Annotated in this window: 57 protein-coding genes, 9 tRNA genes and 1 pseudogene (1 of these 67 running past the window's edge); 26 read left to right on the top strand and 41 right to left on the bottom strand. The window is 33.2% G+C overall.

The window, feature by feature from the left end; translation table 11 throughout:
• The 8 genes in view from dprA to CQA57_RS03955 are tightly spaced (at most 43 nt apart) and all read right to left on the bottom strand, a layout consistent with a single transcriptional unit that may run on beyond the window.
• Positions 1–308, bottom strand: partial view of a DNA-processing protein DprA gene (dprA, locus tag CQA57_RS03990; RefSeq protein ID WP_245941851.1) — the beginning only. Its footprint begins 478 nt before the window's first position; the window shows 308 of its 786 coding nt (coding positions 1–308); it begins with the start codon at positions 306–308; its stop codon lies off the left edge, out of view.
• Positions 305–550 carry a cell division topological specificity factor MinE gene (minE, locus tag CQA57_RS03985; RefSeq protein WP_115578940.1) on the bottom strand — a complete coding sequence of 82 codons (246 nt, stop codon included), beginning with the start codon at positions 548–550 and terminating at the stop codon, positions 305–307. The genes dprA and minE overlap by 4 nt, the downstream gene beginning before the upstream one ends.
• Positions 547–1,350: a septum site-determining protein MinD gene (gene minD, locus CQA57_RS03980; RefSeq protein ID WP_115578939.1), complete on the bottom strand. Its 804-nt coding sequence runs from the start codon at positions 1,348–1,350 to the stop codon at positions 547–549. The genes minE and minD overlap by 4 nt, the downstream gene beginning before the upstream one ends.
• An 8-nt stretch (positions 1,351–1,358) precedes the next feature.
• Entirely contained in the window at positions 1,359–2,360 is a 1,002-nt protein-coding gene (gene ilvC / locus CQA57_RS03975) for a ketol-acid reductoisomerase (protein WP_115578938.1), read from the bottom strand.
• Between the two features lie 43 nt (positions 2,361–2,403).
• Entirely contained in the window at positions 2,404–4,623 is a 2,220-nt protein-coding gene (locus CQA57_RS03970) for an endonuclease MutS2 (protein WP_115578937.1), read from the bottom strand.
• On the bottom strand, positions 4,623–5,018 hold the full coding sequence (locus CQA57_RS03965) for a hypothetical protein (protein ID WP_115578936.1): 396 nt from the start codon (positions 5,016–5,018) through the stop codon (positions 4,623–4,625). Before CQA57_RS03965 ends, CQA57_RS03970 begins: the two co-directional genes overlap by 1 nt.
• Positions 5,018–6,361 (bottom strand): UDP-N-acetylmuramate--L-alanine ligase, encoded by a 1,344-nt coding sequence (gene murC, locus CQA57_RS03960; RefSeq protein ID WP_245941852.1) that lies wholly within the window; start codon positions 6,359–6,361, stop codon positions 5,018–5,020. The genes CQA57_RS03965 and murC overlap by 1 nt, the downstream gene beginning before the upstream one ends.
• Positions 6,337–7,473, bottom strand: coding sequence for a succinyldiaminopimelate transaminase (locus CQA57_RS03955; RefSeq protein ID WP_407918732.1), 1,137 nt, complete (start codon positions 7,471–7,473; stop codon positions 6,337–6,339). The genes murC and CQA57_RS03955 overlap by 25 nt, the downstream gene beginning before the upstream one ends.
• Positions 7,474–7,606: 133 nt before the next feature.
• On the opposite strand from CQA57_RS03955, the gene CQA57_RS03950 reads away from it, so the two are divergent.
• The 4 genes from CQA57_RS03950 (at position 7,607) to CQA57_RS03935 (ending at position 7,969) form a co-directional block, all read left to right on the top strand.
• A tRNA-Gly gene (locus CQA57_RS03950) sits at positions 7,607–7,681 on the top strand.
• Positions 7,682–7,710: 29 nt separating this feature from the next.
• Positions 7,711–7,798 (top strand) — tRNA-Leu (locus CQA57_RS03945).
• A 7-nt stretch (positions 7,799–7,805) separates the two neighbouring features.
• Positions 7,806–7,880 (top strand) — tRNA-Cys (locus tag CQA57_RS03940).
• A gap of 1 nt (position 7,881) precedes the next feature.
• Positions 7,882–7,969, top strand: a tRNA-Ser gene (locus CQA57_RS03935).
• On the opposite strand, the gene selA is transcribed toward CQA57_RS03935, so the two are convergent.
• The 5 genes from selA to alaS all read right to left on the bottom strand — a co-directional run bounded on the left by selA (position 7,970) and on the right by alaS (position 13,726).
• Entirely contained in the window at positions 7,970–9,316 is a 1,347-nt protein-coding gene (selA, locus tag CQA57_RS03930) for an L-seryl-tRNA(Sec) selenium transferase (RefSeq protein ID WP_115578934.1), read from the bottom strand.
• A 154-nt stretch (positions 9,317–9,470) separates the two neighbouring features.
• Positions 9,471–10,421 (bottom strand): NAD(P)-binding domain-containing protein, encoded by a 951-nt coding sequence (locus CQA57_RS03925; RefSeq protein WP_115578933.1) that lies wholly within the window; start codon positions 10,419–10,421, stop codon positions 9,471–9,473.
• The gene (gene ccoS / locus CQA57_RS03920; protein WP_115578932.1) at positions 10,405–10,629 is read right to left on the bottom strand and encodes a cbb3-type cytochrome oxidase assembly protein CcoS; all 225 of its coding nucleotides are present in this window, start codon (positions 10,627–10,629) and stop codon (positions 10,405–10,407) included. The genes CQA57_RS03925 and ccoS overlap by 17 nt, the downstream gene beginning before the upstream one ends.
• Positions 10,626–11,177, bottom strand: a complete 552-nt coding sequence (gene maf / locus CQA57_RS03915; RefSeq protein ID WP_115578931.1) for a septum formation inhibitor Maf — start codon at positions 11,175–11,177, stop codon at positions 10,626–10,628. The genes ccoS and maf overlap by 4 nt, the downstream gene beginning before the upstream one ends.
• Positions 11,174–13,726 carry an alanine--tRNA ligase gene (gene alaS, locus CQA57_RS03910; RefSeq protein ID WP_115578930.1) on the bottom strand — a complete coding sequence of 851 codons (2,553 nt, stop codon included), beginning with the start codon at positions 13,724–13,726 and terminating at the stop codon, positions 11,174–11,176. The genes maf and alaS overlap by 4 nt, the downstream gene beginning before the upstream one ends.
• A 252-nt stretch (positions 13,727–13,978) precedes the next feature.
• Between alaS and CQA57_RS03905 the strand changes: the two genes are divergently transcribed.
• The 4 genes from CQA57_RS03905 to CQA57_RS03890 all read left to right on the top strand — a co-directional run bounded on the left by CQA57_RS03905 (position 13,979) and on the right by CQA57_RS03890 (position 17,066).
• Positions 13,979–14,680, top strand: a complete 702-nt coding sequence (locus CQA57_RS03905; RefSeq protein ID WP_170126818.1) for a hypothetical protein — start codon at positions 13,979–13,981, stop codon at positions 14,678–14,680.
• A gap of 194 nt (positions 14,681–14,874) precedes the next feature.
• The gene (locus tag CQA57_RS03900) at positions 14,875–15,159 is read left to right on the top strand and encodes a NifU family protein (RefSeq protein ID WP_115578928.1); all 285 of its coding nucleotides are present in this window, start codon (positions 14,875–14,877) and stop codon (positions 15,157–15,159) included.
• A complete protein-coding gene (locus tag CQA57_RS03895) occupies positions 15,160–15,759 on the top strand; it encodes a histidine kinase (protein WP_115578927.1) in 600 nt (199 codons plus the stop codon).
• Entirely contained in the window at positions 15,756–17,066 is a 1,311-nt protein-coding gene (locus CQA57_RS03890; protein WP_115578926.1) for a UDP-N-acetylmuramoyl-L-alanyl-D-glutamate--2,6-diaminopimelate ligase, read from the top strand. Before CQA57_RS03895 ends, CQA57_RS03890 begins: the two co-directional genes overlap by 4 nt.
• Here the strand turns inward: CQA57_RS03890 and fliY are convergent.
• From fliY to gltX, 17 genes are all read right to left on the bottom strand, one after another.
• On the bottom strand, positions 17,063–17,905 hold the full coding sequence (gene fliY / locus CQA57_RS03885; RefSeq protein ID WP_115578925.1) for a flagellar motor switch protein FliY: 843 nt from the start codon (positions 17,903–17,905) through the stop codon (positions 17,063–17,065). The two genes, CQA57_RS03890 and fliY, sit on opposite strands and share 4 nt — an antisense overlap.
• A complete protein-coding gene (fliM, locus tag CQA57_RS03880) occupies positions 17,898–18,968 on the bottom strand; it encodes a flagellar motor switch protein FliM (RefSeq protein ID WP_115578924.1) in 1,071 nt (356 codons plus the stop codon). Before fliM ends, fliY begins: the two co-directional genes overlap by 8 nt.
• Positions 18,961–19,650 (bottom strand): RNA polymerase sigma factor FliA, encoded by a 690-nt coding sequence (locus tag CQA57_RS03875; protein ID WP_115578923.1) that lies wholly within the window; start codon positions 19,648–19,650, stop codon positions 18,961–18,963. The genes fliM and CQA57_RS03875 overlap by 8 nt, the downstream gene beginning before the upstream one ends.
• The gene (locus CQA57_RS03870; RefSeq protein ID WP_115578922.1) at positions 19,647–19,964 is read right to left on the bottom strand and encodes a hypothetical protein; all 318 of its coding nucleotides are present in this window, start codon (positions 19,962–19,964) and stop codon (positions 19,647–19,649) included. The genes CQA57_RS03875 and CQA57_RS03870 overlap by 4 nt, the downstream gene beginning before the upstream one ends.
• A 14-nt stretch (positions 19,965–19,978) precedes the next feature.
• Positions 19,979–20,845 carry a P-loop NTPase gene (locus CQA57_RS03865; protein WP_115578921.1) on the bottom strand — a complete coding sequence of 289 codons (867 nt, stop codon included), beginning with the start codon at positions 20,843–20,845 and terminating at the stop codon, positions 19,979–19,981.
• Positions 20,842–22,191, bottom strand: coding sequence for a flagellar biosynthesis protein FlhF (gene flhF, locus CQA57_RS03860; RefSeq protein ID WP_115578920.1), 1,350 nt, complete (start codon positions 22,189–22,191; stop codon positions 20,842–20,844). Before flhF ends, CQA57_RS03865 begins: the two co-directional genes overlap by 4 nt.
• Entirely contained in the window at positions 22,191–22,670 is a 480-nt protein-coding gene (gene folK, locus CQA57_RS03855; protein WP_115578919.1) for a 2-amino-4-hydroxy-6-hydroxymethyldihydropteridine diphosphokinase, read from the bottom strand. The genes flhF and folK overlap by 1 nt, the downstream gene beginning before the upstream one ends.
• A gap of 12 nt (positions 22,671–22,682) precedes the next feature.
• On the bottom strand, positions 22,683–23,708 hold the full coding sequence (locus CQA57_RS03850; RefSeq protein WP_115578918.1) for a M24 family metallopeptidase: 1,026 nt from the start codon (positions 23,706–23,708) through the stop codon (positions 22,683–22,685).
• Complete coding sequence (aroQ, locus tag CQA57_RS03845) at positions 23,708–24,181, bottom strand: type II 3-dehydroquinate dehydratase (protein WP_115578917.1); 474 nt, start codon at positions 24,179–24,181, stop codon at positions 23,708–23,710. Before aroQ ends, CQA57_RS03850 begins: the two co-directional genes overlap by 1 nt.
• Positions 24,182–24,245: 64 nt before the next feature.
• Positions 24,246–24,917, bottom strand: a complete 672-nt coding sequence (locus tag CQA57_RS03840) for a MotE family protein (protein WP_115578916.1) — start codon at positions 24,915–24,917, stop codon at positions 24,246–24,248.
• Complete coding sequence (locus CQA57_RS03835) at positions 24,914–25,339, bottom strand: flagellar export protein FliJ (protein ID WP_115578915.1); 426 nt, start codon at positions 25,337–25,339, stop codon at positions 24,914–24,916. Before CQA57_RS03835 ends, CQA57_RS03840 begins: the two co-directional genes overlap by 4 nt.
• Entirely contained in the window at positions 25,336–26,577 is a 1,242-nt protein-coding gene (locus CQA57_RS03830; RefSeq protein ID WP_115578914.1) for an adenylosuccinate synthase, read from the bottom strand. Before CQA57_RS03830 ends, CQA57_RS03835 begins: the two co-directional genes overlap by 4 nt.
• Before the next feature lies 1 nt (position 26,578).
• Positions 26,579–27,424, bottom strand: coding sequence for an ATP phosphoribosyltransferase regulatory subunit (locus CQA57_RS03825; protein ID WP_115578913.1), 846 nt, complete (start codon positions 27,422–27,424; stop codon positions 26,579–26,581).
• A 7-nt stretch (positions 27,425–27,431) separates the two neighbouring features.
• A complete protein-coding gene (locus CQA57_RS03820; protein ID WP_115578912.1) occupies positions 27,432–28,361 on the bottom strand; it encodes a ribose-phosphate pyrophosphokinase in 930 nt (309 codons plus the stop codon).
• Between the two features lie 47 nt (positions 28,362–28,408).
• The gene (locus CQA57_RS03815; RefSeq protein WP_115578911.1) at positions 28,409–29,524 is read right to left on the bottom strand and encodes a hypothetical protein; all 1,116 of its coding nucleotides are present in this window, start codon (positions 29,522–29,524) and stop codon (positions 28,409–28,411) included.
• Positions 29,514–30,065: a YceI family protein gene (locus CQA57_RS03810; RefSeq protein WP_115578910.1), complete on the bottom strand. Its 552-nt coding sequence runs from the start codon at positions 30,063–30,065 to the stop codon at positions 29,514–29,516. Before CQA57_RS03810 ends, CQA57_RS03815 begins: the two co-directional genes overlap by 11 nt.
• 49 nt (positions 30,066–30,114) lie before the next feature.
• Complete coding sequence (gene gltX, locus CQA57_RS03805; RefSeq protein ID WP_115578909.1) at positions 30,115–31,500, bottom strand: glutamate--tRNA ligase; 1,386 nt, start codon at positions 31,498–31,500, stop codon at positions 30,115–30,117.
• A 93-nt stretch (positions 31,501–31,593) separates the two neighbouring features.
• On the opposite strand from gltX, the gene CQA57_RS03800 reads away from it, so the two are divergent.
• On the top strand, positions 31,594–32,220 hold the full coding sequence (locus tag CQA57_RS03800) for a trimeric intracellular cation channel family protein (RefSeq protein WP_115578908.1): 627 nt from the start codon (positions 31,594–31,596) through the stop codon (positions 32,218–32,220).
• On the opposite strand, the gene CQA57_RS03795 is transcribed toward CQA57_RS03800, so the two are convergent.
• Genes CQA57_RS03795 through CQA57_RS03780 form a run of 4 tightly spaced genes read right to left on the bottom strand, consistent with a single transcriptional unit; the run spans position 32,178 to position 36,517 of the window.
• Positions 32,178–33,179, bottom strand: a complete 1,002-nt coding sequence (locus CQA57_RS03795) for a glycosyltransferase family 10 domain-containing protein (protein ID WP_115578907.1) — start codon at positions 33,177–33,179, stop codon at positions 32,178–32,180. The genes CQA57_RS03800 and CQA57_RS03795 overlap by 43 nt on opposite strands.
• The gene (gene gmd / locus CQA57_RS03790; RefSeq protein ID WP_115578906.1) at positions 33,176–34,285 is read right to left on the bottom strand and encodes a GDP-mannose 4,6-dehydratase; all 1,110 of its coding nucleotides are present in this window, start codon (positions 34,283–34,285) and stop codon (positions 33,176–33,178) included. Before gmd ends, CQA57_RS03795 begins: the two co-directional genes overlap by 4 nt.
• A gap of 37 nt (positions 34,286–34,322) precedes the next feature.
• Entirely contained in the window at positions 34,323–35,138 is an 816-nt protein-coding gene (locus tag CQA57_RS03785) for a DNA ligase (protein ID WP_115578905.1), read from the bottom strand.
• Complete coding sequence (locus CQA57_RS03780) at positions 35,132–36,517, bottom strand: mannose-1-phosphate guanylyltransferase/mannose-6-phosphate isomerase (RefSeq protein ID WP_211305546.1); 1,386 nt, start codon at positions 36,515–36,517, stop codon at positions 35,132–35,134. The genes CQA57_RS03785 and CQA57_RS03780 overlap by 7 nt, the downstream gene beginning before the upstream one ends.
• Positions 36,518–36,688: 171 nt before the next feature.
• On the opposite strand from CQA57_RS03780, the gene CQA57_RS03775 reads away from it, so the two are divergent.
• The 17 genes from CQA57_RS03775 (at position 36,689) to fusA (ending at position 53,523) form a co-directional block, all read left to right on the top strand.
• Positions 36,689–36,764 (top strand) — tRNA-Thr (locus tag CQA57_RS03775).
• A gap of 76 nt (positions 36,765–36,840) precedes the next feature.
• Positions 36,841–36,925: transfer RNA gene (locus CQA57_RS03770), tRNA-Tyr, on the top strand.
• Between the two features lie 24 nt (positions 36,926–36,949).
• Positions 36,950–37,026, top strand: a tRNA-Gly gene (locus CQA57_RS03765).
• Positions 37,027–37,160: 134 nt separating this feature from the next.
• Positions 37,161–37,235: transfer RNA gene (locus tag CQA57_RS03760), tRNA-Thr, on the top strand.
• Positions 37,236–37,335: 100 nt separating this feature from the next.
• The gene (gene tuf, locus CQA57_RS03755) at positions 37,336–38,535 is read left to right on the top strand and encodes an elongation factor Tu (RefSeq protein ID WP_115578904.1); all 1,200 of its coding nucleotides are present in this window, start codon (positions 37,336–37,338) and stop codon (positions 38,533–38,535) included.
• 12 nt (positions 38,536–38,547) lie between these two features.
• Positions 38,548–38,706 (top strand): 50S ribosomal protein L33, encoded by a 159-nt coding sequence (gene rpmG / locus CQA57_RS03750; protein ID WP_115569960.1) that lies wholly within the window; start codon positions 38,548–38,550, stop codon positions 38,704–38,706.
• Positions 38,707–38,726: 20 nt separating this feature from the next.
• Positions 38,727–38,802: transfer RNA gene (locus CQA57_RS03745), tRNA-Trp, on the top strand.
• A gap of 29 nt (positions 38,803–38,831) precedes the next feature.
• On the top strand, positions 38,832–39,011 hold the full coding sequence (secE, locus tag CQA57_RS03740) for a preprotein translocase subunit SecE (protein WP_115578903.1): 180 nt from the start codon (positions 38,832–38,834) through the stop codon (positions 39,009–39,011).
• A 15-nt stretch (positions 39,012–39,026) separates the two neighbouring features.
• On the top strand, positions 39,027–39,548 hold the full coding sequence (nusG, locus tag CQA57_RS03735) for a transcription termination/antitermination protein NusG (protein WP_115578902.1): 522 nt from the start codon (positions 39,027–39,029) through the stop codon (positions 39,546–39,548).
• A gap of 12 nt (positions 39,549–39,560) precedes the next feature.
• Positions 39,561–39,986, top strand: coding sequence for a 50S ribosomal protein L11 (rplK, locus tag CQA57_RS03730; RefSeq protein WP_115578901.1), 426 nt, complete (start codon positions 39,561–39,563; stop codon positions 39,984–39,986).
• Positions 39,987–40,015: 29 nt separating this feature from the next.
• Positions 40,016–40,720 (top strand): 50S ribosomal protein L1, encoded by a 705-nt coding sequence (gene rplA / locus CQA57_RS03725; RefSeq protein ID WP_115578900.1) that lies wholly within the window; start codon positions 40,016–40,018, stop codon positions 40,718–40,720.
• Positions 40,721–40,807: 87 nt separating this feature from the next.
• Entirely contained in the window at positions 40,808–41,290 is a 483-nt protein-coding gene (rplJ, locus tag CQA57_RS03720) for a 50S ribosomal protein L10 (RefSeq protein WP_115578899.1), read from the top strand.
• Between the two features lie 11 nt (positions 41,291–41,301).
• On the top strand, positions 41,302–41,676 hold the full coding sequence (gene rplL / locus CQA57_RS03715; protein ID WP_115578898.1) for a 50S ribosomal protein L7/L12: 375 nt from the start codon (positions 41,302–41,304) through the stop codon (positions 41,674–41,676).
• 143 nt (positions 41,677–41,819) lie between these two features.
• On the top strand, positions 41,820–50,471 hold the full coding sequence (locus tag CQA57_RS03710; protein WP_115578897.1) for a DNA-directed RNA polymerase subunit beta/beta': 8,652 nt from the start codon (positions 41,820–41,822) through the stop codon (positions 50,469–50,471).
• An 85-nt stretch (positions 50,472–50,556) separates the two neighbouring features.
• The gene (rpsL, locus tag CQA57_RS03705) at positions 50,557–50,946 is read left to right on the top strand and encodes a 30S ribosomal protein S12 (RefSeq protein ID WP_115578896.1); all 390 of its coding nucleotides are present in this window, start codon (positions 50,557–50,559) and stop codon (positions 50,944–50,946) included.
• Positions 50,947–50,958: 12 nt separating this feature from the next.
• Positions 50,959–51,426: a 30S ribosomal protein S7 gene (gene rpsG, locus CQA57_RS03700; RefSeq protein ID WP_115578895.1), complete on the top strand. Its 468-nt coding sequence runs from the start codon at positions 50,959–50,961 to the stop codon at positions 51,424–51,426.
• An 18-nt stretch (positions 51,427–51,444) separates the two neighbouring features.
• Positions 51,445–53,523 (top strand): elongation factor G, encoded by a 2,079-nt coding sequence (gene fusA / locus CQA57_RS03695; protein WP_115578894.1) that lies wholly within the window; start codon positions 51,445–51,447, stop codon positions 53,521–53,523.
• Positions 53,524–53,572: 49 nt separating this feature from the next.
• On the opposite strand, the gene CQA57_RS03690 is transcribed toward fusA, so the two are convergent.
• The 7 genes and pseudogenes from CQA57_RS03690 to CQA57_RS03660 all read right to left on the bottom strand — a co-directional run.
• Entirely contained in the window at positions 53,573–54,214 is a 642-nt protein-coding gene (locus tag CQA57_RS03690) for a LysE family translocator (RefSeq protein WP_115578893.1), read from the bottom strand.
• A 137-nt stretch (positions 54,215–54,351) separates the two neighbouring features.
• Positions 54,352–54,741, bottom strand: a complete 390-nt coding sequence (locus tag CQA57_RS03685) for an SMI1/KNR4 family protein (protein WP_115578892.1) — start codon at positions 54,739–54,741, stop codon at positions 54,352–54,354.
• Between the two features lie 15 nt (positions 54,742–54,756).
• Complete coding sequence (locus CQA57_RS03680; protein WP_115578891.1) at positions 54,757–55,167, bottom strand: hypothetical protein; 411 nt, start codon at positions 55,165–55,167, stop codon at positions 54,757–54,759.
• 13 nt (positions 55,168–55,180) lie between these two features.
• Positions 55,181–55,759: a hypothetical protein gene (locus CQA57_RS03675; protein ID WP_115578890.1), complete on the bottom strand. Its 579-nt coding sequence runs from the start codon at positions 55,757–55,759 to the stop codon at positions 55,181–55,183.
• Between the two features lie 134 nt (positions 55,760–55,893).
• Positions 55,894–56,082 (bottom strand): annotated as a pseudogene (locus CQA57_RS03670) (BspA family leucine-rich repeat surface protein); the annotation flags it as partial.
• Positions 56,083–56,103: 21 nt separating this feature from the next.
• Entirely contained in the window at positions 56,104–56,991 is an 888-nt protein-coding gene (locus CQA57_RS03665; protein ID WP_147288346.1) for a BspA family leucine-rich repeat surface protein, read from the bottom strand.
• Between the two features lie 50 nt (positions 56,992–57,041).
• Positions 57,042–57,671 (bottom strand): BspA family leucine-rich repeat surface protein (locus CQA57_RS03660; RefSeq protein ID WP_211305544.1); only part of this gene is annotated, 630 nt, incomplete at its 5' end.

Raw genomic sequence — 57,671 nt, 5'->3', positions numbered from 1 at the left:
TAATCCAAACTGCTTGGAGCAATCATAATAGTTTTTGGTAGGCTATTTTGATGAGCAATAATATCAACTCCCAATGCTCCGCCACTAATAATATTTGCACCACATTTGCTAAGTTCTTTTGCTAGAGTTGAGGTTAGCGCTTTTGTATAGGGATTGGGTTTTCTTGTGCCAATAATGGCAACATTTACTTGAGAATCTAAAAGTCCAATGTCACCTGTATAAAAGAGGGCTTCTGGAGGTTTTTTAAGCTCTAGAAGTTTTTGTGGAATCTGATCAAGTTTTTTAATGCAAAATGAGCTTAGATTCAAATTTTTGGATTCTCTCCAAAAAGTATTTCAATTTCAAGCATATTGATATTTTGATTAGAATCTGTTTTGATATTGATTCTAGAATTTTTCATATATTTTTGCACTACTTCAAGAAGCTCTTGTTGCATTTCTTGCATATGGGGGATATTTACACTTCTTTCATGAGCCAACATTAAACTTAAGCGATTTTTTGCCTTAGAGGCACTGTTGTTTCTACCAAAAAATTTATCAAACAAACTCATCTAAACAACCTTTTAAGACTATTTAAAATGCCTTTTTGGTGTAAATCTTCAAATGGCACATTATTTCCAAGAATTCTTTGTGTGATATTTTTGTAGCTTGTCGCACTTGGGCTGTTTGTATAAATTACAGGCTCACCTGTGTTAGTTGCAGAAACCACGCGACTATCTTCTGGAACAAGTCCAATTAACGGAAGTGCCAAAATGCTTAATACATCATCAGTGCTAAGCATTTCTCCTTTTGCAACAAGTTCTGGTTTGATACGATTGATAATGATGTGTTTTTGCACTTCTTGATTATTTCTTGCTTTATCTGACTTAGCATCAATAATACCAATCACCCTGTCACTATCTCTTACAGAGCTTACCTCTGGCGTTACTACTACTAATGCTCGATCTGCCCAAAAGATAGCATGCTCAAAACCACTTTCAATGCCCGCAGGAGAATCTAAGAGAATGTAATCAAAATCTTTTTTTAATGCCTCAATAAGATTTTTTACCTTTTCTTTATCAAGAATATTTTTATCCTTGCTTTGAGAAGCTGGGAGAAAATAAAGAGTTTTTGTTTTTTTGTCATTAATGAGTGCTTGATTGAGATTGCATTTTCCCTCCATCACATCAATAACATCATAAACGATACGATTTTCAAGCCCTAGAATCATATCCAAATTTCTAAGACCAATATCAAAATCTACAGCTACTACTTTTTTACCTGTTTGTGCTAATCCTACTGCAATATTTGCCGTGCAAGTAGATTTCCCAACACCACCTTTTCCTGATGTGATTGTTATAACTTCTGCCATTTTCCTTCCTATGATTGAGATGAATTTTTAAAAATAAGTTTGCGTAATTTTTGCCCTACTTCTTCAATAGGGTGTTCTTCTATATTATTTCTCTCGCAATGCAAACGGGTATATCTACTTTGTTTTTCTAAAACAAAATCTTTTGCAAAGCTTCCATTTTCAATATCTTTTAAAATTTGTTGCATTATCTTTTTGCTCTCTTGGTTAATGAGTTTTTCTCCACTTACTATCATTCCATATTCAGCGGTATTTGAAATGCTATGATGCATATTTGAGATTCCGCCTTGATAGATGAGATCTGTGACAAGTTTAAGTTCATGCAGACATTCAAAATAAGCCAATTCTTTTGGATATCCAGATTCTACAAGTGTTTCAAATGCGTTAATTACTAAGGATTTTATACCACCACATAATACGGCTTGCTCACCAAATAAATCTGTTATAGCTTCATTTTTAAATGTAGTTTCAATGATAAAAGATCTTGCCCCGCCAATACCAGCAGCATAGCTTAAGGCTAATTCTTTTGCATTTTTTTCTTGATTTTCTTGTTGGATAGCAATAAGATTTGGCACTCCTCTACCTTGGATAAATTCATCTCTAACGCTCTTGCCAGGACCCTTTGGCGCAATCATAATAATACCAATGTCCTTAGGAGTTTGTATTTGATTGAAATGAACGCTAAACCCATGACAAAATGCAAGAGTGTGATGGGGTTTTAAAAAAGGTTTAACTTCTTGTTCAAAAATATCTGCGTGTAGCTCATCAGGAAGCATAAACATAATAACATCGCACTTTTGCACGACTTCTTTAACTTCAAAAACTTCAAATCCTAATTGTTTTGCAATATCCCAACTTTTGCTTTCAGGATAAAGTCCCACTAAAACTTTCACACCACTATCTCTTAGATTCTGAGCGTGTGCTTTTCCTTGAGAACCAAAACCAAGCATCGCAACTTTTTTTGCGCGTATAATCTCAATGTCACAATCTTGCTGAGTATAGAATTTTAGCATTGATGTTCCTAGGTAAAAAAATTACTGCATTATATCAGAAAAACTAAAGTTTAATGATTTTAGCACCAAAGCCTCCAAGGTTTGGCGGAGCATCTTCAAAGGATACAACTTTGGGATGTGAAGTTAGAAATTCTTTAGTGATTTTGGCTAAAGTGCCTCCACCAATCCCGTGATAAACTAATACTTCATCAAAACCACTAATAAGACTATCTGAAATAAATTTATCAAGTTTTTCTAAAGCCTCTTGTGCCCTTAATCCATGCAAATCCAAATGCACAAAGGCATTGTTTGGTCGTAGGATTTTTTGCTGGATTTGAGGAGTTTTGTTTCTTCCAATCTTTTTGAGATTAGAAGAATCTACCTTAAGACGCATTCCTGTATCAAGTTCTATGAGATATTTTTCATTTTGTATTGCAAGAATTGTGGCTTTGTTTTGTTTATATTTAACACGATCATTGATTTTAAACTCTTTTTTTTGTGGAGTTTGCTGTTGTTGATTTTGTAATTTTGATAGGATTTTATTGGCATTGTTAAAAGAGCGATGAATATCTTGCGTTTGCTTGTCTTTAAGATCATTTTTTAAAGCTTGAATTGCATCGTGATAAATCCCTTGTAAATGTCTTTCTTTTTGTTGATACTCTAGCAAATGCTGTTCTTTTAAATCATTAAGTGTTTGTTGTTTTTTTTGATATTCCTCTATTTGCTTTTCTAGGGTTTGAATTTTTTCTCTAAGTTCAATTTCAAGTTGAACACCTTTTTCAATAAGAATATTGAGTTTTTCTTTGTCTTCCCCATAATTTTTTTTAGCAAGTGATATGAGATTTGGGGGAATTTTGTATCGTTGAGCAGTTTCAAAAGCATAACTTTTGCCAATACTTCCAAGCAAAAAATCAAATGTAGGTTGTTGTTTTTTTTCATCATAAATTGCAGCACAAAGCTCAATTCTAGAATCATTAGCCATAATTGAGGCTAGTCTTTTATGATGTGTAGTGACTATGATTTTTGCTTGCTTTTCCAAGAGATTTTCAAGTAGGATTTTATAAAGACTTGCTGCTTCATCAGCATCGGTTCCAAGCTCAATCTCATCAATCCCTAAAATCATTTCTTTTTCTTGTAGGATATGAGAAAAATCTAGCATCCTGCCAGCAAAAGTAGAGATATCATTTTTACTATTTTGAGGATCTGAGATGATGGTAAAAATATTTTTAAAGTGTGGAATTTTTGATTTTTGTGCATTGATTTTAAAAGGTATAAGATATTTACTCAGGAAGACTGCACTTAAGATGGATTTTAAAAGCATAGTCTTTCCACCTGCATTAACTCCTGTAATCAATAAAAGTTGCTTGGAAAAATCTAAATTTATGAGTTTGGGATTATTTAAGATAGGATGTGCAAAATCTTTTAAGAGAATTTGTTGATCTTTGTATTGAGGCAGGATAAAACTTAAATTATAGTGTTTGGCAAAAAAAACTCGAGCTTGTAGGTGATCGAATCTATCAAATTCTTTGTTGATAAAATTTAAAAAATGAAAATGTTTTGTAAGGATTCCAGAGAGTTCTTTACAGATTTCATATATTATCTGTTGAAGCTCATTTTCCATTTCTTGGATTTTTTGATAAATATTTTTTATTGTATCGGGCAAAAGATAGAAAAAACCACTATGAGATCGTTGAAGAATAATGCCTTGAATTACACTTTGATAACCAGATTTTAAAAGCAAGGTTTGTTTTTGGTTGATATAGTGGATTTGATGATCTACAAGATAAGGCTGTATGCTTTTAGAGTGCAGGATAGTATAAAATGCTTCTTGAATGTTTTTATTTTGACGCATAATGGCTGTATTGATACTATCTAGATTTTCAAAAATCCCTTCTTTAATTCTACCTTCTTCATTGAAATAGTTTAGTAGTTGGAGTAAATTTTCTGGTATCTGTATTTTTTGTAAGTAAGCATAGAGATGAGATTCTGGAGTAATTTGTTTGTGATGTTTGAGGTAGTTGAAATAATGGATGATTTTTGTAAATTCATAAATTTCTTCAAGCTTTAAGACGCCAAATTTTTGGATACTTTGCAATGAGGTATCTAGATTTTTCACTTCTTTTGGAGGAGTAAAAATGATTTTATCCATTTCTTCAATGAGTGTAAAGAATACTTTTTTATCCCCATCAAAAATAATTTCTTTTTTTCTAGCAAAGAAAGTTTCAAGTGTATCTATAAAATGATTTAAATCAAGTTGTTTGATAAGATTCTTATAGGCTTTCATCAGTCTTTTTCAAGTTGTTCTTCAATAGGGTTTTGATTTGCTTTATTTTCTTGTTGTTTGCAATCCTCAAGAGAGAACATAAGATTGTAAAATGGAGTTTCTTTCTTGCCTACAAGGCTAAGAGTCCCACTAACAAAATTAAAATTTTTAGCATTGACTTCTTGGTTTTTGCATATTATGGTTTCTCCTCTTAAGAAGGCCATTTGTAGCAAGAATATTTGTTTGTCTGTTTGGCTTTTGTTGTAACTATAAAATCCAGTTGCAATTGCAAGGATAAGAAGCACAATGCCACCAACAATTTTTTGTTTGGTATTGATCATACCAAGGTCTTTTAAGACAAAAAAAAGTAAAGTGATTGCAATGAGAATTACTAGAGTAATTGGAAGTAGAGCCATTATTTTTCTCCTCTAATTTGATAGGTAATATCTCCAGCTCCAAGTCCTATGACAAGATTCTTATCAATGGATTTTAATAATTTATCTTGATGATATATTTCAATAATTCCTTGATTATTTTTTATGTGAGTTGCAATAATTGGGGAATATTTTGCAAATAATTTTGGCATATCAAAGAAAATCTCTTTTTCTCCTGCTTTCCAAGTAGGTAGAATGATTAATTCATCACAATCATGAAAACTCTCTTGAAAAGCCTCTAGATTATCACGCAGTCTAGAGAATTTGTGGGGTTGCCAGATTGCTGTAATTTTTTGTATCTGTTTGAGTTTTGCATAGGTTTTTGTTGCTTTGAGTGTGGCGACAATTTCTGTTGGATGGTGTGCATAATCATCAATAATATACAATCCTGTTTTTTGGATAATATCAAAGCGTTTTTTGATTCCTATAAAATTTTTTAAATTCTTTCTTATGGTTTCTATATCCATTTGAGTGTGGGCTATTAAGATAGCAAGACTTGCATTTGAAGCGGTATGCTCCCCAAAACCCCATACTTCAAATGTGCCAAGATTCTTTAGCTCAAAGCGACAAAAAGGCTCATCATCTCTTAAGAAATATTGTATATTTTTTATATCTTGTTTTGGAGAAAGGGTAATGTATTTGTCTTTTAAAGTGTAGAGGAATGGATCATCGATATTGATGCAAGCAACTTTTGCAGAATCTAAAAAGTCTCTATAAGCTTGATGAAAGGTTTCTAGATTATAACCATAGCTTTCCATATGTTCTGGTTCTGCGTTTGTTACGACAGCACAATATGGATTTGAGTTTAAAAAACTTTTATCTGATTCATCAGCCTCAAAAACAATGCCTTCGCTCATATTTTCACGCACATTTGAGCCAAATTCTTTACTCTCTGCACCTATGATTGCCCCAAAATGATTGAAAATACTACTTAGCATTGCACTTGTGGTGCTTTTGCCATGAGCTCCACATACGCTAATTACTTTTTTTTGCCCCAAGATAAATTCTAAAGCATCTTTGCGTGAAAAAATAGGAATATTTTTCTTTTTTGCTTCAATAATTTCTATATTGTCATCTTTTATAATAGCAGAGTGAATAACTAAATCTTGATCTTGTATTGCAGAAGGGCAGTGTGGTATATGTATTGCAACTCCTTGTGATTTTAGAGAATTGACAAGCTTATTGGCAGCTATATCACTACCACTAATGATTGCTCCTTGGGATTTGAGATATTTTGCAAGTCCAGAAATGCCTATCCCTCCAATACCAATAAAGTGTATCTTTAGATTTTTTATTGTTTTCAAAATTCTCCTTTTTGTAAAAATGTTGCAATTGTTTCTAAAATAGGTTTAAGAGTCGGTGTGTCATAGACTAGAGCTATTCTTACATATCCCTTTCCAGCATTATTGCGTCCTAAGAAGCTTCCAGGTAAGACTAAAATCCCTTCTTTTTCATAGAGTTTCTTACAAAAACTCAATTCATCTCTTACATAAAGCCATACATAAAAGCTAAAGGGGTAAATAGGAGTTGTTGTAAAAATTTGTTGTGCTAATTTTAAATTATCTGCGTATTTTTTTCTAATTTCTTGGGCAATTTTATGAGATTTCCAAGCGATGCTTGCTGTTTTTTGCAAAGGTGTAGGCATTGCCACACCTAGATATGTGCGATATGTTAAGTAATTTTTTAGAATTTCTGCATCTCCAGCGATAAAGCCACTACGAAGACTAGGGGCGGATAATCTTTTAGAGATTGAGTTAATGCTAAGAATATTTTTAAAATCTTTGTTTCCTAGTTCATATGAGGCTTCAAGGATTCCAGCAGGTGGAGTATCTTGATAAATTTCACTATAGCATTCATCATTGAGTAAAACAAAATCATATTCTAGAGCATATTGCACCCATTGTTTTAATTCTTCTTTGCTTAATGTTGCGCCTGTGGGATTATTTGGAGAGTTTAGAATAACAAGATTTACTTGTTTCATTTGTTCTATGCTTAATGATGGTTTGAAGTTATTGTCCTGATTTAATTCCATCAAAAAGACTTTGGATTTGCTTGCAATGCTTGCGCCTTCATAGACTTGATAAAAGGGATTGGGATATGCCATAGTAGGGTGTGTTATTTCAGAAAGTAAAAATTGTGGAAAGTTAAACAAAACTTCTCTAGTGCCGAGTGTAGGAATGATTTGTTTAGAATCAAGATTAAGGTTATAGCGATAGGATAAGAAGTCTTGAATGGATTCATAAAGATAGGATTCGCCTTTTGTTGATGGATAAAATCGCAATAATTCACTAGATTCTTTAAAGGCATCTTGAATATTTTGAGGAGTGGGGAATTGTGGTTCTCCTATGGTCAATTTAAAAAGAGGTTTATTTGGTCGTATGTCTTTAATAAGTTCTTGCAGTTTTTCAAATGGATAGGGCTGAAATAACAAAATCAATACTCCGCATAGCTGAATTATAAAAATAAAATATTTTCTCATAATTATATAATTTTATGTATCTTTTTCTTAGTTATTCTTGCTTTTTTTAAAAAGCATTGCTAGAATTACATTTTTAAAAACACAAATTCATGCGGGAATAGCTCAGTGGTAGAGCACAACCTTGCCAAGGTTGGGGCCGCGAGTTCGATCCTCGTTTCCCGCTCCATTTTTTAATCAAGGTTTTAGTATTTTTTTGCCCGGGTGGTGGAATTGGTAGACACAAGGGACTTAAAATCCCTCGGATATTGCTTCCGTGCCGGTTCAAGTCCGGCCCCGGGCACCACTTTAATGGCGACATAGCCAAGCGGTAAGGCATGGGCCTGCAAAGCCTTGATTCCTCGGTTCAAATCCGAGTGTCGCCTCCATCGGGAGATGGCTGAGTGGTCGAAAGCGGCGGTCTTGAAAACCGTTGAGGGTAACACCTCCGGGGGTTCGAATCCCTCTCTCCCGGCCACTATTCTTCTAAAGACTCAAAAATAATCCCAATTTGTTTAAAATGTTTAATGTCTATGCATCTTACATCTAGCAAAATTGTATCTTGGAAAGCACGAGCAACAATTCCATTTTTTCTTAGCAAAAGATGCAAATCTTGTGTATGAAGCTTGTTGTGTTTGATTTGGATTGCATAGGAAGGAAAATCTAAATGCGGTAGGCTTCCTCCTCCAGCTTTAGATTCTGTTGTGATAATTTTTGTGCGTAAAGATGAGTATTTTTCTAAGATATTTTGAAGCTCTTGAGCTTTATGAAGTAATTCTTCAAAAGGTTGATTGAGCATTTTTATAGTGGGAATTTGAGATTGATTTCCAAGTAAGTATGCAAGGAAAATTTCTTGGAGTAATATAAGATTGATTTTATCAATCCTAATGGCGCGTAATAGATGGTTTTGTTTAAGAGATTGGATAAGATCTTTTTTGCCAAAAATAATACCAGCTTGAGGGCCACCTAAAAGCTTATCTCCGCTAAAACTAACTAAAGAAGGTTTGGTTTTTGCAATTTCTAGTAAAGAGGGTTCATCGCAGTTAATGTCATCAATATATCCACTTCCTACATCATAATAATCAATAAGATTATTGGTTTTTGCCAAATGACTTAGATCTTGATAATCAACACTTTGAACAAAACCAATTTGAGCAAAATTGCTCTGATGAACCTTCATAATCATAGTGGTATTTTCATTGATGGCATTTTGATAGTCTTTAAGATGGGTTTTGTTGGTGGAGCCAACTTCGCGTAATATACCGCCAGATTGTGTGATGACTTCAGGGATTCTAAAACTCCCGCCAATTTCTACCAATTCTCCTCTAGATAAAATTACTTCTTTATTTTTGCTAAAAGTATTGATAATAAGCATAACTGCAGCTGCGTTATTATTGACAATGAGAGCATCTTCACAATCAAATAAAGCACAGATAATATCCGTTAGATGTTGGTATCTCTCCCCCCTTTTTCCTTCGGTAATGTCATATTCAAGATTATTGTAATTTGTTAAAAGAGGTTTTATTTTATCAAGCATTTCTTCATTAAAAATACTACGCCCAAAGTTTGTCTGCAATACCACTCCTGTTGCGTTGATAAGAGGTTTTATACTTGGAGAGACTATGTGATTATAATGCTTTTTTATTTCTTGTAGTATGTCATTTGTATTTGGGGTTTGGGTAATTTTATTTTCTAATATTTGGTTTCTTAGGTTTTGTAAAGTTTTTTGAGCGATTTTTTTTACTAGGTTTTTATTGAGATTTTCAAATTCTTTGTTTTCTAGAATCTTGTCTATCTTTGGCAAGGAGCGAAGAGATTCTTGCATATTTATCCCTTTAATAAAAAAATTTTGTATAATACCCCTCAACCCTTAAAAAAGGAGGGCAAGTGCACTGGTGTGTGCCTTGGGCTTCAAACCCAAAGAATGGCTAGGTGTCTAGCTGTTGAGGAGTTCGATTCTTCTGCCCTCTCGCCTTTTTTTAAAGCTTAGATTTTATTTGATTGATTGCATCATATCCTTGATTGATGCCAATTGCAATTGAAGCACCATTTTTTGAAAGAATATCCCCAACTACATAAATATTTTTTACAGAGCTTTCTAGGTTGTTTGTTATAGGTAATCCTGATTCATCAAGTTGTAATCCACATTTTTTAAGAAAATCAAGAGGCACAGCACCACCAATTGCATAAACTACTTTATCAAATGTTTCATTGCTCCCATCATCAAAAAATGCCTGTGGTTTAGAGTTGTTATCCTCTAGTTTTTCAATATTTACTCCAAGTTTTGTTTTAAGGTTTTTTTGCATAGATTCTTGAAGATTTTTTGCATTGATTTCATTGATTCTTGCAAATTCCTTGCGTCTGTAATTTAGTGTTGTATCTGTAATTTCAGCGAGATATGTGGCATATTCCACCGCAGAGTTTCCACCACCAACAACAAGGACTTTTTCACCAGCTTGAATATCATTGATATTATAAGCCACTTTTTTTAGCAATGTAGGTGGAATTTTATAATCAGGTTTGTTAGGTTGCCCCATCTTGCCTATTGCAATGATGACAAATTTTGCTTGAAAGATTTCATTATTAGTGCTATGTATCTCAAAAATACTATCTTTTTGTATTACCTTTTCAATGTCTGTATTGTATTGTGGTGCAATGTCATATTGTTGCAAGAGCTTATCAAAAAATTCCAAAGAGCCTTCCTTATCCCCATCTGTAAAATCAATATTACCTTTAAGATCTACCACTTGACCCTTGTAGTCTTTATCTACACGCTTGCCATCTTTGTAAAATTTTCTAATAGTCATAGAATGCTCTGATGCTTTTTCAAAGAGTATGATATTTTGAATGCCTGCAATTTTGCTCTCTATCGCACTACTTATGCCAGCAGGTCCTGCACCAATAATTGCTATATCATAAATCTTTTCCATTTTGTAACTCCTTTTTTAGTAATTTGTATTTTTCTTGTTGTGCTATTGCCTGATTGAGATCATCAGTGCTGTCAAATAAAACACCTTGAGTAAATTTCTTTTCATCATCAAATTGTCCAGTTTTTAATCCCCACAAAAAGGCAATCAAACCAAATAATCCAATTAGAATAGATGTAAATAGCATTACAATTAAAAGTGTTGTATTCATATTATCTCAAAAAAAGGTAAAAATTTTTCTATACTTAACCCCATCGCAGTTGATGAAAGTCCAATTTGTTTAACAAAATATTTACTATGAAAACCTTCTGTCATAATTCCTCCAGCTTTATCTCTCCAAAGATTAGAATCTATATAATCTTGCATATCTTTTGGATCAAATGTTTTAAGCACAAAACTTGTTTGCGAGATATCGCATAATTCAATGTGATGGGATTTTAAGATTTGCGCAGTGATAATATGGATAGTATTGTTGTTTTGCGTATCTAGCATATTTTTAATTTCAGAAAGATTCTTTGGTTTTCTTTGCAATTGATTATTGACACAAACAACACTATCTGCAACTAATATTGGTATATCTAATCCTAAGGTTTTTATAGCAACCTCAAGTTTTCCTATACAGGCCTTATAAGCAAATGATTTTGGATTTATCTCTTTTAGAGAATCTTCATCAAAATCTACTTGCTTTTGAGTAAATTCTATACGAAAATCCTGCAAAATTTTCTTACGAGCTAGTGAGCTTGAAGCAAGTATTATCATAGGTTTTTGAGAGCAAAATCTCTAGCTTCTTTAAGTGCATTTGGAATCTGTGATGATTCTTTGCCACCAGCAGTTGCAAAATCTTCTCTGCCTCCACCATTACCCCCAAGAATCTGTGCGACAGATTTTACCCATAGATTGGCTTTTAATGATACATTTTTACATCCTGCAACAATTTGTAATTTCTGAGAATCAATAAGCAATATAGCAATTTTGTTATAGCGATTTTTTTGTTCATCAATGATTCTTTTGAGATCCAAATTGTTAGCTTCTTGGATAATTAGGGTTGTATCACCGATAGTTTGTATTTGCAAATCCAAATCTTTTTGCTGATGAGTGAGTTGATTTTCAAGTTCCTTGATTTTTTCTTTTAATTTATGGATACCCAATTGAATATCATTGTTTTTAACTAGAGATTTTGCATCATTTAGCTGAGTAATAATATTTTTTGTAAAATTATAGGCACTTAGTCCGCAAACAGCCTCTATGCGTCTTACTCCACTAGATACACCACTTTCTTTTGTGATGATAAAATTGCCAATAAAAGCGGTATTTTTTACATGGATTCCACCACAGAGCTCACAAGAAGAATCCCCAAAAGTTACAACCCTAACAAAATCACCATATTTTTCACCAAATAGTGCAAGAGCTCCTTTGTTTTTAGCCTCTTGTAGAGATAGGGTTTCAATCTGTGCTGGTATGCCTTTGGCAATAAGAGCGTTGATGGCATCTTGAATGTCTTGAAGTTCTTGATGGCTTAATGCACGATGAAAATTAAAATCAAATCTTAGGCGGTTTGCCTCTACAAGACTTCCTGCTTGTGATATTTGATCACCTAATTTTTCTTTTAAGATAGCTTGGAGTAGGTGTGTTGCTGAGTGATGTTTTGCTACTTCTGTTTGGAGTGAAATATCGCTACAAGCTATGATATTTTGGTGGGTATGTAGAGGTTGAAGTGGTTGTATTTGACTAATATTAAGATTAAAATATTTTTTTGTATCTAGAATATTTGCAATTTTTTTATCATTTTCAAAAATAAAACCTTTATCACCAATAGCACCCCCACCTTCTGCATAAAATGGTGTTTTATCCAAAAGGACAAAGCCTGTTTCTTGCAAAGTTTCTACTTCTTTAAAAGAAGAATCAAAAAGAGCAAGAATGGTGCTTGTGGTTTGATGGGTGTCATAACCCACAAAAGTATTTTCTTTGAATCTTTGCAAAATATCTTTAAAATCTACATCAAGAGCAATATCCCCGCTTCCCTTCCAAGATGCTTTAGCTAATTCTCTTTGTTTTTGCATACAAAGCTCAAACCCTTGTATATCTAATAAAAGATTTTCCTCTTTTAGCATATCTTGTGTGAGATCCAATGGAAAACCAAAAGTATCATAAAGTTTGAAAGCTATGACACCATCAAAAATATTTTGTTTTGTTTGCTTGAGGCGTTCTAATTCTTTTTTGAAAAGATTGATACCTTGTTCGATTGTCTCAAAAAATCTTATTTCCTCATTTTTGCATTGCTCTTGAATAAAATCTTTTTTTTCTACAAGGTAAGTGTAAAAACCTCCCATTTCATCACATACTTTTTTTACCACCTTGTATAAAAATGGTTCATTTAAACCTAAAAGGTATCCGTGTCTTACAGCTCTCCTTAAGATTCTTCGCAATACATAACCTCTACCTTCTTTATCAAAATTTACTCCCTGTGCAAGTAAAAAGGCTATTGCTCTTGCGTGATCTGCGATAACTCTAAAACTAGCACCTTGCTCATAAACATAAGTTTTTTGTGTGATAAGTTCCACTTCTTTGATAAGAGGCATAAATAAAGAAGAATCAAAATTGCTTCTTTTATTCTCAAGTAATGCACATACTCTCTCAAGTCCCATTCCTGTGTCGATACTAGGTTTTGGTAGTGGTGTGAGTGTGCCATCGCTATGTCTTTCATATTGCATAAAGACAAGATTCCAAATTTCTAAAAAACGATCCCCATCTCCTCCAAAATAATCTTCCTCTGTATCAAAACTTTCTCCTTGATCCACAAAAATTTCACTGCAAGGACCACAAGGACCAGTATCTCCCATCTGCCAAAAATTATCTTTATCTCCCATTCTTTTGATTCTATCAGGATTTATATGCTTGCTCCAAATCTCAAATGCCTCATCATCGCTCTCGTGGATAGTTACATACAACACAGCCTTATCAAAACCCAAAACCTCTGTGACAAATTCCCACGCATATGCGATTGCTTGTTCTTTAAAATAATCACCAAAAGAAAAGTTTCCTAGCATTTCAAAGAGTGTATGATGTCTTCTTGTAAAGCCGACATTTTCTAAATCATTATGTTTTCCACCAGCACGGATACAGAGTTGCGCAGATGTTGCCCTTGGGGTTTGTGGAGAGGGAATCTTTCCTGTAAAAATATCTTTGAATTGCACCATACCAGCATTTGTAAAAAGCAAACTAGAATCATCAGGCACCAATGGCATACTAGCATAAACTTGATGACCTTTTTTTTGAAAAAAATCTAAAAATTTTGAGCGCACATCCATTTTAAACCCTCGCATAAATATTTCTTAAAGTATTATTTGAAGTATATCTAAAAACTTTAATTTACTTGAGAGTGTGGATGATTTTAGGGGTTTAGGATTGAGGGATATTGCAAAAACAAAAATGCTCTTATATAATATTTGTTCTTAAATTTCAAATAAAAGGAAAAACAATGAAAAAGATATTTTCAGCAAGCTTGATCTTAACTTCTATTTTGTTGGCTCAAGATGTCAATCAAAAACAAATAGGTGAGTTTGAAAATACACCCCCCCCCCCTCTTGCAAATTTCTAAAAATGGAATTTTAGTAGGAGTAGAATTAGGACTTGGTGGAGGAAGTATTGAAGGTAGTGTTAAAGAAGAAACTCCTATAAAGATACTTGGAAAGGCAAATTTTTATGATAAACCTCTTAACTTTAATGGAAAAATCTTTGCAGGTTATCAAAGATACTTTTCTCAAGATAATAAAATGGGATACAACGCTAAAGTTAGTTTAGGCGCTGGATATTTGAATATAGATAGAGAACATCTTAATGAAAATGCTGAAAAACTAAGAACATCTTATGTCCCACTATCCTTTGGAATTGAAGCAAACTTCTTATATGATTTTTGGGAAAAAGGAGAGCAGGTTTTAGGAGCAAGTATTGGACTTGGATATAGCTTTGTATATGGAATAAATACAGAGATGTATATGGTGAATCAGCCAGAGAGCAAAGAACTTTTTGATAAATATTTTGCTGATAAAAACATCTATTATTCTTTAATTTCTCCAAGGATTGCACTGCATTACTACTATGGCAAACATCAGGTAGAATTAGGTTTTAGCTTTGATAAGGCATTAGGTGAGAGTATGAATATTAATACTGCTATGACTGGAACTACTGAATATAAAGATACTATCACCACCAAACCAAACTACTTTTACACATTCTCTTTGAGTTATGCTTATAGATTCTAATTTAAGAGTTTTTGGAGGCTTTGTGCCTCCTGTTTGGTGAAAACTTTTTAATCCTAAAAAATAAATTTTGTTTTTAAGATGTTTATTTTTCTTAAGTATAAAGCCAAAAATAATATATCAATGACTAAATTGATAGGATTATTTTTTGATAAAATTTAAAAGAAAAATAGAGTAGATGAATTTAAGGATAGATAATGTTTCCTTTTAGTGATGAAGAGTTGTATGATCCAGTAAAAATATCGGTGGATAAGGTGCGTCCAATGCTTCTTACAGATGGAGGTGATATTACCATCTTGGGCATAAAAGATGCAAGGGTTTATGTGAGATTGGAAGGGGCTTGTAGAGGTTGCTCTAGTGCGCATTTGACTTTAAAAAATGGTGTAGAGAGACAGCTAAAAAGAGATATACATCCAGACTTACAAGTTGTTGAGGTTTTGGGTAATCAAGATTGGCAAGAGCTATCTGAGGCTAAGAAATAATTGTCTTTGAATAATCATCCAAAAAAAAGAATCTTAATACAAAAGGGATTTAAGGCTTTTGAGATTGAAGAATACTCAAAAGCAATGCAGTTTTTTTCAGATGCCTTGCGTCTTGATGCAGAAGATTTGGAAGCAAAGATTGGCTTGTTATTATCAGATATGATAAATGATTTTCCCAAAGAAACACAAGGTTTTTATGAGTTGTATAAAACGATGATTGCAAATAATCCGCGTTCGTTGAGAAAAAAAATCCAACAGAGTATTTTAGATAGTATCATAGCTTTTGATCAGGGGATTGAGAAAATTTCTGCGGTATTTTGTGAGGATAATGAACAAAAGATTGATGAAATTAATGGAATCTTATATAGTGATTTTAAGCAGATGTGTGAGAATTCTAGCTTTAAAGAAGTTTTTGAAAATTTGATTTTTAGCACAAAAATCATTTTTACCAAAAAAGAAGATTTTTATGATTTTTTAGAAACATTGCTTGAGAATAATTTTGTGGATTTTTGCTTGCAGTATATTGAGAATATGAAAGAAGCAAGTCTTTATGATTTGAGAATCAAAGATATTTTACAAAGGGCTGTGCAAAAACTATGAAAATTAAGTTTGATATTTTTTATAAAGATAGGAATTATCAGTATTTGAGTGATAACTCTAAGGATTGTGAAGATAAAAATACTTTGTTTGTTCAAACGACAAGAAATGCAGATTTTGTGCCTAAGGTAAAATCAAAAGGTCTTGAAATATTGCATTTTACTGATTTAAAAAAATACTTTAGATTCCCTCCAAAGATTATAGGAATCACAGGGACAAATGGTAAAACTACAATTGCTAATTTGATTTATTTTATCCTTTTGGATAGGGGATATTCTTGCGCAATGCTAGGGACGCAAGGGTTGTTTTTTAATCACAAGCAACTTAAGCCTAAGGGATTGACTACACCGACTATTTTAGAGCTGTATGAAAATATGGATTTGCTTGCAGGGCTTGGATGTGAATTTTTGGTTATGGAAGTGAGTTCGCACGCGATAGAACAGCAGAGAATCTACGGGGTTGATTTTAGCTCAAAAGTGATTAGTAATATCACAAGCGATCATCTTGATTATCATAAAACCATAGAAGCATATAGAGCAATTAAGAATGATTTTTTAAAAGATGAGATACAAAAAATTATCAATCTTGATGATAAAAATATCAACTTTAACCCCATCAATGCATTTTCATATAGTATAGATTCCAATCTAGCAGACTTGTATGTAAAAAATTATGATATCTCAGGGGCGATAAAAGCAGAGCTTGTGTTTGATACAAAGTCTTATGTTTTAGATTCTAATCTCTATGGATTGCATAATCTCTATAATATGCTTGCAGCCTTATTGTGTGTAAAAAATAATACTTCAGCTACTATGGAAGATATCTTGCAAAGTATAAAAAAATTTGAAGGGGTGAGTGGTCGTATGGAGGTGATTTCAAAAAATCCTTTAGTAATTGTTGATTTTGCACACACACACGATGGTATGGAGAAGATTTTTGAGAGTTTTTCTGATAAAAAAATTATCGTCTTATTTGGTGCTGGTGGTGATAGAGATAGGACAAAGAGGCCTCTAATGGGTAGAGTGGCAGATCTTTATGCCCAAAGGATATATCTTACAAGCGATAATCCAAGAAGTGAGAATCCTCAAGATATTATTCAAGACATTTTAGAGGGTATTGAACATAAAGATAAGGTTGTGATTGAGCCTGATAGAAAACAGGCAATGCGTCAAGCATTGAGGGATTTGCAAGGTGATGGGGGGGTGCTTTTGGTTTTAGGGAAGGGGGATGAGAGAGAGCAAATCCTTGGAGATAGGGTGATTGTATTTGATGATAGAGAGGTTTTGAGGCAATTGCTCAAAGAGTGTTAATTGCCTTTTAGTTGCTCCAATCTTTGGCGTTTTGAACCAATCTCTGTGACTTGGATTCCAAAGTTTCCATCTACAATGACTACTTCGCCTTTTGCAATTACTTTATCATCAATAAGAATCTCTAGAGGATCATTTGCTAATTGATTGAGCTCAATAACGCTTCCAATATCCATAGAAACTACATCTTTTAAGAGCATTCTTTTTTGGCCAATACGAACTTTTACATTGAGTTTGACATCTAGTAGCATACCGATATTTTTTATCTCATCGCTTGAGAGATTGCTATTGCTAGCTGTTTTTTCTTGAGGAGATGTTTCGATAGGTTTTTCTACTGGTTGGGCAAGATTTTTCTCAAAATCAGATGTGATGAGAAGCCAAAAATGTGAGTGTATATTATTAAGTTCAAATGAAAAATCATAAGCAGTGGCATAGTCTTTGGTTTTGGATTCTTCAGATACAAAATCAATACTTTTGCAAGAAAAAGTAAGTTTTGGTAATTTTTTTTGAGAATTTAGGCTTGTAGAGATTGCTCCAAAAATATTAGAATTGATTTCTTTTATCGCATCTAAATCATCATCATTCATACTCTCTTTTGAATTTCCTTCACCACCTACCATTGTATCTGCAAGTGCTGTTGCAAGATCTACTGGAGTAGCGATTGCCAAAGAAGCATTAAAATCCCCACTTACTTCTATATGTGTAATGGCATAAGGTATGCTAATATCTTCTTGTGCAAGATTGATAGTGCTAGATTCTCTAATGTTTGGAGTTGTGCCCATTAAGCCTTCAATGGTAGATATAGCCTCTTGCGTAAAAAGTTTGATAAAATCACTATTCATAGCTCTCTTCCTCCTCTGTTTCTATTTCGCTGATTCTATTTTTTCTTTGCATTTCAAGCATTTCTAGAACCTCTTTTACTTTATCTTTTTCAGTTTTTAGTGTTTCTTTGATTTTTATAGTTTTGCGATAGCGTTGCAAGCCTATCTCTGCTAGGAATTTATCTTTACCATCAATGGCAACTAAAACTGTATCATCAGCCTTTCTATCTAGTCTGATAATATCTCCTATTTGCAAGTCTAGCACTTCTTTTAAGGAGAGATTTGCATTTCCAATAGAAGCACTGATATTGATATTAGCACCACCTATTAGTGCTTGCAATTCCTTGTTTCTACTTTTTTTAGAACTTGTTTCAGAAAGCACCAAATCTCTGCTCCCAAGTCTTGATAAAACTGTTTCAAGAGAGATAACAGGATAGCATAGATTGATCATTCCACTACTATGCCCTATGATAATTTCCATTACCACCATAATGACAACTTCGTTTTGAGCAACAATTTGGACAACATTAGGACTAGATTCTTTTGCATCAATGCTTGGAAAAATTTCAGCCACAGGTCCCCACGCATCTTTTAGAGTTTGCATAATTTGTCTTAGGATACTATCTAAGAGATTTAACTCAATATCGCTAAATTCTCTTTGACTATCATAGGTTTCTCCTTTTCCTCCAAGCAAACGATCAATCATTGAAAATACAATACTAGGATTTATCTCTAAAACCCCTGTTCCATCCATAGGTTTCATTGAGAAAACATTGAAGCTTGTTGGACTTGGTAAGCTCATTAAGAATTCTCCATAGGTCATTTGATCTACACTATGTAGTTGTATTTCTACTATGCTTCTCATAATCGCAGATATTTGGCTTGAGAGGTTTCTAGCCATTTTATCATGAATTCCTCTAAAGGCTCTTAATTGCTCCTTGCTTACACGATTGGGTCTTTTAAAGTCATACAGCATTACTTGTTTATTGGATAGCACATTACTTTTTTCAAGATCTTGTGTGTCTTGGTTATCTACGACTTCTAAAAGAGCATCAATCTCTTCTTGACTTAATATATCAGCCATTGTTTTCTCCTATAGATCTTCTGATTTTTTTTATAACTTCTTTTGTGATTTGAGAAATTCTAGATTCTGTGATATCTAAGACTTCTTTGATTTCATTTAAACTCATTTCTTCAAAAAAATACATTTGAATAACAAGCTGTTCTCTTTGTGTGAGTTCAGAGAGAATGGTTTTTATTTTATTTATCAGCTCTTCTTGTTCGAGTTTTTCGATGATATTGTTATTTTCAATAACATTATATTGCTCATCAATTGGCACCAAAAGATAGATATCTGAGGCGATACGAGCTTCTCTAATTTTTTCAATATTTTCATTTAAGATTTTTGCAAGATATTCATCACTTGGCTCTTCTTGATATTCGTTATAGTAACGCGTAATCTCCAAATCAATACTTTTGATAAGTTTTCGATTTGAGCGTGAAATAATATCAAGAGAGCGAAGATAATCTAGCAACGCACCATTAACACGAGTTTTTGCATATCCCCAAAAAGAATCATTAATCGTGCTGTCATATTTTCTAGCAAGCTTAATGAGCTCTTCTGTCCCTATGGAGATGAGATCATTTACATCAATAGAGCTTGGAACTCTCTCTTTTATGCGATATGCCATAGCTCTAACAGCAGGTAGATACTGCACTGCTAGCTCATCTTGAGAATGTTTGATATTTTGATTGTAGATATTCATCTTGCTTTGCCATTGTAATCAAGACTTTTTAGATAAAGTCTAATATTTTGCACTTCTTTTTCTTGTAAATCAAATTCTTTGTCAAAATTTTCTAGGCGTTTTTCTAGACTCTTTTTATCAAAAATACTAAAGCTAAAATCTAGTGACCAAGTATAAAATGCAACAATAAGCATTGTAATCAGATAGAATCCAAGAGTGGAAACAACTGTCCAAAATAGCATAATCTCTGGCTCATTAAACTTTGCAACTGCTAGGGCTAATCCTAGAAAGAAACCAAATGACACAGAGAGATTGAGATAATTTGTTGGTTTCATCTCATTTCCTTGATTTAAAGATAACTAAGCATCCTTTTTAAGAAACTACCAAAGTTTGCTTTTGGAGTATCAAGCATATTGCGTTCCACTTTTGCTATGAGTTGTTTTGCGACCTCTTCCATATTAAGGCTAAAGGCGTTATAAGGTTCGGTTTTTGTGATGAGTTCCCTATATTTTGTGGAACCTCTAACGGTGTTATTTACAAGGAAATTTCCTAAATAAAAAAGCTTGAGATGTGGCATATTTTTTGAGGCAACATTTTGGATTTTTTGGAAGATATTTAACGCTTCTTGATTTCTTGAAGCCATATTGATAATCATTAAAATCTCATCTTTATTCTTTGAGTTTATTTTGATAGTTGCATAGGCGTCAGTAATTGCTGAGGGATCAGGAGTGGTAATGACAACAATATGATCTGATGCATTTAAAAAAGCCTGTGTAGTTGAACCAATCCCAGCCCCAGTATCTACAATGACATAATCAAAAGCTTCAAATACCACACTCTCATTTGCAAAACTATCTAAAATATTAAACTTATCAGCAAATTTTAATATCTCTTCTCCACTATCACCAGGGATTAAAAAAAGATTTTTATCAATAGGGCAGATGATATCATCAAAACTTGCTTCTCCCTTTAATACATGTAGAATATTTTGTTTGGTGCGAACCCCAAAGATTAAATCCAAATTCGCTAATCCTATATCAGCATCAAATACACCAATCCTATATCCCATTTTTGCAAGAGTATAGGCAAGATTTGCACTAATAGTTGATTTTCCAACACCACCTTTACCACTTGTTATGGCAATGAATTTTGTGGAATGTAGTTTTTTTTCTCCATGAAGCATTTCTTCGAGTTTTGTTGCTTGATTTTCGCTCATTTTCTACCTTTATTTGGATTGTAAAAACCATCAAGAAGACAATCGGCAAGATAATCATTTGATGCTACACATAAATCTGTAGGAACTTCTTGTCCTACAGAAAGATAACTAATTGTTTTTTTTGTTTCATACGCAAGAGAAAATAAATTTCCCAATCCTCTACTCTCATCTAGCTTGCTAAAGATAAAAGAATCTATCTCAAGCTCACTGAAAGATTGATAAATATCTTTTAGATCTTCATATTTTGTTGTTGCTGATAAAACAAGAGCAATATCGATTTTATAGTTGTTTTGGGTAAATCTTTTTAATTGATTGATTTTTTGTTTGTCATGTTGAGAGTGTCCAGCAGTATCTACTAGGATAATATCGCAGTATCTAAGCGTATCAATTTCTTTTAAGAAGTCCTCAGGTTCAATGACTGTTTCAATGCTTATTTTCATTTTTCTTGCATACCAAGTAAGCTGTTCTAATGCACCAATTCTATATGTGTCTAGAGTAATAATTCCTACGCGGTATTTTTTATCTAGAAGTTTGGAATATCTTGCAGCAAGTTTTGCAAGAGTGGTGGTTTTTCCAACACCTGTTGGACCAATAAGCATAATAATTTTTTTATTGCCCATGTCTAGATTTTCATTGCGACAATAAAGCATTTTTCTCAAGATTTCTCTAAAATATCGTTTGATGGTAAGAGAATTTTCTCTCATTTTTAAGGGCATAAGCTCAAGACTTAATTGCATAATTTCATCAAGATGTGCTGAATACATTCCACTATTTTTTGCAATACGATAGATTTCTGCAAATTCTTGAGGAATTTGGATATTGCTAGGAGATTTTTCTTCCCAAAGCATATTTTGTATTAGCTTCATCTTGTCGTTCATTTTGTCAAGTTCGCTTTTTATTGCTTTGAACTCTTTGTTTTCAATTTGTTCTTTTTTGATTTTTTCTTCTTCATTTTTTATCATTTTGTCTTGGAATCTTAGATTCAAGTCATTTGCTTTTTTAGGGTTTTCAAGAGTTTGATTGATTTCTTTAACAGCACTTGATAATTGAATGCTTACTGCATCATCTTCATTTATATTTTCTTTAAAATCTTTAAAATAATCTCTTTGAGAATTTTTTTGATACACTTCATCAAGGCGTCTTTGAATACTATTTTTTGGAAGATTTGGGGTTTGAGGTGCTGTTTCTTCTTCTACAGCAACGATAATTTCATACAATCCGGCCTGATTGATTGTTTTTTTTCGAACTTCTCTAGTTTTTACTACTAATGCATCTTCCCCATGCTTTTCTTGAGCAATTTTCAATGCTTGGGCAGCAGTCTCTCCTCCATAAGTATAGAGTTTCATTATTTGTCCTTTTGTAGATTTTGTAGCATTAGTGGTATTATAACAGATTCTCGTTGTTTCCAATAAGGGTGGGGGATTTTTAAATGTGGATAATTTAGTTTTAATTGATTAAAAAATAAGATATCAATATCAAGTGTTCTTGGTGCATTTTTAAAAATTCTAATTCTTGAGCGCTTAAACTTCCTTTCTAGATAAAAGATTGTGCTAAATATTTCTCTTAAACAAAGTGAGGTTTGCAGTGTTATGGTTGCATTGTAAAAGTCATTTTGATTGTTATATCCAAATGCTGGATTTTTATAGATTGGACTTGAGGCAATGATATGGAATTTTTTATGCCTATTAAACCATAAAAATAGATTCTTAAAAGTTTGTAAGCAATCTCCAATATTTCCACCGATACCCAAAGTAATTAGGTTTTGATATGCTTTTTTAGAGCGTTGAGTGATTGGAAAATATGGAGTAAATAGTATTTTACGCATCAATCTTTGTTGTTAGAGGATTTGAGCTTTGCCATCTTTTATTACAACAAGATCTTCAATGCGTATTCCAAATTCATTTGGTATGTAAATACCAGGTTCGATAGAAAAAACCATCCCATCTTCAATAATATCTTCACTTCTTGGAGAAATAAAGGGTAATTCGTGTATGTCTAAACCAATTCCATGTCCTGTGCTGTGATTGAAGAATTTTCCAAATCCCTTTTGCTCTATTATTTCCCTAGCTAAAGCATCAATTTCTTTTCCACTCATACCACTTTTAATATTTTTTATAGTGTGTTCTTGAGCTTGTAAGACTACATCATAAATTTTTTGAATTTTTGGGTCTTTGAATTTTTGGGTCTTATCAAAATTAAAAGAATGATCAAAAAAAGCTGTTCTTGTTCTATCAGAACAATATCTCTCAAATTTAATACCCGCATCAAAAAGAATCAAATCCTCTTTTTTTAAGATTGTATCAGATGGTAGAGCATGTGGTTTTGCAGCGTTTTGATTGATTCCAATGATGGGATCAAAACTTAACTCAAAATTTCCAAAATCTTGTAAAAAATTTTTTGCATAAAAATGCAGCGTTTTTTCACTCAATGGAGTTTGTTGTTTGCATAAAAAAGAGGCAAAATCATCATAAGCTTTTTGATTGAGTTTTTGTGATTGCTGTATTTTTTGTATTTCATTTTCAGATTTTATGATTCTTAGTTTTTGGTGAAAATTTATTTTTGGTTCTAAAGTAGTTTTAGTAAGAGAGCTAATTTTTTGACAAGAATCAAGACTGATTTGTTTGCTATCAAATATCAATTTATGAGGTTTTAGCTCATTTATAAGATTTATGAGTGCAGTGGTAATATCACTACTTTCAAGAACACGAGTATTGCTATTGCAATTCTCTTGTGCTTCAAGAGTGTATCTTGGATCTGTGATAAAAAAACACTCTTGAGAAATTTTTAGTAACCAAGCATTATCGCAACTATAACCACACTCATAAAACTGAGCATTTTGATTTTGGGTAAGAAAATCAAACATTATTGATTTTTTGCTTGAGCGTCTTTTACTGCTTGAATTTCATTGAGAATTTGTAATACAGAAATTAGAGCAAGATGATATCCAAAAGCCCCAAAACCTGTGATAACGCCAGCACTAGCAGCCCCAGTATAGCTTGTTCTTCTAAATTCTTCTCGTGCAAAAATATTGCTAAGATGGACTTCTACAACAGGAACACCAGCAGAAGCAATAGCATCTGCAATGGCTATTGAGGTATGTGAATAGGCACCAGGATTGATGATTACACCTTGATATTCCCCACCTATACACTCTTGAATCTTATCAATGATTTCTCCTTCAAAATTACTTTGAAAGAAATCAATTTCAACATTATTTTGTTTTGCAAATTCTTGCATATTGGAATGAATTTGATCTAATGTGATTGGTCCGTAGATTCTAGGGTCTCGATGTCCTAAAATATTTAGGTTTGGTCCTTGTATTACTAATATTTTCATGGCTAATCCCTTTCATTTTATTTGTGTTACTATATAATAAAATAACTAATTTTTTAATTAAAATTTAAATCAATGGTTTTGTTTTGTTGTCGTTTGGAATGCTAGGAATATGCTCTTCTTGTTCTTGAGACTCCTCTTTTTTTATTTCTTGTTTTTCTTTTTGGAAAGGAGGACCTTTTTTTAGTGTTTCTGTTAAAAGGGCTGCTTTCTTTGGTTCCATCTTTGCAAGAATTTTTCCTATTTCTTGAGGTTTAAGAAAAAATAAAATATTGGCGGCTTCATTTAAATCTAAATCACTAAGGATTGCAGCAGCTTTGGAATCTTTCATTTTTGCATAAGTTTGCGCAACTTTACTTTCTGTTTCTTCTCGTATTTGTCTTAAAATATTTTCATTTTTAGCAAGTATTTTTTTTACTTTTTCTTCAGATTCTGCTTGCATCTTTTGCATTGCTGTTTCTTTTTCTTGCAATTCTTGTAATTGTTGTTTGACTTGCTCTTCTTTTGTTTTGATTTGTTTTTCTCTTTGATTAAAAAGATCTTCTGAAGCTTTTTGCAAGATCTCTAAAGATTGTTTTTTTTCTTCAAACTCTTGAATTTGTCTAGTGATTTCCTCTTTTTTTGCCTCAAAAATTGCATTACATTGGATGAGTTCAGAAGTCTTTTCTTGAGTTGCTGTATTGGCACCTAGATAAGATAAACATAATGCTATATATAGTATTTTGCTATAACCTTTCATATTTTTTCCTTATTGAGTTCAAATAAAGTAAGAGCAATTTCATCAAGTTGTTTTTCTTGATTCTTTTTTAGTTTTTCTAGTTGTTTTTTTTGTTCTGTATTGTGTAAATAATTGATTTTTTCATATTCTATAAAAGCTTCTTGGTAGAGTTTTTCTAACTGGCTTCTTTCTTGCTTGAGGTGGGAGATTTCAAGATGCATAGAATCTATTTGAAATAAGAAGGCATTTTTATGTTCTTGAAGCATCTTGAAATCTTGAAATGTTCCAGAAGATGGTGTTAGAAATTCTTTCATTTGTATTTGAAATTGTGTAATTTCATCAAGTTTTTGAGAAATTTTGAGATTGATGTGCGCAATTTCCATTTCTTTTTTTTCCAATTCTTGTTTTTTTACTTGAAGCAAGGAATAAAATTGCGTCTTCATAACAAAATAATATCATCTCTTTCTGGCGAGGTTGAGATGATGGAGATTTTAATACCAATAATTTTTTCTAATCCTAAAATATATTCTTGTGCTTGTATTGGTAGTTTGTCAAATTCTCTAATCCCAAGAGTGCTTTTCCAGCCCTTAAAACTTTGATAAATTGGCTTAACATTTTGCATATCACTTGGAATATAATCAAGAATTTTTCCGTTCAGTTCATAATGTGTGCAAACTTTAATTTCATCAAAATCATCTAATACATCAAGTTTCATGAGAGCTAAATCTGTGCATCCATTAAGTCTGCAAGCATATTTTAAAGCAAGTGCATCAATCCAGCCACATCTTCTTTTTCTGCCTGTGGTAGTTCCAAATTCATGTCCTTTTTCACAGATATTTTCTCCAATAACCCCTTTTTCTTCTGTGGGAAATGGGCCATTGCCAACTCTTGTGCAGTAGGCCTTTGCAACACCTATGACTTGTTTGATTTCCCTTGGGGCTATTCCAGTTCCACTACTAGCGCCAGCAGATATGGTAGTAGAACTAGTGACAAATGGATAAGTTCCATGGTCAATATCTAGCATGCTTCCTTGCGCACCTTCTAGGAGAATCTTGGCATGGTTATCAATCGCATCCCAAAGGAGTTTTGTTGTATCGGTGATAAATGGTAATACTAAGGGGCAAAGAGATTGAATTTGTTCAAAAACTTCATGTGGGTGAGGAAGCTTTATCTTATATAAATCTTCCATAAATTGGATTTCTTGGTAATAGTTTTTAAGTTTTTCATAAAATAAATCAAGATTCTTGAGTTCGCCCATTCTAAAACCAGTTCTTGAAACCTTATCGCTATAGGCAGGCCCAATACCTTTTTTTGTTGTGCCTATCGCTTCTTTAGATGCATTTTCTCTTGCAGAATCTAATAATTGGTGGTAGGGAGTAATAATATGTGCGCGGTCACTAATAAAAAATCTTCCAGTGAGATTAGTGTATTGTTGCATTTCTTTAACAAGTGCTTCTAGGGATATGACAACCCCATTGCCAATAATATTTTTGCATTGAGAATATAAAATACCAGAGGGCATAAGGTGTAGGGCATATTTTTGATTATTTACAACAATAGTGTGTCCAGCATTATGACCACCCTGATATCTGACTACATAGTCATAGTTGCTTGCAAGTTTATCTACAATCTTTCCTTTTCCTTCATCACCCCATTGGATTCCAACGATTAAATCAGCCATTTTATTCCTTATTTTGTAGTATATCTATAATGTTATCTGTATAAATACCAAAACCACAAGATGCTTCATTTGTAATTTTATACTTGCCACCGAGTAGTAAAGTGGAGTTATTGATAAAGATTCTAAAGATAATATCATTGTAATAATTAACAGGTGCTTCTTGAATAGTTGTGATAATAATATTGTTATGATTGCATTTTTGAGCAATAGCAAGAAGTTTTTCAAGCTCATTTTTTAGAAAAGCCGGTGCTTGTGGGATGAAATGTTTTAAATCATCAATTGTTTGGATTGCTATGAGTTTTGCTAAAAATTCATATTGCAACAAAGTATTTATCTCTTCAGAGAGGAGGTTTTTGATATCAATCTTTAATTCCTTTGCACATAGCATTGGGATTTTTATATTGGAGAGTTGCAAGATAGATGGAATCTGTAGTTGTGTTATACATTCAATGCCAATTGTGAGAAGATTATCAAATTCTTTAATACTTAGGCATTCTGCACCAATTTGATGGATTTCATTGCTAGGGTAGCTAAAAACTGGTTGAATATAAAACCATTTTTTTGCCCCAGTACTTCTAGCAAGTCTTTTTGTAATGATTCTAATTGTATCTATAGTGCTATCACACCTAAGTGCAATTTGTTGATTATTTTGTGAGGTAATTCTGATAATTTTTCTATCTGAAAAATCTCTTTGATGCTGTAAAAAAGAAAAGGCTGGAGTGAGTATCTCCTCAAAACCATTGTTATAAAATATCTTGCAGATATTGTTTTCAAACTCTCTTTTTAGTTTTGCGCTTTTACCAAAATATACTTTCCCACCCTGAGGTATTTCATGTTCTAATATCATTGCTATCCTAGATAAATAAAGAATTTACGCTTTCATTATAGTGAATTCTACGGATAACTTCAGCAAATAATGGAGCAACACTTAAGACAGTGATTTTAGAGCAAGAATTTTTGAGAGGTATGGAATTGCTTACTACAACTTCATCTAATGCACTTTCTTGGATTCTTTGAATCGCAGGTCCGCTTAATACAGGATGTGTTCCAAGTGCCATAACAGAGTTGGCACCTTTTGATTTTAAGACATTTGCAGCTTTGCACATTGTGCCAGCTGTGTCAATCATATCATCTACTAAAATTACATCTTTACCTTCTACATCACCAATGATATTCATTACTTCGCTTTCATTTGCCTTTTCTCTTTTTTTATCAACGATTACTAAATCTAGATGCAGTTGATCGGCAAAATATCTTGCTCTTGAAACTCCCCCAATATCAGGGCTAGCTATAATAGGATTTTTAAGATTTTTTGATCTAACATAGTCTCTAAAAATAATAGAGCCATAAAGATTGTCAACAGGAATGTCAAAAAATCCCTGGATTTGACCAGCGTGTAAATCCATAGTGATGATACGATTGATTCCTGCGCTTTGAATAAGATTTGCAACAAGTTTTGCAGTGATTGGAACTCTTGGAGCGGCTTTTCTATCCTGTCTAGCATAACCAAAATATGGAATGACCGCATTGATTGAGTTTGCAGAGCTTCTTTTAAAGGCATCTGCCATAATAAGCAATTCCATAAGATTATCATTTGTTGGAGCACAAGTAGGTTGAATGATAAAGATATCCTTGCCACGCACAGATTCTGAAATTTGCACGCTAATTTCACCATCGCTAAAGCGATTTACATTTGCTTTTGATACCACACCATCAAGATGTTTTGCTAATTCCTTGCTAAAATCTATGTGAGCTGTTCCGCTAAAAATCTTAAAACCTTTCATAAGACCCCTTTAAAAAATATAATTATAGAACTTTAAACCTTAAAAAATCATTTTACTTGGAGTGTATTTAGTAGTTTGTGTGTATCTAGATTGAGAGTTAGCATTTGTTGATGGTAAAAGCCTTCTTTGGTAAAATGGAAGATAAAGCTAAAACGACTTGTTAGATATTTATTTTTGTATTCATAATATATCTCAGATCGATCGTAAAGATTGGATTGATAAAATGGAATACCTGCATAGAAATTTTCACCATATTGATTAAAATATTTAAATTGTTTATCTCCAAAATATATGGCATTGTCTATTCCAAAGCCTTTGTATTGCAATTGTGTATCTAATTGCCACCCAATTTGATTGCTAAAGGGATCTAATCCACTAGAAAGGCGTCTTTTTCTTTCCATTGAAGATAGGTTACTAAATTTAATTTGTAATTTTTCAAATTGAGGAGCTAGAGAGGCTAGATTGGTTCCTATAAAAATCTGATAATAGAATCTATCTAGCAGATAGGTGTCAAAATTGTTTCCATCTAGATTTAAGAACTCATCATTTTTAAAATGATAGAGCAAGAAAGAACCTCCTACAAAAAGCTTCTTGTCTAAAAAATTCTTATTAACATACCCTTGTGTTAAGAACTCATCAATGCGCTTTTGTATATTGCCTCCATACCAGTCAAAAATAAACTCTGCCTGCAAATCCATTGTTTTTGGTGCGTATTGAAACATAATACCATTAGTAAGAGGGTTGTAAAATAAAAAATCTTTTCTAAAGAATAAATTTGAATATTCTCCAATCCAATATTTTTTAGAAAAGATTCCAAAATATCCTTTTATATTGTCGTGGGTGAAATCATAAGAGAGGGTGAGGGCAGATTTTGTAGGATAAGATTCTCCCATATTATTGATAAAATACCCACCTATCTTTAAATTTTGATTATAAAAATTGATACCAATTTCTGGAAATAAGCTTGCAGCAAAAAGCGTTCTTGTGGGCCAAATATTTTGTGATTCTTCTGTATTATCAAGTAGGAAATTAAAATCAAAATCATAAATAAATTTTAAGGGAGTTGGTGTAGAAATCTTAGTGTTTTCTTCTTGTGAAAACACTAAGCTAAAAAAGATAAGCCAAGCAAAACAAAAATTGCTTAGATAAAAATTATTTCGCATAAACTTCTAATTGGATAGAAATTTTTACTTCATTGCTCACAATCATATCTCCAGTGCTTGAACCAATATCAAAATCTTTGCGTAAAATTACTCCTTGAATATCTAAAGCCATAAATTCTTTTTTATTCATAGGATTTTGTGCAGGACCATTGACTTCTATATCAAAAACTACAGGTTTTGTGATATTTTTGAAAGTCAAGTTTCCATAGATTTTATTACCCTCATGTTTTGTCATTACAAACTTTGCTTTTGGGAATTTTTTAGAATCAAAAAAATCATTTGCATTAAGATGTGCATCTCTTTTTTGATTTTTTGTATTTATGGAAGCAATGGATATTTCTCCCTCAAGAGCATTTATTGTTTTTGTTTGCGGATCTACATCAACTTTTCCACTAAACTCATCAAAATTCCCATTTACCTTACTTAGACTTAAGTGCTTCACTTCAAAATCTACTGAAGAGTGGGCCAAATCAATATCATATGGTTTTGCAAAAGCTATTGCGCCAAATAAACAAAGCGTCAAGATAATTCTTTTAGTCATTTTAAATCCTTATTTTTAAAGTTAAAGATAACATTGTAAAAATGAAAAGTTAATGGATAGAATCAATCAATTTTTTTATGCGATTTGCACTTTCTTGTTTTTCTAAAACAAAAAGGGTCTCAGCTATCCCTATGCCTCCAGGCTTTCCAAGTAAGGCAAGACGAAGATTTTGCATTAAAGTACCTATCTTAATATTTTTGTTCTCTGTAAAAGAATATAATGTCTCTTGGATTGTTTTTAGAGAATCAAGATTGTGAGATTCTATAAAACATAAAAAATCTTTCAAGATTTCTTTTGTTTGTAGATCGCATTTTGCAAACATTTTACTATCAAATTCCTTGGGTGCTTCAAAGATAGCTTTTATTTGATTGGAAAATTCTAGGAGTGTTTGTGATCGATTTTTGATTTCATTAAATAGCACATCTCTTGTATCTTTTTGAAAATGATGTATGCCAAAATCTTTTAGCAATATTTCAAGTTCTTCATTTGGAGTTTGTTTGATATAGTGTTGATTAAGCCATAGAAATTTTTCTTGATTATAGGAGCTAGGTGAGCTATTTAGATCATTGGCATCAAATTTTTCTAGCATATCTTTAAGATCAAAAATTTCCTCATTTTGGTAGCTCCAGCCAAGTCTTACAAGGAAATTTAAAATTGCTTGTGGAAGATAGCCTGCATCTTTGTATTCCATAACTCCCATAGCGCCGTGTCTTTTGCTTAGTTTGGTACCATCAGGACCTAAAATCATTGGAACGTGATAAAACTTTGGAATTTTAAAACCTAATGCATTATAAACAACAATCTGCTTAGGAGTATTGCTTAGATGATCATCACCTCTAATAACATCAGTTATCCCCATTAGGGCATCATCTATGGCAACAACAAAATTATAAGTGGGACTGCCATCACTTCTTGCGATAATAAAATCATCAACCTCGCTTGCTTGAAAGACCATTTTGCCTTTTACGCCATCTTCAAACTCAATAATACCATTTAATGGTGCTTTGATACGTACAACAGGAGAGATATTTGAAGGAGGAGTGCCCTGAAAATCTCGATAGCGATTGTCGTATCTTGGGGTTTGTTTTTTTGCTTCTTGTTCTTTTCTTAAGCTATCTAATTCTTCTTTGCTCATATAGCAGTAATATGCCTTGTTTTCATCAAGTAATTGTTGGATATATTTTTTATAAATATCAAATCTTTGGGATTGATAGATTACTTCACCATCATATTGTAATCCCACCCAATCAAAAGCCTCAATTATTGCTTTTGTTGCTTCTTGTGAGTTTCTGGCCATATCTGTATCTTCTATTCTTAAACAAAATTTTCCATTTTTTGATTTTGCGTGTAAATAGCTAAAAAGCGCAGTGCGAAGACCGCCTATATGAAGATGTCCTGTGGGAGATGGAGCAAAACGAGTGATAACCTTTGACATAAAAAACCTTTTTAAAGTTGTTTGAGATATTTTTGAGAATTTTAAGAAGTATTTTACTAAAATGGTGAGATTTTAGCAATGGAGTATAAATATATGGAAGCTGGCTTATTGATGCATATCTTGTTTTTTATCGGAATTATTGTGGAATCTATGACAGGTGCTTTGGCTGCTGGAAAATTTAAAATGGATTTGATGGGAGTAATGTTTGTGGCATTGGTTACAGCTATTGGAGGGGGGTCTGTTAGAGATATGCTATTTGATCATCATCCTTTAACTTGGATAAAACATCCAGAATATATTTGGATCATTTTAATAGCAGCTTTGGTAGCCACAAGGATTCCGATGATTATTGTGAAGTTTGAGAGAGTTTTTTTGATTTTAGATGCTTTAGGTTTGGTGGTTTTTAGCATTGTTGGAACAGAAATAGTGATGCAAAATCATAACAATATGACTTTGGCAATTTGTGGAGGGGTGATTACAGGAGTTTTTGGGGGAATTTTAAGAGATATGCTTTGTAATCGCATTCCTTTGATTTTTCAAAAAGAGATTTATGCAAGTGTTGCGATCTTTGCCTCAGGGCTTTATTATGTTTTGATTGTTTTTTTTGATATAAGTGTTGGTATTGCTAGTATAGTGACATTGATTTGTGGAACTGCATTGCGATTGATAGGAATCTACTATAAATTAGGGTTGCCTATTTTTAGTATCGAGGAAAAATAATTTGTTTTATTTTTCTTAAATATTTTGAAATGGGGGGGGGGAATGTAGCTTTTATGTGTGTGAAAGAGTGATTTTTGCCTTTGAGTAAGCACTGCTCTTTTTGCATCCTTATAATTTTGTGAAAAAATATTTTCAAAAAATTTCTCTAATTTGTTTTCATAGTGTTCTATGAGATTTTCTGTCAAAAAGGCTTTTTCTTTTAGGATATGCAGGTATAAATCATCGTTCCTATGCACTTCTTTGATGAAGCTTACCGCTTGATTTGGTGTTCTAAAATTTTGAATATTGATAAAGGACTTGGGATTTATTATCGTATCCCCCCCCCCCTCTTTTAGCATAGGATCTCCCCAATATATTGGCACTGTTTGCGCTCCAAGTGCCTCGATAAGTTTTTCTGTGCAATAGCCATGATAGCTAGAATTTTCAAAAGCTATATTAAATTTATATGATTGGAGAAATTTAAGTTTGTCAGAAATAGGCTCTCCAATGTTATTTTTGTATCTGCCACCGCTTGCAACAAAATCAATCTCTGAAAGCAGGTGGAAAAATTCCTCCCTGATAGAATCCGCATTAGCATTGCTTACAACAAAACTGCAAAATCCTCTTTGTAATAATTTTTTGGTATCTTGAAATAAGTGTTTATTTTGAGCTAGTTTAAGTGCTTTTTGATATTGTTTGATAAAAAATAAGGGAAAGCGTAAATATCTATCTCCAAATTTTAAATGATCAAATCCAAGTGCATAATCATAAAAATTAAAATCAGGAGTGATTGCTTCTCCTGTGAAAAATATTTTTATGCAATCAAATTGAAGGTGTTGATTTCCAAATACACTGCATAATAAAAAATCTGGCGTATCACTTTGAATAATTGTGTAGCGTTTAGATAAAAACTGAATAAAATAATTGTTATAAAAATCGTTATTCCACCAATCAACGATTTTTATTTTGATTGGCATCATTCAAAATATCTCAAAGTATTGTATCCACCTTCTTGTAGATATCTGTCTTTTTGCATTAGTTTTAAATCACTTGCTACCATTTCCTTGATAAGAGAGGCAAGATTGTATTCTGGTATCCATCCCAATTTTGTCTTTGCTTTTGTGGCATCTCCTATAAGTAGCTCTACTTCAGTGGGTCTAAAATATCTAGAATCTACAGCTACTACTTGTTTTCCTATAGGCAGTTGATAATCCCCATTGCAAGATTTCACTATACCAACTTCTGAGATTCCCTCACCAACAAATTCTACTTCAATTCCTAGTTCTTTAAATGCTAAATATACAAATTCTCTAACTTCTGTGGTAATGCCAGTTGCAATTACCCAATCTTCAGCTTTATCTGCTTGTAATATCATCCACATCATTCTGACATAATCTTTCGCATGTCCCCAATCTCTTTTTGCTGAGAGATTGCCTAGATAAAGCGTATCTTGAAGTCCAAGAGCAATTTTTGCAACAGCTCTTGTAATTTTTCTTGTAACAAATGTTTCACCGCGGATAGGACTTTCGTGATTAAATAAGATTCCATTGCTTGCAAAGATATTATAAGCCTCACGATAATTAATCGTAATCCAGTAGGCATAAAGTTTTGCTACAGCATAGGGTGATCTAGGGTAAAAAGGAGTTTTTTCATTTTGAGGAACCTCTTGGACAAGTCCATATAGCTCACTTGTTGATGCTTGATAAATCTTTGTTTTTTGGACAAGATTTAACAATCTTACAGCTTCAAGTATTCTAAGGGTTCCAATGCCATCTGCATTGGCTGTATATTCTGGCGTTTCAAATGATACGGCTACGTGACTCATTGCAGCAAGATTATAGATTTCATCAGGTTGCACTTCTTGAATAATGCGAGTAAGATTCATAGAATCTGTCATATCTCCATAATGGAGAAAAAAGTTCCTATTATCTAAGTGAGGATCTTGATAGAGATGATCGATTCTGTCTGTATTGAACAAAGAGGATCTTCTTTTGATACCATGAACCTCATAGCCTTTTTTTAATAAAAATTCTGCAAGATACGCACCATCTTGCCCCGTAATACCAGTAATAAGCGCAGATTTCATTTATTCTCCTTTAATGTGCGGAATAAAAATTATAACATTAAAAATCTCTGTAGAGCCTTAAAAATACAGGATGTCTAGGAAGGTTATTTGTGGTTGTTTTGTAGAATTTATAGGTAATAATTGTTCCAATTTTTGGTGGATTTTTTCTAAAATCTTCACTTAATCCACTTCCAATTTTAAATATTTTATCCCCTTCTTTGCAAATAATCGAACCAACTTGGTTGGCGTATTTTCCCCTGCCTTTTTTATAATCAATAATTTCACACTCAGAATCAAGGAAAAACTTATATTTTAATGCGCTAGGTTTTCTTCCTGTTTCATAAGTTGAGAGTTTATTGCGTAAAATTACTCCTTCTCCATTGGAGTTTTGAATTTCTTTTATGAAATGTTTTAGAGATTCTAGTTGGATAAATTGGTATTGTGGAATAATTTTTATTGGTAAATTTTGGTTTTGCTTGAGAAAGTTCTCTAGCACCTGGAGTCTTTCTATAAGATTTCCTTGCTGGTTTGGCACTTCAAAGATGTGGTAAGTTATATTTTTCCATTGTTCTTTGTCTTGTTGGTTTTTTATAATTGAGACAATATTCTCAAAGTCTCCTTGTTTTGTAAAAAGCTCGCCATCTAATGCAAATGGTGGAAAGTTTTTAATAAACCATTGTGGAGGATTGAGATTTTTGCCACTTTTTGAGAGCAATTGCTTGCCATCCCAATAAGCTCTTATGCCATCAAGTTTTTCACTGACAAGATAATCTTGTATATTGATTGTATTAAGATCTTTAAGGATTATGGGATAAATGAGTTCTATGGCTTGAGCATAAAAACTAAAAATGAGTAAAAAGAGAAATCTTAACATCTTTTAAAATCATCCTCAATACGGACAATATCATCCTCACCAAGATATTCTCCCATCTGTATCTCAATCATAACTAAATCAATCTTTCCTTCATTTGCCAACCTGTGGATTTTTCCCATAGGAATATAGGTAGATTCATTGGTGTGAAGCTCAAAATTTTGATTTTCAAGGGTAATGTGAGCTGTTCCACTTACAACTATCCAGTGCTCATTGCGGTGAAAATGTTTTTGTAAGCTTAATCTAGCATTGGGTTTTACGACAATTTTTTTAATTTTATAATTTTTGCTTTCAAGTAATATGCTGTAAGTCCCCCAAGGTCTATGAGTAATGTTGTGTTGTTGTGTGAGTTGCGGGAAATCTTTTTTAATCAATGGAATAATATCTTTAACTTTTTGACTTTCTCCTCTTTTTGTAAGTAAGAGAGAATCTATCGTATCAATCACTATTAGGTCGTGTATCCCTATAGTGGCTACCATTTTTTCAGATAAAATAAAGTTATTATTGCTTTCATATTGAATAGTTTTGGTTGGATTTGTATAGCAGGAATTTGGCTTGATAAATTCCTCACTAAGAGAATCAAAACTCCCAATATCATTCCAATCAAATGTAGATTCGACACAAAAAACTTTTTTGCTTTTTTCCATAAGTGCATAATCAATACTGATTGATGGGATGGTTTTGCTTTGTTGCTCAGATAATCTAAGATAATCCTTTTCTTTTGGGGTATTTTTAAAAATTTCAGAAATATTATTAAATACCTCAGGAGTATAGTGTTGTAGCTCACTTAAAAAAGTTTTTGCTTTGAAGCAAAACATTCCACTATTCCAGTAATAATTGCCAGAATGTAAAAAATCTTTCGCGGTTTTTAAATCAGGCTTTTCGATAAATTTTTTTACTATACCATTAGAGGATTGGATATAACCATATCCAGTATGGGGGCTTAGTGGTTTGATTCCAAAAGTTACTAAGAAGTCTTTTTTTGCCATATCAATAGCTTTTATAACATCTGTGATGTATTCTTGGTGATTTTTAATAAGATGATCACTTGGTAGCACCAATAATATATCATCAGGCTTTGAATTTAATGCACTAAGGGTAATTGCTGGAGCAGTATTCTTTGGACAGCTCTCTAAAATAAAGCTTGATATATTTTGTTGTATCTCTTGCGCTTGATCCTTTAAGAGAAAAAGGTAATTTTGATTTGAAACAACCTCAAAAATTGCTTCTGATATTTCAAATAATTTTTGATTGCGTAATAATGTTTCTTGAAATAGTGAAGATGTGCCAAAAATTTTATTAAATTGTTTTGGCATATCTTCTCTTGAAATTGGCCAAAGTCTTGTTCCGTTGCCACCACATAAAATTACAATTTTCAACATAGCTTTAGATTATCCTGATTTTTATATTTCTGTTGTTAAAACCTGCCTTTTTATAATGATATCAAAAATCACTTCAAAGTATATAAAACTTAAGATTTTTTAGAATTTTTCTTGACAAATAAAGTTTTTTATTATAGAATTCGCCCTCACAGAATTTAATATTTTGTGTTTGCTGGTTTAGCTCAGTTGGTAGAGCAGCTGCCTTGTAAGCAGCAGGTCGGGGGTTCAAGTCCCTTAACCAGCTCCATCAAACTCTTTACAGACTTTATCTGTTTCAGTGTTTGACCAGTTACCTTAAGATGTTTAAATTATCGAAGAATATTGGTGAGATACTCAAGTGGCCAACGAGGGCAGACTGTAAATCTGCTGACTTTGTCTTCCGTGGTTCGAATCCACGTCTCACCACCACTTAAGTTAGGGTTTTTAAGTGATGCGGGAATAGCTCAGTTGGCTAGAGCATCAGCCTTCCAAGCTGAGGGTCGCGGGTTCGAGCCCCGTTTCCCGCTCCATTAATATACTGGGAGCTGAAATTATGCAAAGTTTTTTGTAGCTCCGCTCAATTTGTAAAAAATTGAGATATCATATTTATTTTTATTACATCTAAAGTATTATTCTAATATATTTTATTATAATTTAGGTTTTTGCCCATATAGCTCAGTGGCAGAGCACTTCCTTGGTAAGGAAGAGGTCGGCGGTTCAATCCCGCTTATGGGCTCCAGTTTTATTTTGTTGTAAAATTCAGAGTTAGGACTTTGATTGATACTTAAGTTTTGGTATGCTTCATTTTTAACTCAAACTTTAAATATTAGGAGAACAAGATGGCTAAAGAAAAATTTGTCAAAACAAAACCGCATGTTAATATTGGAACAATTGGGCATGTTGACCATGGTAAAACTACATTAAGTGCAGCTATTTCTGCTGTTTTATCGCTTAAAGGTTTAGCTGAAATGAGAGATTATGATAATATTGATAATGCTCCAGAAGAAAAAGAGAGAGGTATTACTATTGCAACTTCTCATATTGAATATGAAACAGAAAATAGGCATTATGCTCATGTTGACTGTCCTGGGCACGCAGACTATGTAAAAAATATGATTACAGGTGCTGCGCAGATGGATGGAGCTATACTTGTAGTTTCTGCAGCTGATGGTCCTATGCCACAAACTAGAGAGCATATTCTTCTTTCAAGACAGGTTGGAGTTCCATATATTGTAGTTTTCTTAAATAAACAAGATATGGTTGATGATCAAGAATTGTTAGATCTTGTTGAAATGGAAGTAAGAGAATTATTGAGTGCATATGAGTTCCCTGGAGATGATACTCCAATCGTTGCTGGTTCTGCTCTTAAGGCTTTAGAAGAAGCTAAATCTGGAAATGTTGGTGAGTGGGGAGAGAAAGTATTAAAGTTAATGGCTGAAGTTGATGCTTATATTCCAACACCTGAGAGAGATACTGATAAAACTTTCTTGATGCCAGTTGAAGATGTATTCTCTATTGCTGGACGTGGAACAGTTGTTACTGGAAGAATTGATAGGGGTGTTGTAAAGGTAGGAGATGAAGTAGAAATTGTTGGTATCAGAGACACTCAAAAAACTACTGTAACTGGTGTTGAAATGTTTAGAAAAGAACTTGATAAGGGTGAGGCTGGTGACAATGTTGGTATTCTTTTAAGAGGAACAAAAAAAGAAGAAGTAATCAGAGGTATGGTATTATGTAAGCCAGGTTCAATTACTCCTCATAAGAAATTCGAAGGTGAAATTTATGTTCTTTCTAAAGAAGAAGGTGGTAGACATACTCCATTTTTTGATGGCTATAGACCACAATTCTATGTAAGAACAACAGATGTTACTGGTTCTATTAAATTGCCAGAAGGTGTAGAAATGGTTATGCCTGGAGATAATATTAAAATCAATGTTGAGTTGATTACTCCAATTGCTCTTGAACTTGGTACAAAGTTTGCTATTAGAGAAGGTGGTAGAACTGTTGGTGCTGGTGTTGTTACAAAAATTATTGAATAATAGGGTGTAATAATGAAGGTAAAAATTGGATTAAAGTGTTCTGAATGTGGTGATATCAATTATAGTACCACGAAGAATGCTAAGACAAATACAGAGAAACTGGAGCTCAAAAAATTTTGCCCAAGACTTAATAAGCATACACTGCATAAAGAAGTCAAATTAAAAAGTTAGGGGAACTCCCTAGCTTTTTTAGGTCAGTAGCTCCAATGGTAGAGCGTCGGTCTCCAAAACCGAGTGTTGGGGGTTCGAGTCCCTCCTGGCCTGCCATTTGTAGTATAAAAAATGGAAGTGAAACAATGAATAAGTTGATTACATATTATAGATTAGCAAGAGAAGAACTTAACAAAGTTATTTTTCCTACAAAAGAACAGAGAAGAAATGCCTTTATATCTGTTTTAATTGTTGTTAGTGCTATTTCTATTTTTTTGGCTTTGGTAGATTTTATTTTATCTGCTTCTGTATCTAGTATTCTGTGATTATAGGAGAGATTTATGTCATTAGATTGGTATGCGATACAAACTTATTCTGGTAGTGAGCAATCTGTTGAAAAAGCTGTAAAAAATCTTTTAGATAATGCTAAGATAGAGTGTAGAATTATTGTTCCTACAGAAGATGTATTTGAATATAAGAATGGTAAAAAGATTACTAAGCAAAGAAGTATATATCCTGGATATGTCTTTATTCAAGTTGATTTAACTACTTCAATTTGGCATATGATACAAAAATTGCCTAAAGTTTCTAAGTTTATTGGTGAAGATAAAAAACCTACACCATTAAGCCAAGAGGATGTTATGTCAATTTTAGAAAAGATTGAAAAAAGATCAGAACCTAAACCAAAAATATTTTTTGGAAAAGGTGAGGTTGTTAGAATTATCAATGGGCCTTTTGTTAATTTTACGGCTGTGGTTGAGGAATATGATGTTGAACATGAAAAGTTAAAACTGAATGTTTCTATTTTTGGTAGAAATACTCCTATAGAAATACTGTATTCACAAGTAGAAAAAATAGTATAAGAAGGATGAAAAATGGCAAAAAAAATTGTTGGTGAATTAAAACTTCAAATCCCTGCTGGTAAGGCAAACCCTTCTCCTCCTGTAGGTCCTGCTTTAGGTCAAAGAGGGGTAAATATTATGGAGTTTTGTAAGGCTTTTAATGAAAAAACAAAAGATATGGGGAATTTTAATATTCCTGTTATTATTACAGTTTATCAGGATAAAAGTTTTAGCTTTATTACAAAAAAGCCTCCAGTGACTGATTTGATTAAAAAAGCAGCCAATATTACTAAAGGATCTGATAATCCTTTAAAAAATAAGATTGGTAAGCTTACTCAAAAGCAATTAGAAGAGATTGCGAGTATAAAAATGGAAGATTTGAATGCAAATAGTATGGAAGCAGCTAAGAGTATTGTTGCAGGAAGTGCTAGAAGTATGGGAATTGAGATTGTAGATTAATAAAAAATTAACGAATGGAGATTTAAGGTATGGGAAAAAAGGTAGCCAAAAGATTACAAAATTTATTATCTAAATTTGATAATACAAATTTTTTCAGTTTAGAGGAAGGAGTTAAGACAGTTAAAACACTTGCCTCTGCTAAGTTTGATGAAACTGTTGAAATTTCTTTAAAACTTGGCGTTGACCCACGACATGCCGATCAGATGATAAGAGGAGCTGTAGTATTGCCTCATGGTACTGGCAAGAAAGTCAGAGTGGCTGTTTTTGCTAAAGGCTTGAAGGCAGATGAAGCTAAAAATGCTGGTGCTGATGTTGTTGGTGATGATGATTTGGTTGAAGAAATTAAGAATGGTAATTTAAACTTTGATATGGTGATAGCTACTCCAGATATGATGGCTTTAGTTGGTAAGGTTGGTAGGATTTTGGGTCCAAAAGGTTTGATGCCAAATCCTAAGACTGGCACCGTGACTATGGAGGTTGGAAAGGCTATTGAAAATGCTAAAAGTGGTCAGGTGAATTTTAGAGTAGATAAAAAGGGAAATATCCATGCGCCTCTTGGAAAAGTTAGTTTTACTGAAGAAAAAATTCGAGAGAATTTGATTGAATTTTTAAAAACTATCAATAGGTTAAAGCCTGCATCTGCAAAGGGAAAATATATTAGAGGAGCAGCTCTATCTTTAACAATGTCTCCATCGGTGAAGCTTGAGGCACAAGAACTTTTAGATATTAAATAATCTTTATCTTTAGACTGAAGACTATAAGGGCTTAGCTTAATGGAGGAATCTACCTTATATATGGTTTAAGTCTAGAAAGGAGGAAAAATGACAAGACAGGAAAAACAAGTACTGATACAGAATTTAGTTTCAGATTTTAAGGCTTCTAATTCTTTAATTATTTGTGATTACAAGGGTTTAAGTGTAAGAAAGTTAGAAGCTTTGAGAAATTCTGCTAGAAAGTTAGATGCAAAAGTGCAAGTTATTAAAAATACGCTTGCTTCTATTGCATTAAAAGAAGCAGGTTACCCTGAATTTGAAATTAAGGATACTAATATCTTTATTTGGGGTAATGAGCAAATTTCTCTTTCTAAATTAGTAATGAAGTTTGTTGATGAAAATAAAGAATTATTCAGTGTTAAGATGGGATGTTTTGATGGTCAAGTAGTTGATGAACAGCATATTACAGCAATTTCTAAATTACCAAGTCGTGATGAGCTTATTGGTATGTTGCTTTCTGTTTGGACTGCCCCAGCAAGATATTTTGTTACAGGTTTAGATAATTTAAAGAAACAAAAAGAAAATAACTAAAGGAGTTTATTATGGCTATAACAAAAGAAGAAATTTTAGATTATATTGGTGGTTTATCTGTTTTAGAGCTTTCTGAATTAGTAAAAGCTTTTGAAGAGAAATTTGGAGTTTCAGCTGCACCTACTGTTGTTGCTGGTGCTGTGGCTGCTGGTGGTGCAGCTGCCGCTGAGGAAAAAACAGAATTTAACGTAGTACTTGCTGATGCTGGTGCTAATAAGATTAATGTTATTAAGGTGGTAAGAGAAATCACTGGTTTAGGATTGAAAGAAGCTAAAGAAGCTACAGAGGCTACACCAAGTGTATTAAAAGAAGGTGTAAGTAAAGAAGATGCTGAAAACTTTAAAAAGAAGTTAGAAGAAGCTGGTGCAAAAGTAGAAATCAAATAAATGTTTTTAAATTAAAATATTTAGTTTAGCCCAAAGTTCTTTTGGACTTTGGGTTTTTTACGTTAAACATTTTAAGTAAGTTTGTTTGAATAATTTTATTTAGAGTGTTTGCTCTTTTAAATCAATATAATGAAGGTTACATAATGCTAGCAGAAATGAATACAAAAAATAGACTTCGCGTTGATTTTACTCAATCATCACAAAAATTAGATATCCCAAATTTATTATTATTACAAAGAGATAGTTATAACTCTTTTTTGATGTCAAAAGATGGTAAAGAGAGCGGTATTGAAAAAGTTTTTCGTTCTGTTTTTCCTATTCAAGATTCTCAGAATAGATTGATATTAGAATATGATGGTTGTGAGTTTGGAAAACCAAAATATACCGTTAGGGAAGCTATGGAAAGAGGTATTACTTATTCCATTCCTTTAAAAATTAAAATAAGATTAGTTTTACTTGATAAAGATGAAAAAACTGAAAAGACAAGTATTAAAGATATAAAAGAACAAAGTATTTTTATTAGAGAGATTCCTTTAATGACTGATAGAATCTCTTTTATTATTAATGGTGTAGAAAGAGTTGTTGTAAATCAGCTTCACAGAAGCCCTGGTGTTATTTTTAAAGAAGAAGAGTCTGCTACTGCTTCAAATAAATTGGTATATACTGGACAGATTATTCCAGATAGAGGATCTTGGCTTTATTTTGAATATGATGCAAAAGACACATTATTTGTTCGCATCAATAAAAGAAGAAAAGTTCCTATCACAATATTATTGCGTGCTATGGGGTATAGTAAACAAGAAATTTTAAAAATCTTCTACCCACTCTTAAGGGTAAAAATTGAAAAAGATAAACACTTTATTGAGTTTAATCCATCTAGTTTTGAAGGAAGAGTAGAATATGATATAAAAAATACTCAAGGAGAAGTTGTTGTTGAATCTGGAAAACGTTTGACGCAGAAAAAAGCTCAAGAGTTGTTTGATAAAGGATTGAGATGGATAGAGTATCCAACTCTTTTGGATAGATATTTAGCAGAACCTGTAATTGATGCAAAAACTGGAGAGGTAATTTTTGATACACTCACACAATTAGATGAAACAAAAATTAAAAAACTTTTTGATTTAAAGATTAAAGAATTTGTCATTGCAAATGATTTGGCATTAGGGCATGATGATGGTATTTTAAAATCTTTTGTTGCAGATGCAGATCCTCTTAAGATTTTAAAACAAACAGAAAAAATAGAAGATGAAAATGATTTGGCTGCAATTAGAATTTATAAGGTTATGAGACCAGGAGAGCCTGTTACAAAAGAAGTAGCTAAGCATTTTGTAAAACAACTTTTCTTTGATCCAGAGCGTTACGATCTTACGCGTGTTGGTCGTATGAAAATGAATCATAAATTGGGGCTAAATATACCAGATTATATTACAGTGTTGACACATGAAGACATTCTTGAGAGTATTAAGTATCTTGTGAAAGTAAAGAATGGACAAGGTAGAATTGATGATAGAGATCATTTAGGTAATAGGAGAATTAGAGCTATTGGCGAGCTTTTAGCAAATGAATTGCATACAGGATTGATTAAAATGCAAAAAGCTATTAAAGATAAGCTTACAGCTTCTAATCTTAGTCTTGATACTTTAATGCCTTTAGATTTGATTAATTCTAAGATGATTACTTCAACTATTCTTGAGTTCTTTACTGGAGGGCAATTATCACAATTTATGGATCAAACAAATCCACTTTCAGAAGTAACGCATAAAAGAAGACTTTCAGCTCTTGGAGAAGGGGGATTGGTAAAAGAGAGAGTTGGATTTGAAGCAAGAGATGTGCATCCAACGCATTATGGAAGAATTTGTCCAATTGAAACTCCAGAAGGTCAAAATATTGGATTGATCAATACACTTTCTACTTTTACTCGTGTGAATGATTTAGGTTTTATTGAAGCTCCTTATAAGAAAGTTGTTAATGGTAAGGTTACTGATGAGATTGTATATCTAACAGCAACTCAAGAAGATGGGCAGGTAATTGCACCAGCTAGTACAAAAATAGATGATAAAGGAAATATTGTAGAGGACCTTATAGATGCTAGAGTTGGCGGTGAAATTACACTTAGTGAGAAGAGTAAAGTAACTTTAATTGACTTAAGTCCAAGAATGCTAGTGGGAGTTGCTGCTTCTTTGATTCCATTCTTAGAGCATGATGATGCAAACCGTGCATTAATGGGTTCTAACATGCAAAGACAAGCGGTTCCTTTGTTGATACCTGATGCTCCTATTGTTGGAACAGGTATAGAAAAAGTTATTGCTAGAGATGCTTGGGAGGCTATTAAGGCTTCAAGGGCTGGTGTTGTTGAAAAAGTTGATGCAAAAAATATTTATATTTTAGGTGAAGATGAAAATGGAGCATATATTGATAGTTATCCATTACAAAAAAATCTTCGCACTAATCAAAATACTAGTTTTACTCAAAGACCAATTGTAAAAGTTGGCGAAAAGGTTGAAGCAAATCAAATTATTGCAGATGGTCCTAGTATGGATTGCGGTGAATTAGCTCTTGGAAAAAATGTTAGAGTTGCATTTATGCCTTGGAATGGTTACAACTTTGAGGATGCGATTGTTGTAAGTGAGCGTCTTATTAAAGAGGATTATTTTACTTCTGTGCATATCTACGAAAAAGAAGTAGAAGCTAGAGAGTTAAAGCATGGTGTTGAAGAAATTACAAGAGATATTCCTAATGTAAGAGAAGATGATATTGCGCATCTTGATGAAAGCGGGATTGTAAAGATTGGAACTTATGTAAATGCTGGGATGATACTTGTAGGAAAGGTAAGTCCAAAAGGTGAAGTAAAATCTACACCAGAAGAAAGATTGCTAAGAGCAATTTTTGGAGAAAAAGCAGGTCACGTGGTTAATAAATCTCTTTATTGCCCACCTTCATTAGAGGGAACTGTTGTTGATGTTAAGATATTGACCAAAAAAGGTTATGAAAAAGACGAGAGAGCTTTGAGTGCTTATGAGCAAGAAAAGTCCGTTTTGGATATCGAACATCATGACCGCTTAACTATGCTGGATAAAGAAGAGAGATTGAGAATAAATCTTATGCTTGCAAAAGAGGCTTTAGGCAGTGATGCTTCAATTGAGCAGAAAAAATACAAGAAGGGAGATATTATTCCGCAAGAAGAAATCGCAAGTATTAGTAGATTTGCTCTTAATACACTTATAAAAAGTTATCCAAAACAAGTGCAGCAAAAATATAATCAGATTAAAACGAATTTCTTAGAGCAAAAGAAAACATTAGGAGAAGAGCATTCTGAGAAGCTTTCTATTCTAGAAAAAGATGATATTTTGCCAAGCGGTGTTGTAAAGCGTGTAAAAATTTATGTTGCAACAAAGCGTAAGCTAAAAGTTGGCGATAAGATGGCAGGAAGACATGGAAACAAAGGTATAGTTTCTAATATTGTTCCAGCTGTTGATATGCCATATACAGCAGATGGTGAGCCTGTTGATATTGTATTAAATCCTCTGGGCGTTCCTAGTCGTATGAATATTGGTCAGATTCTAGAAGTTCATTTAGGATTAGTGGGTAAAAGATTTGGGGAACAAATAGCTGATATTTTAGAGACTAAAACAAAGGTATTTGCTAAAGAATTAAGAGAAAAAATGCTTGAAATTGCTAGCGTAGTAAATCACAAAGATACTTCTTTGCAAGACTTTATTAAAAAAGCGAGCGATGAAGACTTATTGAGTTATGCTAAAGATTGGAGTAATGGTGTAAAATTTGCCATCCCAGTTTTTGAAGGTATTTCTCAAGAGCGATTTAATAAATTATTTGAAATGGCAAAAATTGCTATGGATGGTAAGACAGATCTTTATGATGGAAAGACTGGAGAGAAGATTCGAGAAAGAGTCAATGTGGGCTATATGTATATGCTAAAGCTTCATCACCTTGTTGATGAAAAGGTGCATGCTAGAAGTACTGGACCTTATAGTCTTGTTACACAACAGCCAGTCGGTGGTAAGGCATTATTTGGTGGACAGAGATTTGGTGAGATGGAAGTTTGGGCTTTGGAGGCTTATGGTGCTGCACATACCCTTAAAGAGATGCTTACTGTAAAATCTGATGATGTCAAGGGTAGAGAAAATGCTTACAAAGCAATTACTAGAGGTGAGGCTGTTGGAGAATCTGAGATTCCAGAAACATTCTATGTTTTAACAAAAGAATTGCAGTCTTTAGGTCTTGATGTGAATATTTTTGGTGAAGAAGTAGATGAAGATGGCCAGCCAAAACCAATTGTGGTAGAAGAAGATAATAGGCCAAAAGATTTTAATACTCTACAACTTGTTTTAGCAAGTCCAGAGAGAATTAGGTCTTGGAGTAAGGGTGAAGTTAAAAAACCTGAGACTATTAACTATAGAACACTTAAACCAGAGAGAGATGGCTTATTCTGTACCAAAATTTTTGGACCAGTAAGGGATTATGAATGCCTTTGTGGTAAATATAAAAAGCCAAGATATAAGGGTATTGTGTGTGAGAAGTGTGGAGTTGAAGTTACAAGTGCAAAGGTGAGAAGATCCAGAATGGGTCATATTGAGCTTGTAACTCCTGTGGCACATATTTGGTATGTAAGCTCATTGCCAAGTAGAATTGGAACATTGCTTGGTGTCAAGGTAAAAGATTTAGAAAGGGTGCTTTATTATGAGGCATATATTGTTAAAGATCCTGGAGAGGCATTTTATGACAATGAATCTACAAAGCCTGTGATGAAATATGATGTGCTTAATGAGGAGCAATATCAAGAAATAAGCAAGCGTTTTGATGATAAAGGCTTTGTTGCTAAGATGGGTGGAGAAGTAGTAAAGGAACTGCTTGAAGAGCTTGACTTAGTAGTGCTTTTGAAGTCTTTAAAAGAAGAGATTAAAAATACTAATGCAGAGTCAAAGAAAAAGACAATTATTAAGCGTTTAAAGGTTGTTGAAAGTTTTGTAAATTCCGGTAATAGACCAGAATGGATGATGCTAACAGTATTGCCAGTTTTACCACCAGATTTAAGACCTTTGGTTGCTCTTGATGGTGGAAAATTTGCAGTAAGTGATGTAAATGATCTTTACAGAAGAGTGATCAATAGAAATCAGAGATTAAAAAGATTGCTAGAACTTGATGCGCCAGAAATTATTGTACGTAATGAAAAAAGAATGTTGCAAGAGGCAGTAGATGCACTTTTTGATAATGGAAGAAATGCAAATGCTGTAAAAGGTGCTAATAAGAGACCACTTAAGTCTTTATCTGAGATTATCAAAGGAAAACAAGGAAGATTTAGACAAAATTTACTTGGTAAGCGTGTGGATTTCTCTGGAAGAAGTGTAATTGTTGTTGGACCTAACTTGAGAATGGATCAATGTGGATTACCAAAGAATATGGCTCTAGAGTTGTTTAAGCCTCATTTGTTGGCAAAACTTGAAGAAAAAGGTTATGCTACAACTATGAAGCAAGCAAGAAAAATGATTGAGCAAAAAACAAATGAAGTGTGGGAGTGCTTGCAAGAAGTTGTTGAGAATTATCCTGTATTGCTTAACCGTGCACCAACGTTGCATAAGCAATCTATTCAAGCATTCCATCCAAAACTTATTGATGGTAAAGCAATCCAGTTGCATCCTTTGGTATGTTCAGCATTTAACGCGGACTTTGATGGTGACCAAATGGCTGTACATGTTCCGTTATCAGAAGAGGCGATTACAGAATGTAAGATTTTAATGTTAAGCTCTATGAATATTCTCTTGCCAGCTAGCGGTAAGGCAGTAGCAGTGCCAAGCCAAGATATGGTTTTGGGACTTTATTATCTCTCTTTAGAAAAAAGTCAGGTTGTAGGAGAACATAAGCTTTTTGGTAATATTGATGAGATTATGATTGCTTTAGATTCTGGAGACTTGGATATCAATGCTAAGATAAGAACAGTGGTGGATAGAAGAATATTACAAACAACAGTTGGAAGAATGATATTAAAGTCTATCTTGCCAGATTTTGTTCCAGTTTCATTGTGGAATAAGACATTGAAAAAGAAAGATATAGGAACATTGATTGATTATGTTTATAAAAATGGTGGTATAGGAATTACAGCTACTTTCCTTGATAACTTAAAGAACCTAGGATTTAAGTATGCAACAAAAGCTGGTATTTCTATCTCTGCTGCAGATATTATTGTTCCTGAAAATAAGCAAGAGGCGATTGATCTAGCTAAATCTGAAGTTAAGAAAATCCAGATGCAATATGATCAAGGCTTATTGACAGAGCAAGAGAGATATAACAAGATTATTGATATTTGGACAGATACAAACAATAAAATGTCTAAGGAAATGATGGAGCTTGTAGAGGCAGATAAAGGTGGATTTAACTCTATTTATATGATGGCAGATTCTGGTGCTAGAGGTAGTGCAGCGCAGATTAGACAATTATCAGCAATGCGTGGTTTGATGGCAAAGCCAGATGGGACTATTATTGAAACACCGATTGTTTCAAACTTTAAAGAAGGGCTAAATGTTCTAGAGTATTTTACATCGACACACGGTGCAAGAAAAGGTCTTGCAGATACGGCTTTAAAAACAGCTAATGCTGGTTATTTGACAAGAAAACTTATTGATGTATCTCAAAATGTTAAGATTGTAACAAATGATTGTGGAACGCATGAGGGTGTTGAGATTACAGATATTTCTATTGGTAGTGAGCTTATTGAATCTCTTGAAGAAAGAATTTTTGGTAGGGTATTAGCTGAAGATATTATTGATCCAATTACAAATGAAGTGCTCTATAGTGCTGGTATTTTAATCAATGAAAATATAGCCAAGCATATTGTTGAAGTAGGAATTAAATCTGTGATTATTAGGACACCTGTTACTTGTAAGGCAGAAAAAGGTGTATGTGCTAAGTGCTATGGATTAAATCTTGGTGAAGGAAAGATGAGTAAGCCAGGTGAGGCTGTTGGTGTTATTGCTGCTCAATCAATTGGTGAGCCTGGAACACAGCTTACTCTTAGAACATTCCACGTGGGTGGAACAGCTTCAAGAAGCCAAGAAGAAAGAGAAATACTTGCTGAAAAAGAAGGATTTATACGTTATTACAATATCAAGACTTATAAAAACAAAGAAGGCAAGAATATTGTTGCAAATAGAAGAAATGCAGCAGTCTTTGTGGTAGAGCCAAAAATTAAAGCTCCTTTTGATGGTAAATTAAAAGTTGAGACAGTGCATGATGAGATTATTATCCATATTCAAGGAAGTAAAGAAGAGGTTAAATATCATTTAAGAAAGAGTGATGTTGCAAAACCAAATGAACTTGCTGGTGTTGGTGGTAAGATAGAAGGTAAGCTTTATATTGCATATCAAACAGGATATGAAGTAAAGTCTGGAGACAGCATTGTTGATATTATTAAAGATGGATGGAATGTTCCAAATCGTATACCTTATGCAAGTGAAATACTTGTAGAAGATAATACGCCTATTGCTCAAAGTATCTATGCAAAAGAAAATGGTATTGTGAAATATTATAATCTTGTGGCAGACCATCTAGAGAGAGTTAGAGATATTAAAGCAGGACAGGAAGTTAAGGAAAAAGGATTATTTGCAGTTATTGCTGATGAAAATGATAGAGAAGCGATCAGACATTATATTGCTCGCGGATCAAAATTATTAGTTAGTGATAATCAAGAGGTAGATTCAAAGACTTTGATTGCAGAGCCAATGGTAAATCAAAAAACAGTAATTGCGACTTGGGATCCTTATAATACATTAGTGATTGCAGATAAAGCGGGTATTGTGAGATTTGAGGATATTATACCTGGTGTAAGCGTAGCTGAAAAGCAAGATGAGAATACGGGTATTACAAATCTTGTAGTTAATGAGTATTTGCCTGCGGGTTGCAAGCCAACTATTGTGGTAGAGATTGATAAAAAAGAAAGCATTCGTTACCCATTGGATCCAAAGACAGCTATTTCTGTTGCAGATGGAGCTAAAGTTGGAGTTGCTGAGATATTAGCTAGAACACCAAAGGCTACTGTAAAATCAAGAGATATTACAGGAGGTCTTCCAAGAGTATCTGAACTCTTTGAGGCAAGAAAGCCAAAAGATTCTGCAATACTTTCTGAGATTGATGGTATCGTAAGTTTTGGTAAGAGTATAAGAAATAAAGAAAAAATCATTGTTACTTCTAAGGATGGTAATAGTGTTGAGTATCTTGTTGATAAGAATCGCCAAATATTAGTGCATCCAGAAGAATTTGTTCATGCTGGAGAAGCGATGACTGATGGTATTATTTCAAGTCATGATATTTTAAGAATAAGTGGCGAAAAAGAGTTGCATAAGTATATTATCAGTGAAGTGCAACAGGTTTATCGCAGACAAGGGGTGAGTATCGCTGATAAACATATTGAAATCATTGTATCTCAAATGTTGCGACAAGTGCGCATTATAGATAGCGGAGATACAAAATTTATTGATGGAGATCTTGTAAGTAAGCGTTACTTTAGAGAAGAAAATGAAAGAATCTTAAGTCTTGGAGGAGAGCCAGCTGTAGCTGAACCAGTCTTATTAGGTATCACAAGAGCTGCTGTTGGAAGTGATAGTATTATTTCTGCTGCTTCTTTCCAAGAGACTACAAAGGTTCTAACAGAAGCAAGTGTTGCTGGTAAAAAAGATTTCTTAGAAGATCTTAAGGAGAATGTGGTATTGGGTAGAATGATACCAGTAGGAACAGGTTTATACAAGAATAAGAAAATCTCTTTAAAATTAGAAACACAAGAATAATTTGTGTTTCTAAGCATAATAAAAGATTTTTTTTTGTAGAATCTAACATTTTTTAAACAAAAACTATTTAAGAAAGGAAAAATTCGTGCCAACTATAAATCAGTTAATCCGCAAGGAAAGAAAAAAAGTTATAAAAAAGACAAAATCACCAGCATTGGTTGAGTGTCCTCAAAGAAGAGGAGTTTGTACTCGTGTTTATACAACAACTCCAAAAAAGCCAAACTCAGCGTTAAGAAAAGTAGCTAAAGTAAAACTTACAAGTAAGATTGAGGTTATTAGTTATATTCCTGGTGAAGGACATAACTTGCAAGAGCACTCTATTGTATTAGTTAGAGGAGGAAGGGTTAAAGACTTACCTGGTGTGAAGTATCATATTATAAGAGGGGCTTTGGATACTTCTGGTGTAGCAAAAAGAACTGTTTCTAGAAGTAAGTATGGTGCTAAAAAAGCAAAGCAAGGTGCTGATAAAAAATAAGAAAGGAAGACAATGAGAAGAAGAAAGGCTCCAGTTAGAGAAATTTTAGGTGATCCTATTTATAATAACAAGGTTGTGACAAAGTTTATCAATAAAATGATGTATGATGGCAAGAAGAGTATTGCTGAAAAAATCATTTATGCGGCATTTGAGAAAATTGAGGAAAAGAGTGGAGAGAAGGGTATTGAAGTTTTTGAAAAAGCTTTAGAAAAAGTAAAACCTCTCGTTGAAGTTAGAAGTAGAAGAGTTGGTGGAGCAACTTATCAGGTGCCAGTTGAAGTAAGACCTGTAAGACAACAATCCTTATCTATAAGATGGATTTTAGAAGCTACAAGAAAAAGAAATGAAAGAACAATGGTAGATAGACTTGCAAATGAGTTGATGGATGCAGCAAGTGATAAGGGAGCTGCATTTAAGAAAAGAGAAGATGTGCATAAGATGGCAGAAGCTAATAAAGCATTTGCACATTATAGATGGTAATTATAAGGGGATTAAAAGATGGCAAGAACGACTCCTTTAAATAGAATTAGAAATATAGGTATTGCAGCACATATTGATGCTGGTAAAACAACAACATCAGAAAGAATCTTATTTTATACAGGTGTAAGCCATAAGATTGGTGAGGTTCATGATGGTGCTGCTACAATGGACTGGATGGAGCAAGAAAAGGAACGCGGAATTACAATTACTTCTGCTGCTACTACTTGTTTTTGGAATAATCACCAAATCAATCTTATAGACACTCCCGGACACGTGGATTTTACAATTGAAGTTGAAAGATCTATGAGGGTTTTAGATGGTGCTGTTGCAGTATTTTGTTCAGTTGGAGGTGTGCAACCTCAAAGTGAAACTGTTTGGAGACAAGCAAATAAATATGGTGTTCCAAGAATGGTTTTTGTTAATAAGATGGACAGAATCGGTGCAAACTTCTATAATGTAGAAGAGCAAATTAAAGCAAGATTAAAGGCAAATCCAGTACCTATCAATATACCAGTAGGAGCAGAAGATAGCTTTAAAGGTGTTATTGATTTGATACAAATGAAAGCTTTGATTTGGAATAATGAATCTATGGGTGCTAAGTATGATATAGAAGAAATACCAGCAGATTTGTTAGACAAAGCAAAAGAATATAGAGAAAAACTTCTAGAATCAGCGGCAGAGCAAGATGAAGTTTTGATGGAAAAATATCTTGGCGGAGAAGAACTAAGTGTTGAAGAAATAAAAAAAGGTATTAAGATTGGATGTCATAATATGACACTTATTCCTATGTTGTGTGGTTCTTCCTTTAAAAACAAAGGTGTGCAGACATTGCTAGATGCTGTTGTGGATTTTTTACCTGCACCAACAGAAGTTGCAGATATTAAAGGGATTGATCCTAAGACAGAAGAAGAAATCCATGTAGAATCTTCTGATAATGGTCCTTTTGCTGGTCTTGCATTTAAAATTATGACAGATCCTTTTGTAGGTCAGCTAACTTTTGTTAGAGCGTATAGAGGAATGTTGGAATCTGGTAGTTATGTATTGAATTCTACTAAAGGCAAAAAAGAGAGAGTAGGAAGACTCTTGAAAATGCACTCAAATAAGAGAGAAGATATTAAAGAAGTTTATGCAGGTGAGATTTGTGCATTTGTAGGTCTTAAAGAGACACTAACAGGTGATACACTTTGTGATGAAAAAGCTCCAGTAATTTTGGAGAGGATGGAATTCCCAGAACCTGTTATTCATATCGCTGTTGAGCCTAAAACAAAAGCAGATCAAGAGAAAATGGGTATAGCACTAGGTAAGCTTGCAGAAGAAGATCCAAGCTTTAGAGTAAGCACACAAGAAGAGACAGGACAAACTCTTATTGGTGGTATGGGAGAGCTTCACTTAGAGATTATTGTTGATAGATTAAAAAGAGAATTTAAAGTAGAAGCTGAAGTTGGACAACCTCAAGTTGCATTTAGAGAGACTGTAAGAAAGTCTGTAAATAAAGAATGTAAATATGCAAAACAATCTGGTGGTAGAGGGCAATATGGGCATGTATTTATCAAGCTTGAGCCAAAAGAAGCTGGTAGTGGATATGAATTTGTTAATGAAATTAGTGGTGGTGTAATTCCTAAAGAATATATCCCTGCTGTTGATAAAGGTATTCAAGAAGCTATGCAAAGTGGAGTTTTGGCAGGTTATCCAGTAGTAGATTTTAAAGTAACGCTTTATGATGGAAGTTATCATGATGTAGATAGTTCGGAAATGGCATTTAAAATTGCTGGTTCTATGGCATTTAAAGATGCGTGTAGAGAAGCTGGAGCAGTTTTACTTGAGCCAATGATGAAAGTAGAAGTAGAAGTTCCAGAAGAGTATATGGGTGATGTAATCGGAGATTTAAATCGTAGAAGAGGTCAAATCAACTCTATGGACGATAGAATGGGATTAAAAATTGTTAATGCATTTGTTCCATTAGCAGAAATGTTTGGTTATTCTACAGATTTGCGTTCAGCAACTCAAGGTAGAGGAACTTATTCTATGGAATTTGATCATTATGGTGAAGTTCCTGCAAATATTGCAAAAGAAATTATTGAAAAGAGAAAAGGATAATCTTTATCTCTTTTCTAATTCCTTTCCATCTGCTTTAAGACTTAAAGTCTTAAAGCACTTTTTCTATTACTCCATATATTAAATTTAATCCAAATAAGCCAAAAACAATACCTGCAATGACATCTATAAGCTTTGCATATTTCAAAAAAGCATTGAGAAATTTTTTAATTGTAAAGATTTTTACAACAAAACAAAACCAAAAGGTTGGGATAAGAAGCATTGCACTTAATAGAAAAATATCTATAAGATAGGGTGTATTAGGTGGAAGTTTTGCAAGGATAATGCTCACAAAAATAGGTGGTTTTGGATTTGAGAGGTTTGTGATAATACCTGATAAAAAACTTTTAAATTTATCTTGTATTGATGGTGTTTCTTGATATGAGGAGTTGCTAGTATTTTTTAGAGATAAAAATATTTTTATTGACATATAGATAAGATAGCAACCCCCAGCTAATTGCATATAATCAAAAAAAGAAGTTTTATTTAAAAGATTGATGAGAAAAAATCCTACGATTAACCATACAAAAGTTCCAGCAACAATTCCAAATGCACACATCACTGCTTGTGCTTTTCCTTTGATAGCAGTGCGAATGACCAAAAACATATCAGGTCCTGGCATAATCACTGCTAGAATCCAAATGGTTAAAATGCTACCAATTGCATTTTGGTATTGTGATAAAGTATCAAGCATGTTATTTTCCCGTAATATGAGTATTAAGGATTTTTTTATTAAATTTAGTTTTTAATTATATCAACTCTATTTTTAAATTGATAAAAAAGCAAATTTAAACTTAACGGAGGTATTGAAATGAGATAAGGAACATATAATCACCCCTCCTCTCCAGCCTTTTTTTCTATATCTTTTAACCACTCAAACCATTCTTCAAAACTCTTAGCAATCTCTTTTCGTTCTTCAAAATCTATGTTATACACCACACCACTCTCACAATCCAAAGCTACAATGCTATTGAGGAACTCATCGTGATGGATCATAATCTCTTGTGGAAAAAGTGGATAAAATTTGCGATTGCGTTTTGTCGCACCAATCACACAAGGATAGTCCTCAATATCCTCTATGCTCTCATCATATCCATACACATCAAAATACTCACCACGATATACTCCAATCTCTTCTATAAATTTGGCATATTCTTTGGGGAGAGTTACACGCAATGAATCCTCAACTATCCCAACCCTCTTACTAATTTTTGTGCTCATTTTCTTTCCTCAGTATCAATAATGCAGGTTTGTAGTTTTTTTTTCAATATCTTCATTATATTCTAGCTTCTCTTTAGAAATCACATTTTTAAGTTCTCCTGTTGTGGGATTGTATTCTAGCCAAGTCATCAATCCACTCCCATCTTGAGGGTCTTTCCAATCAAAAAAAAGCTTGGCAGTAATTTTGTCATTTCTCCACTGGTCTATCAGAAAAGATGTGTGGTCTTTGACGTATTCTTCATCTTCTTTGTCATTGCTCCATTGCTTGAAACCATAATCACTGCTTTTTGCAAGTTCTATAAAGATCGCAACACATTGTTGGATACTTGGAGATTGTGTGTTGATTCCTTGGGAAAAAAATAAGCGTGTAGGATTTGCAAGTTCGTTGGCGAACATTAAAGAAAAGAATAAAAAAGTTTTTTTCATCATTGCCCCTTAATTATAGCTTCGACAAATCTTGGTTTGACACTATTAATAAGCTTCTTGTATTGCTCTTGTGTGTGTTTGTTTGAATCTTTTGGCAAATCCCATATAATTTTTTTGCTAAATCCAATTTCTTTTTATCAATCAAGAGTTTTAGAATTTTTTGTGCTTCTTGCTTGTTTATATGGAAAGGCAAATTCTCTTTTAGAATGGATTTTAGGTATTTGTCATTAGCCCCATCTGCAAGCTTTTCTTTGGTTGTGATGAGAAAATCATTGAGTTGTTTTTTGCCTTGAATATCAAACTTGTCTTTTAATTCCCCAAATACTTCTGAATTTTTATCATTTTTCTTCAGCTTATATTTTCCATCCTCTTTTTTGAAGGTAAAAGCCTCAATTTTTTCAAATAGCAATCCCTCTTCTTGTATTTTTGGTTTGACAAGAAAAAAGGTGGATTTATCACTTAGATTAAAACCAAAACCAATGTGAGGAATTTTTTCAGAATCGTAATATATATCAGAAGAGAAACCCTCATATTGCTCAATAAATACTCTTGCATTTTGGACAAAAGCATCCTCTTCTGTATCTGCTCCCATTTTTTCCAATTGTTTGAAAAAAATATAAATAATTGAACAAGCAAAGGAAACATCTCTTGGTTGTGATTTTCTTGCTCATTTTTGGGAATGGTTTTTTCTGCAATCTTGGAAATTATTTTAGTTTTATTCATTTTTCAATCCCTATTTTCACTTGTCTTAAACTGCTTTTCCCAATTAACTATCATTGGAGAACCACAAAACATACAGCCAAATTTCACTACATTTGAAACATTCCATTTTCTTAAATCTTGATTAAATTTTTTGGCATTTAAAAACATATTGTTCATATTTGTCACATTTGAAACATCCCAATTCCCAATAGGTTCATTAAACCGCCCATTGTCCTAAAACATCCCTTCCATAGTTTTTACATTGCTGACATCCCAAGTTTCTATTCCACTAAAATCAACTCTTCCCACAGAATCTTGACACTCTGGAAAAAAATCTGCCATTGTGGTAGAAGTATCCATCGCACGACAAAACAAAAAGCTCATGTCTGTAACTTGACTTACATCAATGTTTTTAAGTGGCACACTCTCATCTCTTAATATCTCTAAAAGCTCTTTTCTATTTTTGGGTTTGAATTTTCTAAAGGGATTTATATCTCCCCAAGAACTCAAATCTTGTTTGAATGCCTTATTTTCTGCAAACATACCCTTGATATTGGCTTTAGGATTGAGTTTCCAAGAGCCTAAAGGTTGATTGAATGCCTTTGCACCTTTAAACATTTCCTCCATATTCTCTACATTACGCACATTCCATTTATCTAGGGGTTGGTTGAAAGCATCCGTTCTATTAAATACTGCTTTCATATTTTTCACATTGCTCACATCCCGCTTTTTAAGAGGTTGGTTGAAAGATCTTGCCTCATCAAACATATAGCTCATATCTTTGACTCTACCTACATCCCAATTCACAATGGGCTCATTAAACTTTTTATTGTCATAAAACATTCCTGCCATATTTTCTACATTAGAAGTATCCCACTTCTCAATACCCTTAAAGTTTTTTCTTTTTTTAGCTGAGTTTTTACACTCATCCCAATCACTTCTGCAAAACAAATAACTCATATCCTTAATCTTGCTGACATCAATCTCATCTAGTTTGATACTCTCATCAGCCACAAGGGCAATCAATTCTTCTTTATCTTTTGGGAAATACTTCAGCTCTGCTAGGAGGGGTAAAGTCCCTAGAGTAATGGAGAGTAGAGGGAGCAAGAGTTTGGTTTTCATAGGATTCCTTTCTTTAGCGATTTCTTGTTTTTTTATCACCTACTCCATTATCAAAACATATAATCCACATTTCTTGCTTTGCGTAAATCCCAATTCTTGATAGATTGAGGATTGAAACTCTCTGCTTTTGAAAACATATGATAGACATCCTCTACATTGCTTACATTCCATTTATCTAAGGGTTGGTTGAATGAAGTGGCTTTATAGAACATATACCACATATTTTTAACCCTACTTACATTCCAAGAGTTTAGGGGCTGATTAAAAGAGATTGCGTTGTAAAACATATAGCTCATATTCTCTACATTGCTTACATTCCATCTGTCTAAGGGTTGATTAAAAGCTTTTGCTTCATCAAACATATTGCTCATATCTTTCACATTACTCACATCCCAATCCCCAATAGGCTCATTAAAACTTTCATTTCCATAAAACATTCCTTTCATATTCTCTACATTAGAGGTGTTCCACTTCTCAATGCCTTTAAAGTTTTTTCTTTTTTTTGCTGAGTTTTTACATTCGCTCAGATCTACTTGACAAAACAGAAAACTCATATCTGTAATCTTGCTGACATCAATCTCATCTAGTTTGATACTCTCATCAGCCACAAGGGCAATCAATTCTTCTTTATCTTTTGGGAAATACTTCAGCTCTGCTAGGAGGGGTAAAGTCCCTAGAGT

Source organism: Helicobacter anseris (genome assembly GCF_003364335.1).
Taxonomy (GTDB): Bacteria; Campylobacterota; Campylobacteria; order Campylobacterales; family Helicobacteraceae; genus Helicobacter_H; species Helicobacter_H anseris.
The sequence above is the reverse complement of the archived record's forward strand: the minus strand, read 5'-3'. Positions and strand labels throughout refer to the sequence as shown.

Excerpts from the sequence above, each read along its gene's own strand:
- minE (WP_115578940.1), bottom strand. The coding sequence starts at position 550 with ATGAGTTTGTTTGATAAATTTTTTGGTAGAAACAACAGTGCCTCTAAG.
- minD (WP_115578939.1), bottom strand. The coding sequence starts at position 1,350 with ATGGCAGAAGTTATAACAATCACATCAGGAAAAGGTGGTGTTGGGAAA.
- ilvC (WP_115578938.1), bottom strand. The coding sequence starts at position 2,360 with ATGCTAAAATTCTATACTCAGCAAGATTGTGACATTGAGATTATACGC.
- CQA57_RS03970 (WP_115578937.1), bottom strand. The coding sequence starts at position 4,623 with ATGAAAGCCTATAAGAATCTTATCAAACAACTTGATTTAAATCATTTT.
- CQA57_RS03965 (WP_115578936.1), bottom strand. The coding sequence starts at position 5,018 with ATGGCTCTACTTCCAATTACTCTAGTAATTCTCATTGCAATCACTTTA.
- selA (WP_115578934.1), bottom strand. The coding sequence starts at position 9,316 with ATGCAAGAATCTCTTCGCTCCTTGCCAAAGATAGACAAGATTCTAGAA.
- CQA57_RS03925 (WP_115578933.1), bottom strand. The coding sequence starts at position 10,421 with ATGGAAAAGATTTATGATATAGCAATTATTGGTGCAGGACCTGCTGGC.
- ccoS (WP_115578932.1), bottom strand. The coding sequence starts at position 10,629 with ATGAATACAACACTTTTAATTGTAATGCTATTTACATCTATTCTAATT.
- maf (WP_115578931.1), bottom strand. The coding sequence starts at position 11,177 with ATGATAATACTTGCTTCAAGCTCACTAGCTCGTAAGAAAATTTTGCAG.
- alaS (WP_115578930.1), bottom strand. The coding sequence starts at position 13,726 with ATGGATGTGCGCTCAAAATTTTTAGATTTTTTTCAAAAAAAAGGTCAT.
- CQA57_RS03900 (WP_115578928.1), top strand. The coding sequence starts at position 14,875 with ATGTTTCCTTTTAGTGATGAAGAGTTGTATGATCCAGTAAAAATATCG.
- CQA57_RS03890 (WP_115578926.1), top strand. The coding sequence starts at position 15,756 with ATGAAAATTAAGTTTGATATTTTTTATAAAGATAGGAATTATCAGTAT.
- fliY (WP_115578925.1), bottom strand. The coding sequence starts at position 17,905 with ATGAATAGTGATTTTATCAAACTTTTTACGCAAGAGGCTATATCTACC.
- fliM (WP_115578924.1), bottom strand. The coding sequence starts at position 18,968 with ATGGCTGATATATTAAGTCAAGAAGAGATTGATGCTCTTTTAGAAGTC.
- CQA57_RS03875 (WP_115578923.1), bottom strand. The coding sequence starts at position 19,650 with ATGAATATCTACAATCAAAATATCAAACATTCTCAAGATGAGCTAGCA.
- CQA57_RS03870 (WP_115578922.1), bottom strand. The coding sequence starts at position 19,964 with ATGAAACCAACAAATTATCTCAATCTCTCTGTGTCATTTGGTTTCTTT.
- CQA57_RS03865 (WP_115578921.1), bottom strand. The coding sequence starts at position 20,845 with ATGAGCGAAAATCAAGCAACAAAACTCGAAGAAATGCTTCATGGAGAA.
- flhF (WP_115578920.1), bottom strand. The coding sequence starts at position 22,191 with ATGAAACTCTATACTTATGGAGGAGAGACTGCTGCCCAAGCATTGAAA.
- folK (WP_115578919.1), bottom strand. The coding sequence starts at position 22,670 with ATGCGTAAAATACTATTTACTCCATATTTTCCAATCACTCAACGCTCT.
- CQA57_RS03850 (WP_115578918.1), bottom strand. The coding sequence starts at position 23,708 with ATGTTTGATTTTCTTACCCAAAATCAAAATGCTCAGTTTTATGAGTGT.
- aroQ (WP_115578917.1), bottom strand. The coding sequence starts at position 24,181 with ATGAAAATATTAGTAATACAAGGACCAAACCTAAATATTTTAGGACAT.
- CQA57_RS03840 (WP_115578916.1), bottom strand. The coding sequence starts at position 24,917 with ATGAAAGGTTATAGCAAAATACTATATATAGCATTATGTTTATCTTAT.
- CQA57_RS03835 (WP_115578915.1), bottom strand. The coding sequence starts at position 25,339 with ATGAAGACGCAATTTTATTCCTTGCTTCAAGTAAAAAAACAAGAATTG.
- CQA57_RS03830 (WP_115578914.1), bottom strand. The coding sequence starts at position 26,577 with ATGGCTGATTTAATCGTTGGAATCCAATGGGGTGATGAAGGAAAAGGA.
- CQA57_RS03825 (WP_115578913.1), bottom strand. The coding sequence starts at position 27,424 with ATGATATTAGAACATGAAATACCTCAGGGTGGGAAAGTATATTTTGGT.
- CQA57_RS03820 (WP_115578912.1), bottom strand. The coding sequence starts at position 28,361 with ATGAAAGGTTTTAAGATTTTTAGCGGAACAGCTCACATAGATTTTAGC.
- CQA57_RS03815 (WP_115578911.1), bottom strand. The coding sequence starts at position 29,524 with ATGCGAAATAATTTTTATCTAAGCAATTTTTGTTTTGCTTGGCTTATC.
- CQA57_RS03810 (WP_115578910.1), bottom strand. The coding sequence starts at position 30,065 with ATGACTAAAAGAATTATCTTGACGCTTTGTTTATTTGGCGCAATAGCT.
- gltX (WP_115578909.1), bottom strand. The coding sequence starts at position 31,500 with ATGTCAAAGGTTATCACTCGTTTTGCTCCATCTCCCACAGGACATCTT.
- CQA57_RS03800 (WP_115578908.1), top strand. The coding sequence starts at position 31,594 with ATGGAAGCTGGCTTATTGATGCATATCTTGTTTTTTATCGGAATTATT.
- CQA57_RS03795 (WP_115578907.1), bottom strand. The coding sequence starts at position 33,179 with ATGATGCCAATCAAAATAAAAATCGTTGATTGGTGGAATAACGATTTT.
- gmd (WP_115578906.1), bottom strand. The coding sequence starts at position 34,285 with ATGAAATCTGCGCTTATTACTGGTATTACGGGGCAAGATGGTGCGTAT.
- CQA57_RS03785 (WP_115578905.1), bottom strand. The coding sequence starts at position 35,138 with ATGTTAAGATTTCTCTTTTTACTCATTTTTAGTTTTTATGCTCAAGCC.
- CQA57_RS03780 (WP_211305546.1), bottom strand. The coding sequence starts at position 36,517 with ATGTTGAAAATTGTAATTTTATGTGGTGGCAACGGAACAAGACTTTGG.
- tuf (WP_115578904.1), top strand. The coding sequence starts at position 37,336 with ATGGCTAAAGAAAAATTTGTCAAAACAAAACCGCATGTTAATATTGGA.
- rpmG (WP_115569960.1), top strand. The coding sequence starts at position 38,548 with ATGAAGGTAAAAATTGGATTAAAGTGTTCTGAATGTGGTGATATCAAT.
- secE (WP_115578903.1), top strand. The coding sequence starts at position 38,832 with ATGAATAAGTTGATTACATATTATAGATTAGCAAGAGAAGAACTTAAC.
- nusG (WP_115578902.1), top strand. The coding sequence starts at position 39,027 with ATGTCATTAGATTGGTATGCGATACAAACTTATTCTGGTAGTGAGCAA.
- rplK (WP_115578901.1), top strand. The coding sequence starts at position 39,561 with ATGGCAAAAAAAATTGTTGGTGAATTAAAACTTCAAATCCCTGCTGGT.
- rplA (WP_115578900.1), top strand. The coding sequence starts at position 40,016 with ATGGGAAAAAAGGTAGCCAAAAGATTACAAAATTTATTATCTAAATTT.
- rplJ (WP_115578899.1), top strand. The coding sequence starts at position 40,808 with ATGACAAGACAGGAAAAACAAGTACTGATACAGAATTTAGTTTCAGAT.
- rplL (WP_115578898.1), top strand. The coding sequence starts at position 41,302 with ATGGCTATAACAAAAGAAGAAATTTTAGATTATATTGGTGGTTTATCT.
- CQA57_RS03710 (WP_115578897.1), top strand. The coding sequence starts at position 41,820 with ATGCTAGCAGAAATGAATACAAAAAATAGACTTCGCGTTGATTTTACT.
- rpsG (WP_115578895.1), top strand. The coding sequence starts at position 50,959 with ATGAGAAGAAGAAAGGCTCCAGTTAGAGAAATTTTAGGTGATCCTATT.
- fusA (WP_115578894.1), top strand. The coding sequence starts at position 51,445 with ATGGCAAGAACGACTCCTTTAAATAGAATTAGAAATATAGGTATTGCA.
- CQA57_RS03690 (WP_115578893.1), bottom strand. The coding sequence starts at position 54,214 with ATGCTTGATACTTTATCACAATACCAAAATGCAATTGGTAGCATTTTA.
- CQA57_RS03685 (WP_115578892.1), bottom strand. The coding sequence starts at position 54,741 with ATGAGCACAAAAATTAGTAAGAGGGTTGGGATAGTTGAGGATTCATTG.
- CQA57_RS03680 (WP_115578891.1), bottom strand. The coding sequence starts at position 55,167 with ATGAAAAAAACTTTTTTATTCTTTTCTTTAATGTTCGCCAACGAACTT.
- CQA57_RS03675 (WP_115578890.1), bottom strand. The coding sequence starts at position 55,759 with ATGGGAGCAGATACAGAAGAGGATGCTTTTGTCCAAAATGCAAGAGTA.
- CQA57_RS03665 (WP_147288346.1), bottom strand. The coding sequence starts at position 56,991 with ATGAAAACCAAACTCTTGCTCCCTCTACTCTCCATTACTCTAGGGACT.